Origin of the sequence: Lacticaseibacillus jixianensis (assembly GCF_003946485.1) — a bacterium.
In the GTDB taxonomy this organism is placed as follows: Bacteria; Bacillota; Bacilli; order Lactobacillales; family Lactobacillaceae; genus Lacticaseibacillus; species Lacticaseibacillus jixianensis.
Genome location: NZ_RHOJ01000010.1, coordinates 1 through 57,671, shown reverse-complemented (window position 1 = coordinate 57,671; position 57,671 = coordinate 1). Strand labels below are relative to the sequence as shown.

46 protein-coding genes (1 of these 46 running past the window's edge) are annotated in these 57,671 nt (G+C 58.7%); 15 read left to right on the top strand and 31 right to left on the bottom strand.

Going from position 1 to position 57,671, the window contains the following annotated elements:
- Positions 1-231: the start of a baeRF6 domain-containing protein gene (locus EKM85_RS05620; protein WP_125585298.1), read on the bottom strand. Its footprint begins 912 nt before the window's first position; 231 of the gene's 1,143 nt are visible here — the first part of the coding sequence; the start codon lies at positions 229-231; the stop codon falls past the left edge of the window.
- Between the two features lie 89 nt (positions 232-320).
- Positions 321-2,684 (bottom strand): phosphoketolase family protein, encoded by a 2,364-nt coding sequence (locus EKM85_RS05615; protein ID WP_125585297.1) that lies wholly within the window; start codon positions 2,682-2,684, stop codon positions 321-323.
- Between the two features lie 174 nt (positions 2,685-2,858).
- Between EKM85_RS05615 and EKM85_RS11450 the strand changes: the two genes are divergently transcribed.
- Complete coding sequence (locus EKM85_RS11450) at positions 2,859-3,023, top strand: hypothetical protein (RefSeq protein WP_164510680.1); 165 nt, start codon at positions 2,859-2,861, stop codon at positions 3,021-3,023.
- Between the two features lie 63 nt (positions 3,024-3,086).
- On the opposite strand, the gene EKM85_RS05610 is transcribed toward EKM85_RS11450, so the two are convergent.
- On the bottom strand, positions 3,087-4,280 hold the full coding sequence (locus EKM85_RS05610) for an acetate/propionate family kinase (protein WP_125585296.1): 1,194 nt from the start codon (positions 4,278-4,280) through the stop codon (positions 3,087-3,089).
- Positions 4,281-4,320: 40 nt separating this feature from the next.
- On the bottom strand, positions 4,321-5,661 hold the full coding sequence (locus EKM85_RS05605) for a replication-associated recombination protein A (RefSeq protein ID WP_125585295.1): 1,341 nt from the start codon (positions 5,659-5,661) through the stop codon (positions 4,321-4,323).
- A gap of 535 nt (positions 5,662-6,196) precedes the next feature.
- On the opposite strand from EKM85_RS05605, the gene EKM85_RS05600 reads away from it, so the two are divergent.
- Both EKM85_RS05600 and EKM85_RS05595 read left to right on the top strand, forming a co-directional pair.
- The gene (locus EKM85_RS05600; protein ID WP_125585294.1) at positions 6,197-6,523 is read left to right on the top strand and encodes a hypothetical protein; all 327 of its coding nucleotides are present in this window, start codon (positions 6,197-6,199) and stop codon (positions 6,521-6,523) included.
- Between the two features lie 9 nt (positions 6,524-6,532).
- A complete protein-coding gene (locus tag EKM85_RS05595) occupies positions 6,533-7,102 on the top strand; it encodes a GNAT family N-acetyltransferase (RefSeq protein ID WP_125585293.1) in 570 nt (189 codons plus the stop codon).
- Positions 7,103-7,201: 99 nt separating this feature from the next.
- Here EKM85_RS05595 and EKM85_RS05590 read toward each other — a convergent pair whose 3' ends face one another.
- From EKM85_RS05590 to EKM85_RS05575, 4 genes are all read right to left on the bottom strand, one after another.
- Positions 7,202-8,464, bottom strand: a complete 1,263-nt coding sequence (locus EKM85_RS05590) for a methionine gamma-lyase family protein (protein WP_125585292.1) — start codon at positions 8,462-8,464, stop codon at positions 7,202-7,204.
- A gap of 591 nt (positions 8,465-9,055) precedes the next feature.
- The gene (locus tag EKM85_RS05585) at positions 9,056-10,507 is read right to left on the bottom strand and encodes an NCS2 family permease (RefSeq protein ID WP_125585291.1); all 1,452 of its coding nucleotides are present in this window, start codon (positions 10,505-10,507) and stop codon (positions 9,056-9,058) included.
- Between the two features lie 361 nt (positions 10,508-10,868).
- Entirely contained in the window at positions 10,869-12,320 is a 1,452-nt protein-coding gene (locus EKM85_RS05580; RefSeq protein ID WP_125585290.1) for an NCS2 family permease, read from the bottom strand.
- 202 nt (positions 12,321-12,522) lie between these two features.
- Positions 12,523-13,515 (bottom strand): D-2-hydroxyacid dehydrogenase, encoded by a 993-nt coding sequence (locus EKM85_RS05575; RefSeq protein WP_125585289.1) that lies wholly within the window; start codon positions 13,513-13,515, stop codon positions 12,523-12,525.
- Positions 13,516-13,691: 176 nt separating this feature from the next.
- Between EKM85_RS05575 and EKM85_RS05570 the strand changes: the two genes are divergently transcribed.
- From EKM85_RS05570 to EKM85_RS05555, 4 genes are all read left to right on the top strand, one after another.
- Complete coding sequence (locus EKM85_RS05570) at positions 13,692-14,750, top strand: D-alanine--D-alanine ligase family protein (protein WP_125585288.1); 1,059 nt, start codon at positions 13,692-13,694, stop codon at positions 14,748-14,750.
- 1,275 nt (positions 14,751-16,025) lie between these two features.
- Positions 16,026-16,448, top strand: coding sequence for a hypothetical protein (locus tag EKM85_RS05565; RefSeq protein WP_125585287.1), 423 nt, complete (start codon positions 16,026-16,028; stop codon positions 16,446-16,448).
- A 188-nt stretch (positions 16,449-16,636) separates the two neighbouring features.
- Positions 16,637-17,956, top strand: coding sequence for an MATE family efflux transporter (locus tag EKM85_RS05560; RefSeq protein ID WP_125585286.1), 1,320 nt, complete (start codon positions 16,637-16,639; stop codon positions 17,954-17,956).
- 143 nt (positions 17,957-18,099) lie between these two features.
- Entirely contained in the window at positions 18,100-18,390 is a 291-nt protein-coding gene (locus EKM85_RS05555) for a hypothetical protein (RefSeq protein ID WP_125585285.1), read from the top strand.
- A 62-nt stretch (positions 18,391-18,452) separates the two neighbouring features.
- On the opposite strand, the gene EKM85_RS05550 is transcribed toward EKM85_RS05555, so the two are convergent.
- The 7 genes from EKM85_RS05550 to EKM85_RS05520 form a co-directional block, all read right to left on the bottom strand.
- A complete protein-coding gene (locus EKM85_RS05550; protein WP_125585284.1) occupies positions 18,453-19,742 on the bottom strand; it encodes an adenylosuccinate synthase in 1,290 nt (429 codons plus the stop codon).
- 176 nt (positions 19,743-19,918) lie between these two features.
- Positions 19,919-21,073, bottom strand: coding sequence for a hypothetical protein (locus tag EKM85_RS05545; RefSeq protein ID WP_125585283.1), 1,155 nt, complete (start codon positions 21,071-21,073; stop codon positions 19,919-19,921).
- Between the two features lie 434 nt (positions 21,074-21,507).
- Positions 21,508-22,902, bottom strand: coding sequence for a replicative DNA helicase (gene dnaB / locus EKM85_RS05540; protein WP_125585282.1), 1,395 nt, complete (start codon positions 22,900-22,902; stop codon positions 21,508-21,510).
- A gap of 525 nt (positions 22,903-23,427) precedes the next feature.
- On the bottom strand, positions 23,428-23,883 hold the full coding sequence (gene rplI, locus EKM85_RS05535) for a 50S ribosomal protein L9 (protein ID WP_125585281.1): 456 nt from the start codon (positions 23,881-23,883) through the stop codon (positions 23,428-23,430).
- Between the two features lie 13 nt (positions 23,884-23,896).
- Positions 23,897-25,903 carry a DHH family phosphoesterase gene (locus EKM85_RS05530; RefSeq protein WP_125585280.1) on the bottom strand — a complete coding sequence of 669 codons (2,007 nt, stop codon included), beginning with the start codon at positions 25,901-25,903 and terminating at the stop codon, positions 23,897-23,899.
- Between the two features lie 450 nt (positions 25,904-26,353).
- Positions 26,354-26,860: a DUF1307 domain-containing protein gene (locus tag EKM85_RS05525; RefSeq protein ID WP_125585279.1), complete on the bottom strand. Its 507-nt coding sequence runs from the start codon at positions 26,858-26,860 to the stop codon at positions 26,354-26,356.
- Positions 26,841-27,359 (bottom strand): transcription repressor NadR, encoded by a 519-nt coding sequence (locus EKM85_RS05520; protein WP_125585278.1) that lies wholly within the window; start codon positions 27,357-27,359, stop codon positions 26,841-26,843. The genes EKM85_RS05525 and EKM85_RS05520 overlap by 20 nt, the downstream gene beginning before the upstream one ends.
- Before the next feature lie 138 nt (positions 27,360-27,497).
- On the opposite strand from EKM85_RS05520, the gene EKM85_RS05515 reads away from it, so the two are divergent.
- Positions 27,498-27,851, top strand: coding sequence for a hypothetical protein (locus EKM85_RS05515; RefSeq protein WP_125585277.1), 354 nt, complete (start codon positions 27,498-27,500; stop codon positions 27,849-27,851).
- Positions 27,852-27,901: 50 nt separating this feature from the next.
- On the top strand, positions 27,902-28,687 hold the full coding sequence (locus EKM85_RS05510; protein WP_125585276.1) for a tyrosine-protein phosphatase: 786 nt from the start codon (positions 27,902-27,904) through the stop codon (positions 28,685-28,687).
- Positions 28,688-28,908: 221 nt separating this feature from the next.
- Here the strand turns inward: EKM85_RS05510 and EKM85_RS05505 are convergent, their stop codons facing one another.
- Complete coding sequence (locus EKM85_RS05505; protein ID WP_164510679.1) at positions 28,909-29,550, bottom strand: helix-turn-helix domain-containing protein; 642 nt, start codon at positions 29,548-29,550, stop codon at positions 28,909-28,911.
- Positions 29,551-29,670: 120 nt separating this feature from the next.
- On the opposite strand from EKM85_RS05505, the gene EKM85_RS05500 reads away from it, so the two are divergent.
- From EKM85_RS05500 to EKM85_RS05490, 3 genes are read left to right on the top strand one after another with little or no spacing between them, the layout of a single operon-like run.
- On the top strand, positions 29,671-30,939 hold the full coding sequence (locus EKM85_RS05500) for a PTS sugar transporter subunit IIC (protein WP_125585274.1): 1,269 nt from the start codon (positions 29,671-29,673) through the stop codon (positions 30,937-30,939).
- Between the two features lie 56 nt (positions 30,940-30,995).
- Positions 30,996-32,165, top strand: a complete 1,170-nt coding sequence (locus tag EKM85_RS05495; RefSeq protein WP_125585273.1) for a GNAT family N-acetyltransferase — start codon at positions 30,996-30,998, stop codon at positions 32,163-32,165.
- A gap of 51 nt (positions 32,166-32,216) precedes the next feature.
- Positions 32,217-33,143, top strand: coding sequence for a DUF7916 family protein (locus EKM85_RS05490; RefSeq protein ID WP_125585272.1), 927 nt, complete (start codon positions 32,217-32,219; stop codon positions 33,141-33,143).
- A 137-nt stretch (positions 33,144-33,280) separates the two neighbouring features.
- Here the strand turns inward: EKM85_RS05490 and EKM85_RS05485 are convergent, their stop codons facing one another.
- The 8 genes from EKM85_RS05485 to EKM85_RS05450 form a co-directional block, all read right to left on the bottom strand.
- The gene (locus tag EKM85_RS05485) at positions 33,281-33,751 is read right to left on the bottom strand and encodes a DUF1307 domain-containing protein (RefSeq protein WP_125585271.1); all 471 of its coding nucleotides are present in this window, start codon (positions 33,749-33,751) and stop codon (positions 33,281-33,283) included.
- Between the two features lie 222 nt (positions 33,752-33,973).
- On the bottom strand, positions 33,974-34,846 hold the full coding sequence (locus tag EKM85_RS05480) for an ROK family protein (RefSeq protein ID WP_125585270.1): 873 nt from the start codon (positions 34,844-34,846) through the stop codon (positions 33,974-33,976).
- A 7-nt stretch (positions 34,847-34,853) separates the two neighbouring features.
- Positions 34,854-37,478 carry a glycoside hydrolase family 38 N-terminal domain-containing protein gene (locus EKM85_RS05475; RefSeq protein ID WP_125585269.1) on the bottom strand — a complete coding sequence of 875 codons (2,625 nt, stop codon included), beginning with the start codon at positions 37,476-37,478 and terminating at the stop codon, positions 34,854-34,856.
- 76 nt (positions 37,479-37,554) lie between these two features.
- Positions 37,555-38,655, bottom strand: a complete 1,101-nt coding sequence (locus EKM85_RS05470; RefSeq protein WP_125585268.1) for a PTS fructose transporter subunit IIC — start codon at positions 38,653-38,655, stop codon at positions 37,555-37,557.
- Between the two features lie 43 nt (positions 38,656-38,698).
- Entirely contained in the window at positions 38,699-39,025 is a 327-nt protein-coding gene (locus EKM85_RS05465) for a PTS fructose transporter subunit IIB (protein ID WP_125585267.1), read from the bottom strand.
- Between the two features lie 19 nt (positions 39,026-39,044).
- Complete coding sequence (locus EKM85_RS05460; RefSeq protein ID WP_125585266.1) at positions 39,045-39,500, bottom strand: PTS sugar transporter subunit IIA; 456 nt, start codon at positions 39,498-39,500, stop codon at positions 39,045-39,047.
- Positions 39,493-41,337 (bottom strand): BglG family transcription antiterminator, encoded by a 1,845-nt coding sequence (locus tag EKM85_RS05455; RefSeq protein ID WP_379881947.1) that lies wholly within the window; start codon positions 41,335-41,337, stop codon positions 39,493-39,495. The genes EKM85_RS05460 and EKM85_RS05455 overlap by 8 nt, the downstream gene beginning before the upstream one ends.
- A 400-nt stretch (positions 41,338-41,737) precedes the next feature.
- A complete protein-coding gene (locus EKM85_RS05450) occupies positions 41,738-41,962 on the bottom strand; it encodes a hypothetical protein (RefSeq protein ID WP_125585264.1) in 225 nt (74 codons plus the stop codon).
- 212 nt (positions 41,963-42,174) lie between these two features.
- On the opposite strand from EKM85_RS05450, the gene EKM85_RS05445 reads away from it, so the two are divergent.
- Positions 42,175-43,296, top strand: coding sequence for an NAD(P)-dependent alcohol dehydrogenase (locus EKM85_RS05445; protein ID WP_125585263.1), 1,122 nt, complete (start codon positions 42,175-42,177; stop codon positions 43,294-43,296).
- A 618-nt stretch (positions 43,297-43,914) separates the two neighbouring features.
- On the opposite strand, the gene EKM85_RS05440 is transcribed toward EKM85_RS05445, so the two are convergent.
- From EKM85_RS05440 to EKM85_RS05415, 6 genes are all read right to left on the bottom strand, one after another.
- The gene (locus EKM85_RS05440; protein ID WP_225418939.1) at positions 43,915-45,168 is read right to left on the bottom strand and encodes a glycoside hydrolase family 27 protein; all 1,254 of its coding nucleotides are present in this window, start codon (positions 45,166-45,168) and stop codon (positions 43,915-43,917) included.
- Between the two features lie 46 nt (positions 45,169-45,214).
- Entirely contained in the window at positions 45,215-46,750 is a 1,536-nt protein-coding gene (locus tag EKM85_RS05435) for a DUF5597 domain-containing protein (RefSeq protein ID WP_164510678.1), read from the bottom strand.
- 62 nt (positions 46,751-46,812) lie between these two features.
- Positions 46,813-47,508, bottom strand: coding sequence for an L-ribulose-5-phosphate 4-epimerase (locus EKM85_RS05430; RefSeq protein WP_125585261.1), 696 nt, complete (start codon positions 47,506-47,508; stop codon positions 46,813-46,815).
- 10 nt (positions 47,509-47,518) lie between these two features.
- Complete coding sequence (araA, locus tag EKM85_RS05425; protein ID WP_125585260.1) at positions 47,519-48,943, bottom strand: L-arabinose isomerase; 1,425 nt, start codon at positions 48,941-48,943, stop codon at positions 47,519-47,521.
- A gap of 24 nt (positions 48,944-48,967) precedes the next feature.
- A complete protein-coding gene (locus tag EKM85_RS05420; RefSeq protein WP_125585259.1) occupies positions 48,968-50,557 on the bottom strand; it encodes an FGGY-family carbohydrate kinase in 1,590 nt (529 codons plus the stop codon).
- A 104-nt stretch (positions 50,558-50,661) separates the two neighbouring features.
- Positions 50,662-51,738 carry a GntR family transcriptional regulator gene (locus EKM85_RS05415; RefSeq protein WP_125585258.1) on the bottom strand — a complete coding sequence of 359 codons (1,077 nt, stop codon included), beginning with the start codon at positions 51,736-51,738 and terminating at the stop codon, positions 50,662-50,664.
- Positions 51,739-51,953: 215 nt separating this feature from the next.
- Between EKM85_RS05415 and EKM85_RS05410 the strand changes: the two genes are divergently transcribed.
- Positions 51,954-53,921, top strand: a complete 1,968-nt coding sequence (locus tag EKM85_RS05410) for a glycoside hydrolase family 127 protein (RefSeq protein ID WP_125585257.1) — start codon at positions 51,954-51,956, stop codon at positions 53,919-53,921.
- Positions 53,922-54,526: 605 nt separating this feature from the next.
- Here EKM85_RS05410 and EKM85_RS05405 read toward each other — a convergent pair.
- On the bottom strand, positions 54,527-56,515 hold the full coding sequence (locus EKM85_RS05405; protein WP_125585256.1) for a glycoside hydrolase family 31 protein: 1,989 nt from the start codon (positions 56,513-56,515) through the stop codon (positions 54,527-54,529).
- 152 nt (positions 56,516-56,667) lie between these two features.
- On the opposite strand from EKM85_RS05405, the gene EKM85_RS05400 reads away from it, so the two are divergent.
- On the top strand, positions 56,668-57,549 hold the full coding sequence (locus EKM85_RS05400) for an AraC family transcriptional regulator (protein WP_125585255.1): 882 nt from the start codon (positions 56,668-56,670) through the stop codon (positions 57,547-57,549).
- Positions 57,550-57,671: the final 122 nt, after the last annotated feature.

Here is a 57,671-nt window from a genome sequence, read left to right as displayed (position 1 = left end):
GAGCGGCTGATCACCCGCCGCCTGCTTCAAGCTGGCCTCGTACGGGGCAAAATCCGTGTCAGGGTGCGTTTCGGCCATCACGTCCTTGGCGTGCGCGACCAGGTGCCGCAGGGTGAGGCGCGTCTGCTCCACCGTGCGGTCGGCTTCCAGCGGCAGGTACAAGGAGACAAAGGGTCCTTGGTCCGCGCTGCTGAGGAAATCTTGCAAAGAAAGCTGAGTGTCTGTTGCCATGAATGGTTCCCCCTTTTCCGGCCCGCTTGCGGGCTCCATGTTAACCATAGCAAGGTGCACGCCCGCCTGGCAAACAATTTGCCGCGCGCTCACTTAAGCGGCGCCCAGACCCAGTCGCGCACTTCCGGCAGATCTTCGCCGGTTTCGCGAATGTAATCGTAGTGCCGCTGCAAGGTGTCAGTCATCAGCTGGGCAAACGCCCCGCTGCGGGCCGCAAAGCCCGGCACGTGCTGGATCACGTCCTTGGCGAGGTGAAAGCGGTCAAGCTGGTTGATCACGCGCATGTCAAACGGCGTGGTGATCGCCCCTTCTTCACGGAAGCCGTGCACGAAGAGGTGGTGGTTGTGGCGGTCAAAGAAGATGGCCCGGATCAGATCTTCATAACCGTGGAACTGGAAGAAGACCGGCTTATCCGCGGTGAAGTAGCCGTCAAACTCCTCATCGCTCAGCCCGCGCGGATCGTCTTTCTTGAGCTTCAACAGGTCCAGCACGTTGATGAAGCGGATCTTTAAGTCGGGAAACTGCTCGTGCAGCAAATCGATGGCGGCCAGGCTCTCCAGGTTCGGCTCGGTGCCGGCAGCGGCCAGCACCACATCAGGGGCCACCCCGTCGTCCGTCGAGGCCCAGTCGATGCGCTTCAGGCCGGTTTGGGCCAGCACCGTTGCCTCCTCGATCGTGTAAAACTGCGGCCGCGGCTGCTTGGAGGTGACCAGCAGGTTCAGGGTGTTCTCACTGGCAAACACCGCCGGGGAGATCGCCAATAGCGAGTTGGCGTCGGCTGGTAGGTACTCGCGGATGAAGGCCCCCTTTTTCTCGGCAAGGTGGGTCAAGACGCCGGGGTCCATGTGGGTATAGCCGTTGTGGTCCTGCTGGAAGGACGTCGAGGTCGACACCACCGTCAGCCCCGGGTACGGGCGGTGCCACGGCTGCTCGGCCGCCTCCCGCAACCACTTGAAGTACTGCGTCAGCATCGAGTCCGCCACGCGCAAGAACGCCTCGTAGGACGTGAACACGCCGTGGCGCCCGGTGAGGGTGTAGCCCTCGAGAAACCCTTCGGCCTGGTGTTCGGACAGCTGGGAGTCGATGATCCGCCCGGCGGCCGCCATGTCCTCGTCGTAGCCGCTGGTGGTAATGGCCTCCTCCCACTGACGGCCGGTCGCGTCAAACAGTCCGAACAGGCGGTTGGACATCGTCTCGTCTGGCCCAAACACGCGGAAGTTGTGCAAATTCAGGCGGATCACGTCGCGCAGGTACTCGGACCAAATGATCATGTCCTGGCGCGTGTCCTGCCCCGGCGCCGTGATCTTCAGCGCGTACTGGCGGTAGTCCGGCAGCACCAGCGGCGTCTGATCCCCGGCGTTAGTGATGGGGTTGGCCGCCATGCGCTTGGGGCCGGTCGGCGTCAGCGCCTTTAGTTCCGGCAAAAGCGTGCCATGCGCGTCGAACAGGGTCTCCGGATGGTACGACTGCAGCCAGCTCGTTAGGGCATCGGCGTGTTCCATGTGGTCGCGGGAGACCGGGATGGGGATCTGGTGGGCGCGAAACGAGCCTTCGACCTTGTTGCCGTCCCACTCCTTCGGGCCGGTCCAGCCCTTCGGCGTGCGCAGGATCAGCACCGGCCAGTGCGGCATGCCGCTGTCGCCGCTGGTGCGGGCCTGCTGCTGGATGGCGCGAATTTTCTCGATCATCGTGTCCAGCGTCTTGGCCATCACCGGATTCAGCTGGGCTGCGTCGTCGCCTTCAACAAAGTACGGCTCCCAGCCCATCCCGGCGTAGTACTGGCGCAGGTCATCATCAGACTTGCGGGCCAGGATCGTCGGGTTCGAGATCTTGTACCCGTTCATGTCGACGATCGGCAAAACCGCGCCATCGGTGATCGGGTTGATGAAGGTGTTGGAGAACCAGGAGGCCGCAAGCGGGCCGGTTTCGCTTTCGCCGTCGCCAATGACCGTGGCTGCGATGACATCAGGGTTGTCGAGGATCGCCCCGGTGGCGTGGCTCAACGAATAACCGAGCTCGCCGCCTTCGTGAATGGAGCCGGGGATCTGCGCGTTGGCGTGACTCGCCGCCCCACCGGGGAAGGAGAAGCGCTTGAAGAGGATCTTCATGCCCTTTTCGTGCTGGGTGATGTGCGGGTACGTCTCGGTGTAGGTGCCATCGAGGTAGGCGTTCGAGATCATGACCTGACCACCGTGACCGGGGCCTTCAATGTAGAACATGTTCAGGTCGTACTTGTTGATCAGGCGGTTGAGGTGCGTGTAGATGAAATTCTGCCCGGCGATCGTGCCCCAGTGGCCCAGCGGATTGAACTTCACGTCGCTGGCCACCAGTTTGCGCCTAAGCAGCGGGTTATCCTTCAGATAGAGCTGGCCGACGGAAAGGTAGTTGGCCGCCTGCCAGTAGCGCGTCATGAGATCAAAATAGGTGGGTGAATCATAGTCGATCGTCGTCATCTTGCTCCCTGCTTTCCGTGTCTAAGGCTGCTGCTAATCACCCAGATTGTACGCCCGAAGATGGCCGGCGCCGAACAATTTGACTCGCCGCAGCCGGCTTAAAAAGCCGCTCCCCGCCGCGGCAAAGGTGCTAAACTGAGCATGAAGCAAGGTTTTTCATTAGGAGGCTTACAAATGAAATCACCATGGTTCGATGGGGTCATCATTGCGATCGCGGTCTTGGCACTGATTGCGCTGGTCACGATTGGGGCGATTTTGCCAGCCATCGCCATCATCGTCTTGATGGGGGTCGCCGTGGCCGTCGACCGGCAGGCACCGCACGGGCGGCTGCGGTTTTAAATTTAGTCTGAAAAAGAAAAATCAGGACTGCCCCCACCGTGGCCAGTCCTGATTTTTGTCATATTACGCTTGTGGCAGCCGGTCCTGCACGTCGCGGACGATCATCAGCTCCTCGTTGGTCGGGATGACCAGCGTCTGCACGGTCGCGTCCGGCGCAGACACATTGACTTCCTTGCCGCGCGCCTGATTCTTCTCCGCGTCGATGGTGGCGCCGAGAAACTGCAGGTGCGCCATAATGCGGGCGCGCATCTCCCCCGCATTTTCGCCGACACCCGCGGTGAACACCAGCACGTCAACGCCGTTCATCAAAGCGGCGTAACTGCCGACGTACTTGGCCACGCGGTTGGCGTAGATATCCAGCGCCAGCTTGGCCAACGGGTCGTCGTCCTCGATGGCCTCCAGGTCGCGCTGGTCGGCCGAGAGTTCGGAGATGCCCAGCAGGCCGGAGCGCTGATTGAGCATCGTGATGATGTCGTCAAAATTGGTGAGCTTCAGCTTGCGCATCAAGTACTGCAACAGCGACGGGTCGATGTCGCCGCTGCGCGTCCCCATGGTCACCCCCGCCACCGGGGTGAAGCCCATCGAGGTGTCAACGGACTGCCCGTTTTGCACCGCCGTCACACTGGACCCGGAGCCCAGGTGCATGACGACCATTTTCAGCTGCGCCAGCGGCTGGCCCAGGAATTCCGCGGCGCGCTGGGAGACGTAGCGCACACTGGTCCCGTGCGCCCCGTACTTGCGCGCGCCGTACTGCTCGTAGTACTGGTGCGGAATGCTGTAGAGAAAATTCTCCGCCGGCATCGTCTGGTGAAACGCGGTGTCAAACACCGCCACCTGCGTCGCCCACGGCATCATTTTGCAAAAAACGTCGATGTACTCGGCCTCGACCGGATTGTGCAGCGGCGCGTAGTCCTTCAAGGCGCGAATGTCCTGGAGCACCTGCGGGTCGATCACCACCGACTCGCTGAATTCCTCGCCGCCGGCCACGACCCGGTGCCCAACGCCGACGATCTCGTGCAGGTGCGTCACCAGCCCAAGGTCCTTGAGCTCGGTCATCACGTCGGCCACCGCCTCGTGGTAGTTGCGGATCGCGTGTCCGGAGCGATAAACCTGGTCGCCATACTTGATCTTGACGCTGGACTCAGCCTGGCCGAGGCGATCGATCAGCCCGTCGGCCAGCATTTGTTCCGCCGGCATCTCAAACAACTTCCACTTCAACGTCGAACTGCCTGCGTTGACTGCGAGTATTTTGACCATGTTCTCAGCTCCCATCTATTGTGTACGGTTACATTGTAGCCTATTTCTCCTTTTTCTGCTCAGGGTCGTGCTGGCGGTGCCACGTCTTGATCTGTTCCAGCCGGCGCTGCACCTTGGCCTCGCTGCCCTGCGCGGTGGGCCGGTAGTACTGTTTACCAACTAAATTATCCGGCATTGTCTGCATCGTGGTCAACTTATCCGGGTTATCGTGCGCGTACTGGTAATTTTTGCCGTAACCAAGGTCTTGCATCAGGTCCGTGACGCCGTTGCGAATTTGCAGCGGCACCGGCTCGGCCAGCGTCTCGGTCGCATCCTTTTTGGCGGCCTCGTAGGCGGTGTACAGGGCGTTGCTCTTCGGGGCCAGGCTCAGGTACACCACCGCGTGGGTGAGGTGAACCGAGCACTCCGGCATGCCGATGAACTGGCAGGCCTGAAACACGCTCGTGCAGATCTCCAGCGCCCGCGAGTCCGCCATCCCAATGTCCTCGGAGGCAAACCGCACCAGGCGCCGCGCGATGTACAGCGGGTCCTCGCCGGCCTCCAGCATGCGGGCCAGCCAGTAGACGGCCGCGTCAACGTCGGAGTTGCGCATCGACTTGTGCAGCGCGGAGATCAGGTTGTAGTGCTCCTCACCGTTTTTGTCGTAGAGCAGCGCCTTTTTGGTCAAGAGCTGCGCCACCGCGGCCTTGGTGACCGTGATGGGCGCGCCTGGCTGACCCTCCGCATTGGTGACCGCCATTTCCAGCGTGTTCAGCGCAATGCGCGCATCCCCGTTGGCAAAATCGGCGATCATGTCCAGCAGCTTCCCGGCGACCTTCACGTCCTGCAGGCCGTAGCCGCGTGGGTCCTTGAGTGCCCGCTGCAGCAGCGCCACCAGGTCCTTGGCCGTCAGCTGCTTGAGGACGAACACCCGGGTGCGCGACAGCAGCGCGGCGTTGACCTCAAACGACGGGTTCTCGGTGGTGGCCCCGATCAGCGTGATCGAGCCGCGCTCAACGTACGGCAAAAAGGCGTCCTGCTGCGCCTTGTTGAAGCGGTGAATTTCGTCGACGAAGACAATGGTTTTCTGCCCGAGCGCGCGGTTCTGCTCCGCCTCTTCCATCACCTGCTTGATCTCCTTGATCCCGGCCGTGACGGCGGAAAAGGTCACGAACTGCGACTTGGTCTGGCGAGCAATGATCTGCGCCAGGGTCGTCTTACCCACCCCGGGCGGACCCCAGAAAATCATCGAGGGGATCTCGTCGTTCTCAATCAGCTTGGCGAGGACCTTATCCTTGCCGATCAAATGCGTCTGCCCGACAAACTCGGCGAGCGTGGTCGGCCGCATGCGGCTGGCCAGCGGCTGCGTCTGGGCAGAATTCTGATCAAATAGAGACGGCATCAGGCCACCTTCTTTCAGCCTTATGATAACATTGAGGCGGGTATGCTACACTACAAGGTGCGAAGAGTCGACGTTCTTAGCCCGACGGCTAGCCTAGCCCAAGCCATTGCCGGCGTTCTTTGCCGGCGAGGGCTTGGGCGTAGCTAGACGCTCGGGCGTTGTCGACTCGCAGCCCGATTACAGCAAGGTGCGCAGAGTTCGCGCACTTAGCCCGACAGCTAGCCTAGCTCCAGGCATTGCCGCTGGTCTCTGGCGGCGAGGCCCTGTGCGTAGCTAGCCACTCCCGCGTTGCGAACTCGCAGCCCAGTTAAGGTGCGCAGAGTCGACGCTCTTAGCCCGATGGCTAGCCTAGCCCAAGCCATTGCCGGCGTTCTTTGCCGGCGAGGGCTTGGGCGTAGCTAGACACTCGGGCGTTGTCGACTCGGAGCCCGATTAGGTGCGCGGCCTTCGCGCCCTCAGCGAGACGGATCGCACTTTTTCCCCAACCTCGCCCCCTCAATTTTCCCTGCACGATTCCCAAAGGAGCATGACAACGATGGCTGAAGCCAACAATCAAAGTTTTCCCAGCGGCGAGTTCACCGCTTTTTCCACGGCGAAGATGACCTACTTCCTGCTCGTGCGGCCAGACCTGACCCGCGCCGACATCGAAGCCTTCTTCGGCGATGCCGACGCCCGTTACGTGGCGCTGACCCAGGTCCCCAGCGTTGAGCTGCACCTGCCCAAAACCGACGCGCAGGTCGCCGTTCCCGGCAACCTCATCGCCAAGTTCGCCAACGGCAAGTACAAGGTGATCACGCAGGCCTACTACCACCAGAACTTCAACGACCCGATCACCAACGCAACCGGTCAAGGCATTCATTAAGGAGCGCTCATGGCTAAGTTTGAAAAGTACCACCCACTGCTGTCCGTCCACTACCAACTGGACTGGCTGACGGCATCCAAGTTAAAAGACGTCGCCCGCCTGCGCGCCGATGAGACCCAGGCGGCCATTTCTGGGCGCGAGCGCGATCAATCCGTTGAGGAAACCGCCCACTACGTCAACCACGCCATGCGCCTGGTGATGGGCGACCGGGCCTTGCTGTACGGCATCGGCGACCGCCGCTCGAACGCTTTTCTCGGCAGCATCTGCCTCTGGCGCTTCGATCAGGCCATGACGTCCGCGCAGATGCGCTTCGAGCAGCTGCCGGAAGCGGCGCCGGAGGTCATGCAGGAAGTGGTGCCGCGCGTGGCCGGGTTCGCCTTCTTCGAGCTGGGCCTCCAGCAGCTCTACGCCATCCTGCCGGAGACGGCAACGGCGGCCGTCGACCTGCTGGCGAGCTTCGGGTTCGCCAGCAGCCCCGCCCACCACACTCGCACGATGCCAAACGGCGCCAAGGTGCCGCTGCTGCAGCTGACGTTGACCCGCGACCAGGTGGCAAATGACCCGGCGTTTCACTTTTAGGGACCCGTTAAATGCCGCCGCAGCCGAAACCCCATCACCTGAACGCAAATGCACCGGCCCTCGCTTAATTACGACGAAGGCCGGTGCATTTTTCAGTCATTAGTCTTTGTTATAAAACACGTCCTGCACGGCGCCAATGATGCCCAGCTTGGCGTGGGCGTAAGTCAGGCCGCCCTGGATGTACAGGGTGTACGGCGGGCGCAGCGGGCCGTCGGCGGAAAACTCGATGGTCGCCCCGTCAACGAATGACCCGTCAGCCATGATGACCTGATCTTCGTAGCCGGCCGTGGCTTCAGGAATCGGCGTCACGAAGGAATCGATCGGCGAGTTGTGCTGAATCGCCTTCGTGAAGCGGATCATGTCGTCTGGGTTGCCAAAGTTGACCGTCTGGATCAGGTCCGTGCGCGGCGCGTCCCAGGTCGGGCTCACCGTCAGGCCCATTTTGGCCAGCAACGCGGCTTCGAAAATGGCGCCCTTGATCGCATTCCCGGTGACGGACGGCGCCTGGAAGAAGCCCTGCAGCATTTCGTCCAGCACGCCAAACGTCGACCCTTCGGCACCGCCGAGACCCGGCACCGTGAAGCGGTAAGAGACCCGCTCGACGAGGTCCTTGCGGCCAACGATGTAGCCGCCGGTTTTGAGCATGCCGCCACCACCGTTTTTAAACAGCGAACCGGCCATGATGTCGGCCCCGACTTCCAGCGGCTCCTTCGTTTCCGAAAACTCACCGTACGCGTTGTCGACAAAAATCCACACGTCCGGCATCACGCTGCGCACCGCCTTGATCATTTCCGCGATTTTAGCGATCGTAAAGGAATCACGGGTTGCGTAACCGCACGAGCGCTGAATCGCCACGACCTTGGGGTGATCCTGGTTCAGCCGGGCCTTCACGGCGTCAAGGTCGACGTCCCCGCTGGCGGGCAGCGGCACGTAATCGGCCTTGATGCCGTATTCCTTGGGGCTGCCGATCGCGTTGCCGGCCATGCCGAGGACCTCTTGCAGCGTGTCGTAGGGCTCGCCGGTGATGTACAGGATTTCATCGCCCGGCCGCACCAGGCCCAGCAGGCCGACCCCGATCGCGTGCGTGCCAGACACAAACTGCGGGCGCACCAGTGCGTCCTCGCCGCCCAGCACTTGGGCGTAAATGGCTTCCAGCTTGTCGCGGCCTTCGTCGTTTTGACCGTAACCGGTCGAGCCGGCCAGGTCACTGGACGCCACGTGGTTATCCTGAAATGCTTTGAGGACCTTGGCTTGGTTCTCCATGATCTGCTCGTCAAGGACCGCCAGCCGCGGCGCGATCTCGCGGTCGACCGCCTCGACTTTCCCGATCAGTTCTGGATCATAATCATCTTTCCAACTCATTATTTTCTCCTATAGTGTGCAAAATTACCGGCCAGCACGCGCGACAGGCGGCGCGCCGCCGTTTTCAAATCGTCGCATCTTATCACCCTACCCAGTATACGAGAGGTTGGCGAAGCTTGCACGCGGAGTCTGAAAAGGAAGGCGGCCTAGGGCACCAGACAATCAGGACCGGCTACCCATCCCGCTAGTTGCGCGAACCTTACGCACCATCCAATCAGGCTCCAGGTTCGCAACGCGGGAGCAGCTAGCTACGTCCGGTCCTTCACTCGCTTTGCGAGCAAAGGACCAGACTAGGCTACCTGTCCCGCTAAGTGCGCGAACCTTACGCACTATCCAAAAACCGCCCACACTCAGTGGGCGGCAAGGTTTTGGGTTGAATCTTTTTTGGGTTGAGGCTTGGGTTGAATCGGTTTGGGTTGGGGTGATGCGGCGTGCGTACTTAGGGGGATACGCACGCGCCTGTTTCAGGAGGAGTTGATGAAGAAAGACTGAAGTGACATGTTCCTCACTTCTATGCTTCTCATACTAAAGACGAGAAGTGAAGAAATTGTGAAGACCTCGTGGCGCTTTTGCGTGTTTTGGGTCTCCCCCTCAGAGCAACGCCATGAACACAAAATCCAAGATGAATCCGGCCGAAACGACCCAAAGGACCGGATGGACGTCCTTGGCCCGCCCGGTGACCCACTTGATCAGGCAGTAGAAAATAAAGCCAGCCGCGATCCCGTACGAGATATTGTAAACCAGCGCCATCACGATCGACGCCATGAAGGCGGGAATGGCCTCCGCCAGATCGCTCCAGTTGATCTCCTTGAAGCTGCCCATCATCATGACCCCGACCAAGATGAGCGCAGGCGCGACGGCCTCGCTTGGCACCACGGCAATGATCGGTGACAGCAGCGAGCTCACGGCAAAGCACGCCGCCACCACCACGGCAGTTAGCCCGGTGCGCCCGCCGGCACTGATCCCCGCCGCGCTTTCAACAAACACGGTCACGTTGGACGCGCCGAACAAGGAGCCGACCCCGGTGGCGATGGCATCGGAGAACAGCGCCCGGTCCATCTTGGACGAAAAGCCCGTGCCCCGGTTCATTTTCTGCATGTCTTCGTCGGAGAAGATCCCGGTGCGCCGCCCGGTGCCGATGAACGTGCCCAGCGTGTCGAAAATATCCGAGAAGCTGAAGGCAAAAATCGTCATGACCGACAGCAAAATGTGATGGGCATCCGTGAACAGGCTGCCAAAGCCTTGCGCGGAAAACGCCGCCCCGAACGTGGTGCCCAGCTGACTGACGGCCTCGCCCAGCGAGTTGCCGGCGGCCAGGTGCAAGTTGGTGACGCCAAACGGAATGCCAAGGAGCGTCGTCACCACGATCCCGATCAGCACCGCACCGGGCACCTTTTTCACGACCAAAACGGCCATCAGCAGCAGCCCGATCAGCGCGACGATCGCCCCGGGCTGGGTGAAGTTGACTAGGGCCGGCGTGATACCGTTGCCGCCAGTGACCACGCTGGTGACCCCGTGGGCGAAACGTCCGGTCGCCGCCTTGCCGTTCACGGCCAACAGCCCTGAAGCGCTGCTGGTAAACTGCAGAAAGCCCGCATTTTTCAGGCCGATGTACGCGACGAACACCCCGATCCCGCCGCCGATCGCGTGCTGCATCACCGTGGGGATCGCGGTGATGATGAGCTTGCGGACCTTAGTCACGGTGATCAAGATGTTGATGACCCCGCAGAGAAAGACCAGCGCGAGCGCCTCCTGCCACGTAAAGCCCAGACCGGCGACCACGGTGTAGGTGAAGAACGCCTGCAGCCCCAGCCCCGGGGCCAAGGCGTACGGAACGTTCGCAAACAAGCCCATGATGAGCGTCCCGGTCACGCTGGCGATGATCGTCGCCAGAAACACCGCCTGGCTCGGCATGCCGGTCAACGTCAGGGTGGCCGGTGTCACGAAGAGGATGTAGGACATTGCAAAGAAGGTCGTCAGGCCGGCAACGACCTCCGTGCGGCGGGTGGTGTGGTTTTCTTTCAGCTGAAAAAATTGATCCATGATTCGCTCCCCAAAATATTTATTGTCTTTCACAATATGCGTTTTTTTCGTAAATTACAATCAATAATGGGGAATTTATCATGCAGGCAGGTTTAACGTTCGGGTTTTGCTCCAATCATTGGTCCTGCCAGCCGCACAGACTTGGGCTCCGACTTGGCAACGGCCGAGTGCTGAGCTACGGCCTAAGCTTCGCCTGCTTTGCAGGCAAAACCGCAGAATATGATCACCCTGTAGCCATTTATGGCGTACAGGGTGACATGCGTAGCGGCTAATCATCGGCCTAAGTACGCCAAGTCTGCGCACCGGACAAAAAAACGGCGCCCTGGCTGGTTGGCCAAGACGCCATTTGCGAAGTAAAGGGTTAAAGGACCGCAAGCACCACGAAGTTGAGGATGAAGCCCACGGTGACGATGGCCAGGATCGGATGGATCTCCTTAGCCTTGCCCTGGATCAGCTTGATCAGGCAGTAGAAGATGAAGCCGGCCGCGATGCCGTAGGAGATATTGTAGATCAGCCCCATGACGATCGACGCCATGAATGCCGGCACCGCCTCGGCCAAGTCGGACCAGTTGATCTCCTTGAAGCTGGAAACCATCATGACCCCAACCAGGATGAGGGCAGGCGCAACGGCTTGCGTCGGGACGACCGAGATCAGCGGGGCGAACACCGCCGAAAGCAGGAAGCAAAGTGCCGTGACCACCGAGGTCAGGCCGGTACGCCCACCGGCACCGATGCCGGCCGCGCTTTCCACGTAGGTCGTGGTGTTGGACGTCCCGACCAAAGCCCCGATCGAAGTGGCGATGGAATCGGCGAACAGCGCCTTGTCCATCTTCGAAGCAAAGCCGGAGCCGTGTTCCATTTCATAGATGTCTTTATCGGAGAAGATCCCGGAACGCCGGCCCGTGCCGATGAAGGTGCCCAGCGTGTCAAAGGTGTCCGAAAAGCTGAAGGCGAAGATCGTCATCAGCGTCAGCAGGATCTGCTTGCCGTTGGTGAACAGGCTCCCCATCCCCTTGCCGGAAAAGGCGGCGCCAAAGGTCGTGCCGAGCGCTGCGAAGGAGCTGCCCAGGCTGTTGGCCGAGGAGAACGACAGGTTCGTGACCCCCAGCGGAATGCCGATCAGCGTCGTGACCACAATGCCGATCAGGACCGCGCCTGGCACCTTTTTCACGACCAGGATGGTCATGAGGACCAGGCCGATCAGCGCCAGGCCGGCGCCTGAGCTGGTGAAGTTGACCAAGGCCGGCACAATGCCGCCGCCAGAGACCACGCCGGTGACCCCTTTGATGGTCTTCGTGGCGCTGTAGGCCGCGTTGTTGATCGAGAGGATGTTGGAAGAATCAGACGTGAACTGTAAGAAGCCGGCGTTCTTCAGCCCGATGTAGGCGATGAAGACCCCGATCCCACCGCCGATCGCGTGCTGCATCACTTCCGGGATCGCCATGATGATCATCTTGCGAACCTTCGTGACCGTGATGGTAATGTTGATCAGCCCGCAGATGAAGACAAGCGCGAGCGCCTGCTGCCAGCTGTAACCGAGCGCGAACACCACGGTGTAAGTGAAGAAGGCGTTGAGGCCCATCCCTGGGGCCAACGCGTACGGCACGTTGGCGAACAGACCCATGAACAGGGTCCCCACCGCGCTGGCGATGATCGTCGCCAGGAACACGGCCTGGTACGGCATGCCGGTTTGCGACAAGAGCTGCGGGTTAACGAAAAGGATGTACGACATTGCGAAGAATGTCGTTAAACCCGCCATAATTTCGGTTGATGCTTTAGTATTGTTCTGCTTTAGCTTAAAGAAGTTCTCCATTTTTCTCTCCTCGTTCGCTTTTATGGGTAAAGCATAACCCGCAATCGAGGAAATTTCAAGCGTAAAGCCAGACGTTTTTAGCAATAATCCCGTTAATTGTTCTTGTTTATATTGAAAAAGAAAAGTTTTGTCTCCAGTGGGACTAAATTATTCATTTTTTGCGCGTCGCAGCGAAAAAGCCGCGATCGCTCGCGGCTTTGCTTCACCTGATGTGGATCTCGTCTGGCGCTTCCCCCTTGGTCAGAAAGGCCAAGAGGTTGGCGAGCGAAAAGTCCACCATATTCTGCACTGCCGTCTCGGTATGGTACGCAATGTGCGGCGTCAAGAGCACGTTCGGCAGCTTGGCCAGCGCGTCCCAGGCCGGGTCCTCAAACTTACCCGTCTTGGCGTACCGAAGCAGTGCCGGCGACTCATACTCGTAGGTGTCGATGCCGGCCCCGCCCAGGTGCCCGGTTTGCAAATGCTGGAGCAGCGCCGCCGTATCCACCAGGTTGCCGCGGGCGGTGTTGATCAAAATTGCCCCTTGCTTCATTGAAGCCAGCGCCTGCGCATCGATCAGGTGCGTATTGGCCGGTACGCCCGGCACGTGCAGGTCCACCACGTCGGCTTCTTGAAGCAGGGCGGGCAAGCTGACGTACTCGGCCCGCGGCTCCGGGTGTCCGGGGTGGGGATCGTACGCGATCACGCGCGCCCCGAAGCCGGCAAACAGCCGGATCGCTGCTTGGCCAATGCGGCCCGCGCCAATGATCCCGACCGTGCTTTGGCCCAGCTCGCGGCCCAAGAAGCTCGCCGCTTTATCCCAGTCACCGGCCGCGAGTGGGGCCTGCGTTTCGCCCAACCGCCGCAGCAGATACAATGCCGTCGTCACGGCAAACTCCGCGATGGCGCTGGGCGAATAGGCCGGCACGTTGGCGATGCGAACGCCGAAGCGCTTGGCCGCCGCGAGGTCGATGTTGTCGACCCCGACGTTGCGAATGGTCAAAAACCGGATGCCGAAGCGGCCCAGCTGTTCAAACACTGCGGCCGCGTAAGGCGTCGTCTGCAGGCAGTTCACCCCGTCGAAGCCCGCGGCCCACGCCACCGTCGTTTCGTTTAACGGTTCGGAGTGGATCTCGAGGCGGTCGGCGTGGCTTTGCTGCCAGGCGGTAAAGTAGGCCAATTCGTCCGGTTTGGCACCATAAACAATGATCTTCACTGTAGGGTTGCTCCTTTGACTTGTTTTCCTCAGTATACAGGGCACGCCTTAGGTTTGGCTATCGCCGGCAGCGGCATCAAAGGTTAAAATTGGTTGAAAGCGGTTACTTTTCTGTTATTCTGTGATTCGCCTGTGCTACACTTAGGGTTCTAAAACTATCGGGAGGTTTCATACCTATGAAAATTGTCGTATTGGCCGGTGGCCGGAGCACCGAGCGCAACGTCTCGTTCTCCAGCGGCTACCGACTGACCAACGCGCTGCGTGACAAGGGTCACCAGGCGACGTTCATCGACCTGTTCCTCGGCTACGACCTGAAAGGCAAGCCGGCTTCATCGGTGTTTGAAGACGCCAACACATCCCAGGATCTGAACATCTCGGATGCGGTCTTGACCGATGAGGATATCAATGCGCTGCGTCCCGGCGAAGACACTGCGCTGTTTGGTCCCAACGTCCTTGACATCTGCAAGCAAGCAGACATCGTCTTTCTCGGCCTCCACGGCGGCGACGGTGAAAACGGCAAGGTCCAGGCCGTCCTTGACCTGAACAACATCAAGTACACCGGTAGCGGTTCGACCGCCTCCGGCATCACCATGAACAAGGTCTACTCCAAGGAGATCATGCTGTACCACAACATTAAGACCGCGGCGTTCGTCGAGATCACCCGCGACCAGGGCACCAAGGGGCACAAGCTACCGTTTGCCTACCCAGTCGTGCTCAAGCCAACGTCCGGCGGCTCCTCGGTCGGGACCCACATCGTGCACAACGATGAAGAGCTGGAAAGCGGGCTCGAAGACGTCTTCCGCTTTGATAACTCGGCCATCGTCGAAGACTTCATTGAAGGCCGCGAGTTCTCACTCGGCGTCGTCAACGGGCACGCCTACCCGGCCATTGAGATCAAGGTGCACGACGGCTGGTACGACTTCGAGCACAAATTCCAGCCGGGCCACACTGACTTCATCACCCCGCCTGACGACCTCGACCCGGCGGTGCACGCCGAAATGAAGCGCGTCGCCGTCCAGACCATGAACGTCTTGGGCATGCAGAACTACGGCCGCGTGGACTTTTTCGCCAACGACTTTGGCGTCTGGGTCATCGAGGCCAATAACCTGCCGGGCATGACCCCGCTCTCCCTCCTCCCGCAAGAGGCGGAGGCAGAGGGCGTCGCATACCCAGACCTGGTCGAAAGCATCGTCAAGGGCAAGCTCAAGATCTACGAGGACGGAATGAATAATTAAAGGCTGCGGAGCCGGGCGCTCTTAGCGGGATGGGTAGCCTAGCCCAGCGCATTGAAGCCGCACTTCGGCTTCGAGGCGCTGGGCGTAGCTAGCCACTCCCGCGTTGCCCGGCGAAGCGCAACTACAGGCTGCGGAGGTCGGCGCTCTTGGGGTGACAGCTAGCCTAGCTGAGGGCATTGGCGCTGGTCTTTAGCGCCGAGGCCCTCAGCGTAGCTAGATGCTCACCCGTTGCCGACCGGAGCGCAACTAAAGGCTGCGGAGCCGGGCACACTTGGCTCTCCAACATTTATTGTCAGAATTCACTGGCCATGATAGAATAGGCACACCGAGAATCTTGATCCATGAGAGCACGAATGCCACCCCCTTTGCAGCAAGGGAGTGGCATTTTTTCGCTATGACATTTGCGGCCGATGCGCGTGGGTTAGATGGCAGCTAGCAGCGGCATAATGAATAGGTCGAGAATCTTCTCCATGGGAACACCCCCTCTCGGAGGCTAGTTGCCTATGATCAATTACGCAGTCTGACTTAACTGCCGGATAAATGAATGAGAACCATTTGACACGCCCGCTAAAACTTGAGATACTACTTCCGGTGCCAAACCACGATCCGGGAACCCGGTCGGCGCGAGAGCGTTCAGAAGGCTGGCGCACCGGATCACAGAAGTCGCGATGAGAATCGCGGCTTTTTTTTACAAGGTGTGTAGGCTCGACAGTCTTAGGGGGACAGTTAGCCTAGCTGTCCGCTTTGCCTGCGCAGCAGGTGAAGCGGGCGGCGTAGCTAAATGCGCCCCCGTTGTCGAGCCGGAACCCGATTACAAGGTGTGTAGGCTCGACGGTCTTAGGGGGACAGTTAGCCTAGCTGTCCGCTTTGCCTGCGCAGCAGGTGAAGCGGGCGGCGTAGCTAAATGCGCCCCCGTTGTCGAGCCGGAACCCGATTACAAGGTGTGTAGGCTCGACGGTCTTAGGGGGACAGTTAGCCTAGCTGTCCGCTTTGCCTGCGCAGCAGGTGAAGCGGGCGGCGTAGCTAAATGCGCCCCCGTTGTCGAGCCGGAACCCGATTACAGCCTAATGACTTAGCGGCTGCGGCATGATCGCGTGAGTCGCAGCCACCCCCCACGGCAACAATAGTGCCCATTATTTGCATGAGGACCGCGCGACTTTATGAGAATTCCCGGGATATTTCCTCATACTCTCTTATAAGACTTTCATATTCGACGTATCACGCAGCCAATTAGTCTATAATTCTCCTCGGACTTTTGGATAAAGGAGAATTGTGATGAAGAAGAGTTTACGTTTAGTTTTGGCTGTGTTGACCGGGGTGCTGCTGATCGTCGGGCTGAGCGGCTGCAAGAGCAATGACTTGAGCCTTAGCCTCACCAAGAGCACCGTTACCAGCGATGACTCTGGTAATGCCACGGTCAAGGGGACCGTCAAGGGCGACGGCGTTTTGTACGTGGATGGCCAAAAGGCAGTGACGCAACCGGCCAAGAGCGGTAAGTTCAACGTTGACTTCATGGTCGGCGAGGCGTTCAAGAAGCACGTCGTCAACGTGAAGTACGAAAACAAGCAGGCCAAAAAGAGCGTGACCAAGAAGCTGACGGTCAACGCGAACGCCCGTGCCATCAAGCTCCACAAGCAGGAACAAAAGAAGACCGACGAGATCAACAGCACCTGGGACAAGCTTAAAGATAACAACTAGAGCAACTCACCAGACTGGTGCCCAAGCGGCCACGCCTTCCCCATTTGCCGGGAAGGCTTTTTCTATGCCTTGGCGGTTAGTTAAAAATGATGCTAGGATAAAAGATGCGTTGATCAGGCAAGTCCTTGGACGAGCGACCGGTATTGACGAATTTCGTCGCGGCCAAACCGCGCGTTCAGGAGGAAATCATGGATCACTTATTTGCCGAAGCGCCTGTGCCCAAAGCTTACATGCACCTTGCGTTACCAGTTGTATTAGGAATGGTCGCCAGCATGGTCTACAATCTGGCGGACACGTTTTTTGTTGCGCAAACGGGGAACGCGGACCTGGTGGCTGGTGTCACCCTGGGGGCCCCGCTGTTCTCGTTCATGCTTGCCGTCGGGGACATCTTCGGTCTGGGCGGCTCGGCGCTGCTGTCGCGCCTGCTGGGCAAGGGCCAGCGGGCCCAGGTGCGGGCCCTCTCGAGCTTCTGCCTCTACGCTGCGATCGCCTTGTCGTTGGTGATCACGGCACTGCTGCTGGGGTTCAAGCAGCCGATCCTCACGCTTCTCGGCGCCACGGCTGCCACCCGCGAATACGCCGGGGCGTTTTACACCATGCTGGCAGGCGGCGCCGTGTTCATCATCGTGTCGCTGGTGCCCGGCAACATCATTCGCACCGAAGGCCTGGCCAAACAGTCGATGATCGCGACCTTGGCCGGCACCGCGCTGACCATTGTGCTCGACCCAATTTTTCTGTTCGGGCTCCACTGGGGAGCAAGCGGCGTTGGCCTGGCCAATGTGCTCGGCTACGCGCTGAACACCGGGCTGCTCCTGTGGTTCACCCAGACCAAGGCGCAGTACCTCAGCATCGCACCGCACGTGGCAAAAGCCAGCAGGCAGGCGCTGGGCGCGATCCTCGCGATCGGGATCCCCGCCAGCCTCACCAACTTCATGCAGAGCCTGGGCACCATGCTGCTGAACCAGCGACTCGCGGTGCACGGGGCCAACGCCGTGGCAGCCATGGGCATCGCGCAAAAAGTCTACATGATCGTCATGCTGATCATGGTCGGCTTTGCCTTCGGCGCCCAGCCGCTGATCGGCTACAACTTCGGCGCCAAGGCGCACCAGCGGCTGGGCGCGATCCTGCGGTTTGATTTTAAAGTCGAGATCGGTTACGCCGTTGTGGCCGCCGCAGTCCTGATGGTACTGGCGCCGCAAATCGTGGCGCTGTTCATGAACCAACCGGCGATCGTGCGCATGGGTGGCCTCATGATGCGGGCCCTGCTCATCACCACCCCATTCATCGGGGCGATCCTCGTGTTCACCACTGTCTTCCAGTCGGTGGGCCAGCCGCTCGGCGCCCTGATCATGGCCATCGCGCGCCAGGGCGTGATCTTCGCCGTAGTCCTGTGGCTGCTGCCGCAGTGGCTGGGCTTTGACGGCATCGTCTGGGCCCAGGCCGTCAGCGACCTGCTCACCTGCGCCGTGGGGTACGGCCTGTACCGCCGCAGCCAGAAGGCCTGGTAACCAGCCGCCCCCAACCGGGAACTGGTTCACGGCAATCTTTGTCATTAAAATGATGCTTGTCCCTCAAAAAAGCGCTTTACATGCCCCCCCAATCACGCATAAACTGAGACAAACTTATCGTCATGTCTCAGGGGGACCTTACCATGATTCTCAACGTTCTCATCGTCATTTACGCGGCACTCACCCTGCTGGCCGCGATCAGCGACTGGCAGCACCTGCCCTGGCTTAACGGCCTCACCATGGCCGCCGCGCTCGTCCTGCTGCTGGGCCTGTGGCAAGCGTGGCTGGTGCCGGTCGGCGTGGCCTTGCTGGTGGCCGCGGCGATCGCGCAGGGTCGTCAACGCTTTGGCCACATTCACTGGTCGCACCTGGCAGTGCGGCTCGTTTTCAGCGCGGCGATCCTGATCCTGTGGGGAGTCGCCCACTTTGCCTAACAAAAAATGACCCCGGCTCACGAAGTGATGTGAACCGGGGTCATTTTACTGTCTGAACGCGCTTAGAACTTCTGCCAAATATCAGCAAGCACGTTGGTCTGCTCGCGGTCTGGGCCGACGGAGAAGGTCAACAGGTCCGCGTGCGTCAGCTCAACGATGCGCTGCACGTAATTCCGCGCGTTTACCGGCAGGTCTGCCAGCGTCTTGGCGCCGGTGATGTCCTCATCCCAGCCTGGCAGCTCCTCGTAGACCGGCTTGCAGGCCGCCAGCTCCTTCAAAGAGGCCGGGTAACGCGTGATGGTCTCGCCGTTCAGGTCGTAAGCGGTGCAGATTTTCACCGTCTTCAGGCCCGTCAGCACGTCGATCGAATTCAGCGCCAGGTCCGTGACGCCGGCAACGCGGCGGGCGTGGTTGACCACGACGGCGTCGAACCAGCCAATGCGGCGCGGCCGGCCGGTGACGGTGCCGTACTCGTGGCCCGCCTCGCGAATGAAGCTGCCGTCGTCATCAAACAGTTCGCTCGGGAACGGGCCGTCGCCGACGCGTGAGGTGTAGGCCTTGGCCACGCCAACCACGCGATCGATCTTAGACGCACCGACGCCGGAGCCGGTGGTGACGCCGCCGGCCGGATTCGAGGACGTGACGAACGGGTACGTGCCCTGGTCGACGTCAAGCATGGTGCCCTGCGCCCCTTCAAACAAGACGTTTTCGCCGTTGTCGATGGCGTCGTTCAGCACGACCGAGGTGTCGGTGACGTATTGCTTAATTTGCTGGCCGTAGCCGTAGTATTCCTCGAAAATGTCGTCAAACTTCATCGGCTCAGCGCCGTAGATCTTGGTGAACAGCAGGTTCTTCTCGTTCAGGTTAGCGCGCAGCTTTTCCGCGAAGGTCTCGCGATCGAGCAGGTCCGCAATGCGGATGCCCACGCGAGCGGCCTTGTCCATGTAAGCCGGGCCGATACCGCGATTAGTGGTGCCGATCTTGTCGGCGCCCTTGGCCGCTTCCTGCAGCTTATCCAGCGCGATGTGGTACGGCAGGATGACCTGCGCCCGGTCGGAGACGCGCAGATTCTCGCCTGCCACGCCTTGCGCGCGCAGCCGGGCCAGCTCTTCGACCAAACTCTTCGGGTTGACCACCACGCCGTTGCCGATCACCGACAACTGGTGTGGGTAAAGGATACCGCTGGGGATCAGCCGCAGCTTGTACACCTGACCGCCTTGGTGGATCGTGTGCCCGGCGTTGTCTCCGCCTTGATAGCGGGCGATGATCTTTGCCCCCTGGCTGAGAAAGTCGGTGATCTTCCCTTTACCCTCGTCGCCCCACTGCGTGCCAACAACTACAACTGTTCCCATGACTGCTCGCTCCTTATCTTCACTTGGTCAAAACCACTAAGTGCCACTCAGTATAATAACAACAACGGCGGCGGCTTTCAAGCGAAAAGCCGAATGCTATTTTTATATTTTAAAAATTCAAACAAAAAATCCGAACAATTTATGTCCGGATCAGTCATTATTTAAAAATAGCCGAATTACCGTTCGTAATGCAGGCGGGCTTCCTGCAGGTAGGCGTAGATGTGCCCGAACGCGATCTCCTGCACGTCGTCAAAGGTGACGGCGACCGGCTCGTCCTCGCTGGGCACCTTCATCTCAAAGCCCGCCGGCCCCGGCGCGGTCGGCACGCCCATGAGGTGCTCATCGTCCGTCTTGGTGCGCACCCGCACCACCCGCTCAAACGCGGCCGCCTCTTGGATCAAGCTGCGAAACAGGTCCGCCGAGCTGTCGAATTCGCGGTCCGCATTCAGCACCGGCTGTTTTTCCAAATGGTTGGCGGTCATCCAATCGCTGTACGCCTGCACGGTCTGCAGGTAGTCTGACGCCAGCGTCACGCTTTGCAGGCTGGTCAGCCGCACCGCCACATACCCCCCGAACTGGCCGGCCATGTCCTTGAGCCGCATGACGGCCACGGTGTCATTGACGGCCTTGACCGTCCCGACGTAGAACTGGTCGTCGCCGCCCTTGGGGATCGCCGCCAGCAGCGTGTTGTTGGCCTGCGCGGCCGTCAGGATGGGGCCGAGCTGGCCGTCATTTTGCACGATTTGCGTGGCCACGTGACGCAGGTCGTCGCGCTTTTGTACCAACGCACTTTCCAGGTGGAGCTCAAGGCCTTGGAACTCGATGACCAGCACGTCGGAGAAGTCGGCCTGCATGTAGCGCACGTCGGTGTAGTTGAACTTATTAAAAATCGACAGCGTCATGCGATCGGCTGCCACCGCCGTGACCTGGCCTTCCAGGTAGGCATCGTCGTCGGCCAAAATGACCAGAATGACCTCGCCGGACCGCTGGGCCTGCACCGCCAGCTGGTGGATCAGGCTGCTGCGCGAATCAAAATGAAGCTTCGGGGTCGGCTCGGCCATGGTGACAAAGTTCTCCTCGGCTGCCACGCGCATGCGAAACGACATATCCACCAGGTCATCGCCGGCAAACTCCACTTGGTCGATCGCAGAAAAGGCGATCAGTACGGCCCCGTCGGCGATGCCGGCGTCGTTGTAGGTCGCCAGGAGCACGCGCTGCTTGCCCAGCGACTTGACGTAACCGGTGTAGAAATCATCCGTGTCACGCTGATAAACGTTGATCAGCAGCTGCTCGTTAAGGGCAGTCATGAGACTCATTAAAATTGCATCCAAGACGAGACCTCCTTTCAAAAGGCTGCGAAGCGGGGCGCACTTAGCCCGACGGCTAGCCTAGCCCAAGGCATTGCCGGCGCTTTTTGCCGGCGAGGCCTTGGGCGTAGCTAGACGCTCGGGCGCTGCCCCGCGGAGCGCGACTAGGCTGCGAAGCGGGGCAAGGCTGCGGAGGGTCTGCGCACTTAGGGGGACAGCTAGCCTAGCCTGTCGCATTGGCACCGCACTTTGGCGCCGAGGCGGCAGGCGTAGCTAGATGCTCCCCCGTTGCAGACCCGGAGCGCGACTAGACTGCAGAGCGGGGCGGCTTCGTAGTCGCGCTCCGCACTGGCAACGCGGGAGTGGGTAGCTACGCCCAGCGCCTCGAAGCCAAAGAACGGCTTCAATGCACTGAGCTAGGCTACCCATCCCGCTAAGTGCGCCAGTGCTACGCAGCCTTATTCTTGCATCGGCGCCAGTGAGCTGAACTTGTTGTAAGACTTGACGAACAGCAGCTTCACCGTGCCGCGGGCGCCTGAGCGGTTCTTTTCGATGATGACTTCCACCGGGCCGACGTCCGGCTCGTCGCCGCCGCCCTGACCGCCGCCGTTGTCATCACTATCGTCGCTGTCTTCCCCGTCGCGGTAGTAGTCCTCCCGGTACAGGAACGCCACGATGTCCGCGTCCTGCTCGATCGAGCCGGATTCACGAATATCCGACAGCACCGGCCGCTTGTCCTGGCGCTGTTCGACGCCACGGGACAGCTGCGACAGCGCGATGACCGGGCAGTGCAACTCCTTGGCCAGTTTTTTCAGCTGCCGCGAGATCGCGGAGACTTCCTGCTGGCGGTTTTCGCCGGAACCTTCGATCAGCTGCAGGTAGTCGATGACGACCAGCCCCAGCGGGTTGTCGGTATGCTCTTTTTCCTTCTGGAGCTTCAGGCACTCGGAGCGGATCTGGGCCACGCGCATCCCCGGGGTGTCGTCGATGTAGATCGAGGCGTTGCTCAGGCTGCCCATCGCCACCACCAGGCTCTGCCACTCGTCCGGTGTCAGCTGGCCGGTGCGCAGGTGCTGCGAATTGATGTTACCCTCCGCACACAGCATGCGGTTGACCAGCGACTCTGCCCCCATTTCCAGGGAAAACATCGCGACGGTCTTCGGTGTCTTGGTGCCGACGTTCTGCGCCACGTTCAGCACGAACGCCGTCTTCCCGACCGCCGGGCGCGCTGCCAAAATGATCAGCTCGTCGTCGTGCAGCCCGGTCGTGATCTCATCCAGTGCCTTGAAGCCGGTCGGCAGGCCGGTGATGGTCTGATCGCCTTGCGACAGCTTGTCGACCTCGGCCATGCTGTCCAGCAGCACGTCCTTGATCTGGCGAAAACCGCCTTGCTGATTGCCGTCGTTGACCTTCATGATCGCGGTCTCGGCGTCTTCCATCAGGGCCGGTACGTCGCTGGGCTCCTCGTAGCTCTGCTGAATGATGGTCTCGGCGGCATCGATCAACCGGCGCAGCTGGGCCTTTTCCGCGACGATCTTCGCGTAATAGACCACGTTAGCCGCGGTCGGCACGGCATCGGCCAGTTCGGCCAAATACGGCAGCCCGCCCACGTCGTCCAGCTGGTTGTGGTCATCCAGGTAATTCTTGACCGTGACCGCATCGATGCCCTGCTCGTTGAGCGACAGATCCGACATCGCGGCGAACACCAGCTGATTGGCGCGCTTATAGAAGTCCTCGGGCACCAAGTACTCCTCGGCCGAAGCCAACGTGCTGGGTGAGAGGAAAATGCCGCCGAGGACGGCCGCTTCGGCTTCGATATTTTGCGGCGGCATGCGCCGGATCTGATTATCCATGCTCGCTGGCTCCTTTTCTTCTGACTTCAGTATCTTATACAGTTTAGTTTACGCTGAGGGGTTTAGCAACAAGACTGCGCGGCCAAAAAGCCGGGTAGGCCTCTGCACTTGCCGCTGTCTGATGGTTGTGGCCTCTGAGGATTAGACCGCGATTAAATGACACCTGCTATGATTCGCAGAACCGTGCAATCATGCTATTCTACATCAGCCCGCCGTGCGGTGGCTCACCTTTTAGACTCAAATCGGAGGTGATGCCTATGCTATTTTGGTTGTCCTCCAGAACGGAGAACGCGTGAATACATTCGAAGTCTTGACGCTGCTGTTTCAATTCGGTATGCTGATTGCTTTCGTTGTTTCCGACAAGAACCGTAAAAAATAGCCGCCCGGCGATAGCCGAACGACTGCGAGTAAAACCAAAGTCTTAAGGTGACCACCGGTACCAACGGCGGGCGCTCCAGGGGCGTCGTGTTCGAGCACGGCGCCTTTTGTGTTTTTATTATAGCATGGTCAGCAACACCGCCGCCACTACTTCAGCGGCGTGATGTGAACGCGGATCCGCGCGTCCACGCCTGGGTACAGGTGCACGGTGACGTTGCGGTAGCCGAGCGCCTTGATCGGCTCCGGCAGGTCCATCTTGCGCTTGTCGACCGTGATCTGGTACTGCTTCTCCAGGGCCTGCGCGATCTGCTTGCTCGGGATCGAGCCGAACAGGCGGGCGTCCTCGCCGGCCTTGCTTTGGATCTGCACGACCGTCTTATCGTCCTCCAGCTTGGCCTTGATGGCCTCGGCCTCAGCGCGGTGCTCGGCTTCCTTCTTCTCTTCGAGCTTCTGCTGACCGCGCAGGGCGCTCATTGCCTGCGGAGTGGCCAGCTTCGCCTTCCCGTTTTTGATCAAGAAGTTCTGCGCGTAGCCATCTGGGACTTCCTTGACCTCGCCCCGGTTGCCCTTGCCTCGTACGTCCTGCGTAAAAATTACCTTCATAAGATGGCCTCCTCTAGTTTTCTTCTGCCTCTGTCTTGATGGCGTCTTCCAGCAGCGCCTTCGCCTGGGCGATCGTCTTGCCGTCCAGCTGGGTGGCCGCATTGTTCAGGTGGCCGCCCCCGCCGAGCTTCTCCATGATGAGCTGGACGTTGACGTTGCCCAAGCTGCGAGCCGAGATGCCGACCTTGTTGCCCTCGCGCCGCGTGATCACGAAGCTGGCCTGAATGCCATTCAAAGACAGCAGGGTGTCGGCCGCCTGCGCCGCGATGACGGGATCGTACGCCTTGGTTTCTTCACCCGTACATAATGCCATAGTTGGCGCGATCATTTCAATCGTGTCAATGAGGTGGTTCTTCTGGATGTACGAGTCGACGTTCTCCTTCAAAAAGGCCTGCGTCATCTGCGGATCGGCGCCCATGCTGCGCAGGTAGGACGCCGCGTCGAACGTGCGGGTCCCGGTGCGCATGGAAAAGTTGTGCGTGTCGACCGTGATCCCCGCCAGCATCGCCGTCGCCTCAAGCTTGCCCAGGCTTGCCACGCCCTTGGGCTGGTACTCGAACATCTCGGTGATCAGCTCACACGTCGAGCTGGCGTACGGCTCAATGTAAACCAGCATCGGGTCTTCAGGAAACTCCTCGCCGCGGCGGTGGTGGTCAATGATCACCGTGCGCGTCGCCAGGCGGTCGAACAGCGCCGGGGCCGCCGTGATCGACCGCTTCGAGTGGTCGACCAGGATCAACAGCGAGCTGTCGGTCGCCTCGGTCAGCGCCGCTTCCGGCGTGACGATGGCGTTGCCGATGTCCGGGTCCTTGCCGACGGCGCCCATCAGGCGTTCGACGTCGGAGTGCAGGTGCTCGGGATTGATCACGACGTAGCAGTCCTTGCCGTTCATCTGCGCGATGCGGCGAATGCCCAAGCTGGCGCCAATGGCATCCATGTCGGGCCGGTCGTGGCCGACGACGAATATTTTATCCGTCTGCTTGAACAGCTCCTGCAGTGCCTGGGAGATCATGCGCGCCCGCACGCGGGTCCGCTTTTCCATCGGGTTGGTCTTCCCCCCGTAAAAGCGGGCCTGCCCATCCTTCTCACGAACGACGACCTGATCGCCGCCGCGGCCCAGCGCCAGATCCAGGTTGGACTGCGAGGTCACGGCCAGCTGCGCCAAGTCGGCATCCCCATACGCGATCCCCACGGACAGGGTCAGCGGATAGTTCTGCTTGGAAGTCTCGGTGCGGATCGTGTCCAAAATTTTAAACTTATCCGCCTCGACGGCTTCCAGTGAGCGCATGTAGGCGATCATCAGGAAGCGGTCGCTAGCGACGCGCTTGACGAACATGCCAAATTTATTGGCCCAATCACTCATCTGGTTGGTCACGTAGGAATTCAGGTTGGTGGTCGCCTGGTCGTCCATCGTCTGGGTGACCTCGTCGTAGTTGTCCAGGAAGACCTGGCCAATGGCGATGCGCTCGCCCTCCGCCTTGGCCTCGATCTGCGCGTACTTGGTAATATCCATCAGGTAAGCGACCCCGATGGCCTTTTGCACGGTCAGATCAAAGTCGTGGCCGCCCCAGTGGACCTCGGACAGCGCCGAATCATCCTGGTGCGCGGCGATGACTTTGGCCAGCTCCGGGTCGATGGCTTCCAGCGGCCGCCCCAGGATGTCCTCGTCCTGGAAGTACTGAAGCAGGTAAGGGTTGGCCCATTCGATGTTCATCTTCTGGTCGAAAATCAGGATTCCCACCGGCATCTTGATCAAGGCTTCCTGCTCGCCGCGTTTGATGCGGTAGGACAGGTCGGAAATGTACTTGGTCGTCGACTCGGTGATCCGCTCAAGCGCAAAGAAGGTGGCAACGACTAGGCCGAGCAGGAACACAAATAGAAGAAGCCCCAGCCAGGGCTTGATAAATAGGGCAATGATGACGTCAACGACGGCCAGTCCGGTCATCACCAGCGCCAGATACCGCAGCCGCGTATCCTCTAAGAACGACGGCAGCGTAATCTTCTCAAATAGTTTTTTCATAATCCTCGCTAACTCGCTTTCGCAATACTGCTAATCGCTCTGATATGCCCTTATAGTTTAACATATTATTAAGCCCAGGCTGCGAGGGTAAGCGCACTTAGGCGGATGGCTAGCCTAGGTCGCAGCTTTGCCTGCGCAGCAGGTGAAGCTGTGGCCGTAGCTAGACACGCCGCCGTTGCTTACCCGATCGCAACTACAGGCTGCGGAGGGTTCGCGCACTTAGCCCGACAGCTAGCCGCTACGCATGTCAGCCTGTACTCCATGAATGGCTACAGGCTGATCATAAGTCGCAGCTTTGCCTGCGCAGCAGGTGAAGCTGTGGCCGTAGCTAGATGCTCGGGCGTTGCGAACCCGGAGCGCAACTACCGGCTGCGGAGGGTTCGCGCACTGAGTCGGGGCGTTCAGCCCACCCCCGCCGACACAAAAAAGGCGGCCCACCGCGCCGCCCCGCTACTTAACTTCTCGGTACCCATCACCCTTAAGTGTATGCTTCACGTTATCCAGGCTGATGTGGTCAGTCTTGGTGATCAGCTCCTGGCCGTCCACCTTCGCCAGTTTGGCAAAATCCACGCGCCTCGCATCGACGGTGATCACCTCGTGAACCATTTTGCCGGCGCGGGTCACTGTCGCCTTGACCCCGCGCAGCCGCGCGTGCGCCTTGGCGTCGGCCTGCATCACGCGCCAGCCGCGGGCCAGCGTGCGGGCATCGCGTTTGCCCATCACCTTGGCCATGTCGATGTCCAGGGTCGTGACTTGCTTGGCGACCTGATCGTTATTGCCCTTAGTGTAAAAGGCCAGCGTGGTTTTCTCCCCGCCAGCCGTTTTGACGAACACGGTCTTGCGCGTCGCCTGGCTGCAGGCCGCCAGCCCAAAAATGAGCAGTAGGGTGCACAGCCACCCGGCCAGCACCCGACCGCTTTTGCTTTTCACCTTAGGCCTAACGACTCGTCTCTTCATAAAGGTAACCGGCTTTGCGCAGGGCGTCCTTGATGGCCGTCAGCTGGTCTGGCGTCTCGTAAGCGATGGTGTGCAAATGCACCCCATCGGTGAGCTCAGACAGCATCTTGCCCTGGTTCTTCTTCATCCGGCCGAGAAACAGGTTGATCTCGGCGTGGGTGCGGATCTGCAGCTCACCGCGCAGCTGGCCGTACAGCGGGTGGTCAACGATGACGTCAAGCAGGGCGCCGCCGTTGTCTACGATCCGGCTCATCTCATCGCCGGCCTGCGCTGGCTCATGCCGGCACACGATCACGGCCTGGTGGCGCGTCTCTTTCACGTACATGTAGCCCCGCGGCGTGGCGACAAGGTCCTCGCCGCGCGCCCGCATCAGCGCAATATCGCCCACCACGGTCTGCCGCGACACGCCAAACTGCTCGGCAAAACTCGTTGCAGTGATCGGCTTCTCCGCCGTACTCAGCTGCATCCCGATTTGGGCCTGACGTTCTGCACTATTCATGTCCTCAACTCCTCAGGTATATATCACAAAGAGAATCTTACCCCACTTTGAAAGCGGGTGACAGTCTTAACGGACACTTAACCGTTAAAAAGCCGGCCTCATGCTAATCTAGTAGTACAAACAGGGATGGGGGCGAGGATGATGTTAAAAAAACTGCTGCTGGGTGGGACCACGGTGATTGTCTTGGTCGCGATCGGCTTTGGCCTTTGGCTCTGGCCGGATTTTTCCGCGCGCCGCACCACCCTGAAGACGCTGAACGACCCGAACGTCGTGTTGACCCGCTACACTGATCCGCACACGGCCCGCGCCCTTGAGGCGGACTCCTACCGCGTCGTGCTTGACTCCGACAATCAGGGCGACGGCAAGACTGCCGCCTACGCCATGAAGCTCAACGGCGTCACCTACTGGGTCGAGCTCACCCGCCGCGGCAGTATTTTCCCCCGCGAGACCCTGAAGAAAATCTCGCCGTTCGATCCCCACGGCGGCAATTGACCAATTCTCCCCCGCCGCCTGGCCGCGCGCATGCTACACTAAAAGCGACCATGAGGAGGCGGAGTTTTATCACAGAAAGCAATGGACATCTGATCGCGCTGACGGGCACCATTAATTTGCGCGACATGGGCGGCTACCACACCAAGGACGGGCGCACCATCCGCCGCCACCGGCTGTATCGCTCCGGACTCATCACCTTCATGCCGCGCGCGGTGCAGGCGCACATGCTGGAAGTCGGGCTCAACCAGGACCTCGACTTGCGCCAGGCCGACAACTCGACCACCGCGCCGGACGTGAAACTGCCCGGGGTCGCCTACCACAACCTCTCGCTGTACCCGTTCGCGGACCATCCTCACTTCCAGGAGGAGTTTCGCGGCGCCACGACGGCCGAGAAGTTCAAGCTGGCCCGGCTCTCTTACCTGTACATGGCGACCGACCCGCGCACCGCGAAAATGCTGCGCCGCGTTATCCAACTGCTGGTGGCGGACGAAACCGGCGCGACCCTGTTTCACTGCTTTGCCGGCAAGGACCGCACCGGCGTAGTCGCGATGCTGATCGAAGGGCTGCTGGGCGTGCCGGAAAAAGTGGCCCATCAGGACTACATCGTCACCAACGACATCCTGATGGACCGCTTCAAAGGTAATCAGGCCGCCGCCGACCTGCCCATGGCCGACCGCATGGTGACGGGCATGAACTCGCAGCCCGCCGACGACAGCTACTTTGCCGCCGTGCAGACGGTGGTCAAGAAGTACGGCGGCTGGGGCCAGTACGCCATGCGGCACTTGGCGCTTTCGGTCAGTGAGATCGCGGACCTGCGGCGACTGTACCTGGAATAACTGAGGGCGTCATAATTGGGTATGATCCAAAAACGTCTGAGGATGCCTAGGCTGCAGTGATAAAAGTAAATAGAGCATTTGGCTAAACCCACTCAGTCAAGATAGCGGTCTGACTTCACTTATCCCTTTAACGATCAAAAGCATGAACGCCTGTAGCCGGAAGTAAACTTTCTGACTGCGGGCGTTTTTTGTGCTTACCAATATTCGCTAAAGGGTATCAATTAGTAGGCTTCTTCATATTGTTTTGGCGATATTTTTGTCGTTTTTTTGAACATACTGCAGAAATATGAAACGTTAGCGTAGCCCAGCATGTCGGAAATTTCCGAGACTGTATACCGATCGCTGCGCAGCAAACGCTTAGCTGCCGTTATCTTCGCATCAGTAATGTAGACGGTCAGCGTCGTTCCCACTTCCCGCCTGAAGAGCTGGCCTAGGTGACGTTCTGAGATGCCGGCATACTCTGCTACCATCTTCACCGTCAGCCGCGTGAATAGATGCTGATCAATAAAAGCGAGCGCCTGGTTCACATGAAGCGAGTACCGGTTGGCCCGCGAGTTTAATACACGGTCGCGAAACCCCCATTGCACCTGGTGGACCACGGCTTCGAAGCTAACATCGTCTGCCGCCTCAATCTCTGCGATGTACTGCAGGCACAGCTGATCGGCATCCTGCTCGGCCACTCCCAGTGTAATTGCTTCACGAGCATACAAGCCCATAAACATAATGATGCTGTCTTTTTTTTCGCGCAGTGTATCTGTCTTTACGCCGATTGGGCGGCCAACCGGCAAGGCGCTGATCTCGCCTTTTAGAAATGACTGCATGCCTGAGCGCTCGTCTGGCCACGCCATGAAACCCTGTGCCATATTTGTCCCTCCCATAATTTACAACCAAATAGTACAACAAATATCGTTAATCCGTTATCGCTTTATTTGTAAGCGCTTTATGCTTTGGCTGTATTTAAATAACTCAAAGGAGTGGCAACAATGAATAACTTCATGGACTGGCTTCAAACCAAGGTCATGCCACCGATGGCGAAGGTTGGCAATAATAAATACCTCGTCTCGATTCGTAATGGTCTTGTGCTCACACTACCCGCCATTATTAGCGGTTCTGTCTTCCTGATTCTGGGCAACATTCCCATTACCGCTTGGCTTAACTTCATTAAGCCCTACGAGAATATGATCAACGTTGCGGTCAATGGCTCGTTTGGCATCATCTCGCTTCTCGCCGTGATCGGCATTGCCTATGAACTTTCTAAGGCGCTTGACGTCGATGCCCTGTCCGGAGCTGGCCTAGCAACAATGGCCTTCGTCATTCTGTCATTTGATGACAAGCACGTTCTAAGCGTCGACAACTTCTCGTCGACGGGTCTGTTCACTGCCATTATTACTGCCTTCGTTACTGTCTTGATTTTCTCCTTCTTTATCAAACGCCACATCGTCATCAAACTGCCCGATGGCGTGCCCGCTGCGGTTTCGAATTCTTTTATCGCCCTGCTTCCTGGCTTTGTCATTCTCCTGCTGTTCTGGATCGTTCGCGAGCCTCTTGGCATTGACATCAACCAAGTCATCCAGAGCATTTTCCACCCGCTCTTGTTCGCGATGAATTCTCTGCCAGGTATCTTGGTTTACGAAGTGTTGGTCTCCGTTCTCTGGGTCTGCGGGATTCACGGCGATATGACGCTTGAAGGGATCGCTGATCCCATCTTCCTGCAGTTTGTTGCCGCGAACGGTACTGCGCTTGCCAACCACCAGCCACTGCCATACATCACAGCGGCTGGTTTCTCCAGCCTGTTCGTTAATGTTGGTGGTACTGGTGCAACGATCACGCTAGTTGCACTAATGATCTTCAGCCGGTCCAAGACTTACAAGGAACTCGGGCGCCTCGCATTCCCATCTGCTTTGTTCGAAATCAACGAACCCGTGATTTTCGGTTTTCCAATCGTGATGAACCCGCTCACGATGATTCCATTCATCGTTATTCCGATCATTCTGACCATCTCCACCTATATCCTGATGTCGATAGGTTGGGTCAGCGCACCATCAGCCGTTGTGCCTTGGACGATGCCGCCAATCATCGGCCCGCTAATGGCCACTGGTTGGGACTGGCGTGCTGCTGTTTGGTCAGCAATCGAGCTCGTCATTGCCGGTGCGGGCTACTACCCATTCTTCAAGGTTGCTGAAAAGCAAATGCTGGCAAAAGAAAAGGGCGACGCTGATGATGCTGCAGCAGAAGCAGCCAACCAGGGCTAGCTTCCTGACGCAACTGAACCTATGATGAAGTTACTAAATAGAAAGCGGGTCTTTTCTTGTCAAATTATCGGTTAACGGCTCAAGACCGAGACGCCTTCTACCAGCTGTACCTGTTCTGCTTCAACGGTACCGATTCACCGGAACGCCGCGCCTTCTTTGACTACCGGTACGATCACGGCTGGATCTACGGCCGCAAACGCGGTAAAAAGCTGGTCAGTGGCCTCTACAATCTACCCTTTACCATTAACTTTCACGGCGTCGATTATAGAATGAACGGCATCGGCGACGTCATGTCTGCCCCTGAGGCATCTGGGCTTGGTGGCGCCGGCTCACTTCTTCAAGCCTCACTTGAGGAAATGCTTGAAAAAGGTGTCACGCTTGCCTACTTATCACCTTTCTCTTACGCATACTACCGGCGCTATGGCTATGAACAGGTCTTTAATCACATGGTCTACCAGATCTCTAACGAGCAAATGCCTGCCTGCCATCCTAAATTCCGCACCGGTGAAGTCGAGCGGCTGACGTGGGCTGAAGCGCTGCCAACCATTCGCCCGCTCTACGAGGCGCAAGCCGACAATATGGCCGGCGGGATGAAGCGGCCAGCCTGGTGGTGGCACTATCTTCAACTGAAGCGTAACTGGGACGTTGCCGTCTATCGCTCAGCGAACGGTGTCCCCGAAGGCTACATCGCCTACGAGCGTGACGGCGGCACCATCCTCGTCAAAGAGGTAATTACCCAGACGGCGATGGCCTACCAGCACCTGCTGGAGTTTATCGCTTCTACCCGAAACACTTTTCACACCATTGCCTTTGATGATCCCGACTCGCGGTACCGAGGAGACTTGCTACCCGAGCCAGCTCAGCTGAAGGCAGAGTCCCATCCTTACATGATGGCGCGAATCGTCGACCTGGCGGACTTTTTGACCCGTTACCCTTATTCCATTGATGAGCTAACACCAGTTACTTTTGCCGTCACCGATGCAAACCTAGCAGCCAACCAAGGCACTTGGCGTCTCACCATCCACGCTGGCCAAGGGTCCGTAACTAAGCTTAGCGACACGGCGGACAAGGCCATAACGATTCAAGCTCTGACCAAAGCAGCATTCGGCGCCACACCTCTTTCACGCCTGATTATGACAGGCGAAGTCGAATTGCCTAACTCCACAGCAGCAGCTTTAGATCAAGGGTTTGTGCAAACCCCACCCATATTCCAGGATTATTTTTAAACTAGTCACTGCCGCTCGCAACTTGTGATTTTACTGAAAGGATTACCGACTATGAAAAGATTGATCAGCGCCAAAAGCTCCGAAATGCTAGCAATGAATGCTGCCGAGCTCAAAACCAGTATCCGCGCTAGCGAGGGCCGTGTTATTCTGAGCGAAAACGTCGTCACTCAGGCCGTAATGGATGACATCTCGACCTCAGAAGTAGCCGCCGCATTTGGCGCCGACTTGATTCTGCTCAATCTTTTCGACGTCTTCAATCCACTAATTGTCGGACTTTACGACAACGAGAACGATCTTGGCTCCGCCAAGGTGCACCGTGATGGTTCCATCATTCGTCACTTACAGCGCCTGGTCGGCCGCCCAATTGGGGTTAACCTTGAACCAGTTGACCCGTTAGCAAAAATGAACGAGACTCGCGCCGTTGTGCCGGAGGGCCGAACCGCCAGCATGAAATCTCTCCGTGAAGCAGAAAAACTTGGTTTCAACTTTATCTGCTTGACTGGCAATCCAGGCAGCGGCGTCACCAACGATCAAATCGCTGAGAACGTCAAACTCGCAAAGCAGCTCTTCTCCGGTCTGGTAATTGCCGGTAAGATGCATGGCTCAGGCGTTGATGAACCTGTAGCCTCGCCAGATGCTGTCGCCAAATTCCTCGAGGCTGGTGCGGATGTGATCCTAGTCCCAGCTGTTGGCACCGTCCCAGGGTGGAACGACGCCGACATGGAAGGCATCGTCAAACAGGCGCATATCGCGCACGCACTCGTCATGAGCACCATCGGAACTAGTCAAGAAGGGGCCGGCGCCCATTACATCGAAAACATCGCGGTGCGGAATAAGGTATGCGGTGTCGATATCCAGCACATGGGCGATGCCGCCTGGACGAACGAGTCGCCACTTGAGAACATCTTCGCGCTCAGTCGCGCCGTCCGTGGAATCAGCCACACCATTGAGCGGATGGCCCGTTCCATTAACCGTTAGTCCTAAACGCCAATAAAAGAACCTGCAGTCAGCGCATCACGCCGACTACAGGTTCTCTTTGTTTTCTAGGCTGACGATATTATTCAATCCACCTAACGCGATAACAGTCGGCTAATGGCCTGACTTTCCCCGTTCCGTTACTGCTTCTTAAACCCAGCCGCCTTCAGGGTGCTGACGGAGTCCTTCAAGCTGACGGTGTTGCGGGTGCTGGCGTCCAGCCCCTGCGCCTTCTTCAGCTTCTTCATGTCGACCTTCGTGTAGTCGATCAACACCTCCTGGGTAACGGTGTTGCCGTTGCGCGACACCTTGGTCGTCACACCCTTCAGATTCTTGTAGCTGTTGACGGACTTCTTCATTTCTTTGTAGGCCGCATCCATGATGGTCTTCTTCTTCGTCCCCAGCAGCTTGACCATGTCGTTTTCGTTGATCAGCTTCTGCTGCAGCACCTTATCCGAGTTGTGCTTGGTGTAGTAGATCATCGTGGCCTTGGCGCCAGCGACCTGCGTGTTGACCAGCGTGGTCTTCTGCTCAAACAACGTGCATCCGGCCAGGACAGTGAGGCTGAGAACGGCGACCGCTGCCACCAGTGCTTTGAGGATTCTTTTCATGAATGTGCTCCTTTAATGAACCAGATTGCGCCGCGAAATATCGCGACGAAGTATGCTTTATCATAATATTTTAATGGGAGTGACGCAACCGCGATTCGAAACGTCAGCTAGCGCGGTCAGTGAACCATACCGTTTCACGCCAAGCGAAAAGCCATGCCAACCCCTTGGTGGGAGCTAACATGACTTCATCTTTCAGATCAACTGGGTGCTTCCTTAATGTGCTTACTTCAACGCATCCCGCGCCATGGCAAAGTCGCCTAATGTCGCGGAGCCGTTATTCGGCACCAGTGGTGTGACAATGTAATGCTCAAGTGGTGGCACGGTGACATAACCATTCATCAGCTTGGCAAACGCAGGCCGCACCTTTTCGAGGAAGCCTTCACTGGCCACACTACCACCGAAGACGATCTTGTTGGGCCGCAGCGTCATGGTCGTCTGCAAGGCGGCCTGCGCGACGTAATATGCCATGATGTCCCAAATTGGATTACTTAACGACACTGTTTCACCTTTACGGCCCAGGCGCGCCTCAAAGGTCGGCCCGGAGACCAACCCTTCCAGGCAATCGCCGTGGCGCGGGCAGATACCGGCAAAATCAAGATCATCCGGATGCCTGCGCACATACACGTGCCCCATTTCAGGATTGCCAAGCCGGCCCAGGAACTTGCCGTCATTGACGATCCCGGCACCAACGCCGGTACCAATCGTATAGTAGACCAGCGTGCCGAGTGCCTCACCTTGGCGCTGAGCCGCGGTGTACTCGCCAAACGCTGACCCATTTACATCGGTTGTCCAGGCCATTGGAATGTTCAAGCTGCGCTTCATCAGGCCGAGAAAATCGGTGTGCTGCCAGCCCGGCTTCGGGGTAGTGGTGATATACCCGTAATCAGACGAGGCAGGGTTCAGGCCCAGCGGCCCAAACGAGGCAATACCCAGTGCATTGACTGGATGAGCCTGAAAATAATCCACACAGCGCTGCAAGGTTTCCTGCGGGGTCGTCGTTGGAATCACCGTCTGGTCCTTGGTGGTCAGCGACTCATCGCCAACCGCGCAGACAAACTTAGTCCCACCGGCTTCAATACTGCCAAAAGTGGTCATTTTCGCTTCATCCCTTCCGAATCAAGGTGACCATATCGTAGGCGCCAATCTGGAGCTTTGTCTGGTCTTCGCAGACCTCCTCCAGCGCATTGGCGGCAAGCCAGCCGGCCTTCAGCAGCTGCGTCACGTCTATGGCTTTAGCGCTTTGGTTAGCCAGGCGCAAGACCACGGCATGATCGACGGTGTAAGCCGGATACAGGGCGGAAATCGTTACTGAGGGATCAAACTGCAAGAACGTCTCCGTGGCCTTGATCGCCGGCAGACCTTCGTCAAACTCCAGCGGCCAAAGCTTATTGTCCAGCCGGTTGATAAACAGGTTCAAGGTTTGCAGCTGATAGCCAACGCTCGGCTCGAGCCAGCGCTCAGCCGTTTTGGCCAGCGCCAGTTCATCGACCTTGCCCGTCGCTGTCAAGCCGAACTCGAAGGTATTCTCACCCAGCTCTTCGGCCAGCGGCGTCGGCGTCATGACATGGCCGATACTGGTGGTGTCCCCAGAGGCGCGGCCTGGCCGCCACAACAAGTTCGGCTTGCCCAGCTGACCCGTGGTCGCCATCAGGGTGACGGCAACACTGCCATCCAGCAGCTCGTACTCCTTCATCCCCTTGGCCATCAAGAATAGGCCATGCCTTTGATTGTGCATCCCGACGATCTTGTCAAAGTCGTACAAATTGACCGGCTTTTCCACGAATTCTTTCTCCCAATCGGCAGCAATCGGCAGATTCTTCGTTTCGTGGAAGCCGCCTTGAATCTTCGCCAATGCAGCATCGGTCTTAAAGCCGGTCCGCAGCTGAAGCCGCAGCCGGTGATCGTAGGCTTGATTATCGACGACCAACTTGCCGTCAAGGACCGGACTGCCAGCCTTGAGGCTCAAACTTAGGGTGTAAGGCACGGCCATCAGTTCCGGCTTGGCCGCCGTGCGGTCCGCCAGCGTCTTCGGCAGCTGCCAGGTCCCCTTGAGGATCAGCTGGTCGGTTTCCCCGACTTGCTGGTGCGTGAGTTCACCCGTCAACGGTAAGGACTTCTCACTGTCACCGCGCAGTGGCGAATAATCATAGGTATCACCATCATTACCAGAATCAAGGATACTCAGCACGTTGGCATAGGTCTTGTCTGCTGCTTTTGCGCTAAATTGACCATTCTTGAAGGTCACCTGCCAGGTGTTATTCTTGATCGTCTCGCCACTTACAGACTTGAATTCCGGCAGGGCGCGAGCCGCCTTTTCATCGAAGGCGATGACCTGATAGCCCAAGCCATCAAACTGGCACCAGAGCCGAACGGTCAACTTGTAGTAGGCTGGCTCATCCTTGAACTCAAAGCCCTTGGTAGTCTGCTGCATAATGTGCTCGCGTTTTGCGACTTTCTCGCTGGCGATAATGGTCGCCTTGTACTTTGGCGCAAAGTGCAGCCGCTTGCTCGACGCCAGGATCAGTACATCTTTGTAGCCGGCAAATGGTCGCGGTGTCAGGTTAAAGACCAGCAACTGGTGCGGTGTCAGGTCAAGCCGCTGCGCGATCCGCTTCTTGGCATAATTTTCCAGCCCTTCTGCGATCTCGAAGCCTTCCTTGAATCGGTGCGCGACGTCTTCGGCCACATTGTCGGAAATGCTGCCCCCAAGAGTATCATGCGGCTGGCATTCCAGCAGTTTCTTCCACAGCCTCAGGGCCACGCCGGTCGACAGATCGATGCCGCAGCGCTGCGCGATCACGATCAGCGGCTCGACCCGCTTAAGGATCAGCTGTTCCAGCTGGAAGTTGTCACGCTTAAACTGCGAACGGACTGACCCGATCGTCCGGTGGACCCGCGAATACGTCGGTAAGCGCAACTCGCCCTGATAACTTGGCAGATCAGTGCGCTGCCGCAGCGTATTCATGAAGGCGGGATAGCTGCTGATGAAGACATGGTTGTGGCTGTACTGATTGACTTTGGCCAGCGTATCCTCAAGGTTGTGGACGATGTTCATCTGGTCGATCCCAGAAGGAACCAGCACCGGATCGTTATTGCCGTGCTCGGCTTCAAAGTCGATGCCTTGGTCCAGCCGGTTTTCGACGAAGCTCTTGAGGTCTTTCTTGGAGTCCACTGCGATTTGGCCAGTGTAATACCCAAACGGGAAGTTCGCCGCGTACACCCGGTTATTGCCCAGACCTTGCCACTTGAAGTAGACCGAATTCATCTGGCGTTTGAAGTTCGTGCCACGCCAGAAAATAAAGTCGTGGATCCCGACCTGGTTGAGCAGCATCGGCAGCTGTGCATTGAAGCCAAAGGTATCAGGCAGGTACCCAATCATCATCGGCTGGCCATACTGCCGCCGCGTATCCAAGATCCCGATGACCAGGTTACGAATGATTGACTCAGCATCCGGGATCATCGCATCCGTTTGGGTGTACCACGGGCCGATGAACAACTGACCACGGGCCACCAGCTTGCGGATGCGCGCCGGCGCTTCAGGATGCATCGCACAGTACTCGTCGACAATGGAAGCTTGACCATCGAGCGTGAAGTTGACCGCCGGGTGGGCCTCCAGTTCCTTCAGGACGTCGGAGAAGAGCTGATCGCTCAACACCTGAGCGTCCTCTGTCGTGAAGTACCACTCTCGGTCCCAATGCGTGTGATTTACAAAATGAGCTTCTGTCATATCTGTCTCCCTTTTCAACAATAAAGGCCGCAGTTAGGTGAACTCACCATCGTGCGGCCCTCCATGCAACTAACCGTTAGTTCTGGAAATCAAGCTTAATGTCGTCCTCTTCTGCGCTCGTGGTGTCATCCTCGCTCTTCGTATCGCGGAAATCGACCGCCAGTGGTGCCAAGATCCCGATGACCAAGGCACAAACCGCTAGACCAACCAGGTAGGCCCAGCCATTTTGCAAGGAAATGAACCCGTAGATCCCACCAACTGGTGGAATGTGAGCAGTTGCGCCCAGTGCAACCGCACTGGCCGAACCGGCAGCCCCGGCAATCATGTTGATTGGGGTCAGCTTCAACGGATTGACCAAGGTGAACGGAATCGCGCCTTCGGTGATCCCGACAAAGCCCATGAACCAGTCAGACCGACCGGTATCCAGGAACTCTGGGGAGAACCGGTTCTTGAACAGGGTCGTTGCAACGGCGTAGCCCAGCGGAATCCCAGCAATCGCAACGTTCGCGATCATCGCTGGCATGTAAATCTTTTCAGCCAGCAGGACATTACCAGCCATCCAAGCGGCCTTGTTGACCGGACCACCCAAGTCGGTCCCGATCATGGCACCCATGATCAGCGCCAAGGTGACGGTGGATACATTGCTGGTGCTCATGCCCTTGATCCAGGCCACCAGCGAAACATTGATCCAAGTGAGCGGACCCTTCAGCAGTACGCCCAGTACGATCGCCACGACCATGGTCGAAATCAATGGCACAATGACCAGCGGCATGATGGATTCGTACTTTTCACCAACGTGGATGTGGTTCTTGCACCAGCGTGCGGTGTAGCCGGCCAGGAAGCCAGCGACCAAGGCGCCCAGGAACCCCATGTTGGTGTTAGCGGCAAGTTGGCCGCCGATAAAACCAGCCGCCAAGCCTGCTTTATCACCGATCGCATAGGCAATGTAGCCGCCCAGGACCAGGCAGATCAGGCCGATCCCAATCCAACCAACATTTTCAATTTCGTTCATGTAGAACCAAAAACCGGACTTATATGGCGTGTAGTCGGTGATCCCGAAAATCAAACCAATGATTTTCGGAACGGCAACAACCAATGACCCGCCAATGACAACAGGTAGCATATACGAGATACCTGACATCAGGTACCCTTTCCACTCTGCCAATAGCTTTCTCATGGCATTAACCCCCTATTTTAATTCAATAATGACGTTCATAAACTTACTTAGCTGCCTCGCGCGCGGCAACGGCTTTGCTGACCTTGTCGATCACGGCCTTGGGCTTCTTGATGCAAGTATTGATATCGACCCGCACCGTTGGGATACCCTTAAAGCGGTCCATCTTTTCAATCTTCTGGTCAGAGCCAATGATTAAGAACTTAGCGCTTTGAGCTTCTTCTGGGGTAATCTCGTTCTTCAGCCCCATTGATCCTTGCTGTTCAACCTTTGCCTTCAAACCGAGTTCGTCTGCAGCCTTTTCCAATGCCTTCGCGGCCATTGGCGTGTGCGCCAAGCCAGCTGGGCATGATGTAATCGCAACGAAATCCATAAGAATCACTCCTTCATGACTAATTTTGTTTCTGACCCGTTAATACCGCGTAAACCTCGTCAGGGGTCTTGCTGGCAGCAAGCGCTTGCCGCTCCTTCTCCTCAATCAACGCGGCCGAGAAATCAGACAACGTTTGTAAGTGCTGCTCTGAGCTGCCCTCAGGAACAAGCATGGCAATAATCTGAGTCACTGCCTGATCGTCCATTGTCTCCCAACCTGGGATGCCGTGGGCAGACCGAACAAACAGCACTGCCGGTTGCTTGATTGCTTTGGTAATGGCGTGAGGGATCGCAATGCTATCCTGAAGACCGGTTGAGGCTTCGGCTTCCCGGTGATCAAGCGCGGCTTTCACCGCCGTCTCATCATCGGCAAACCCCAAGGCCACCGCCTTCTTCGCGATGAACGCGAAGGCTTCTTCACGATTCTTGAAGTCCTCGTTTAGAAAGATATAGTGTCGATCAAAAATATCAGTCATTTTGCATTGTCCCCTCTTTGCCTGGTGTTTTGTCTTGGATGCTATGGGTCACATCTTCAAGCGTTGTTGCATCGCCAAGTTGGCGCATGCGGCCAGGGTCTTGAATTAATTCATAAAAATAGCTGTATATATCGTCCATCTTGGCTTCGACACTCTTGTTCAGGGCGACGAAGAACACCACATGGACGCGCTCGCCGTCCCACGGGATCCCCGACTTGGATGTCAGAAGCCCGATTGCTGGTTTCACGACGTGTTTCATGTCACCGTGCGGGATCGCACAATTGCCGATCACCGTTGATGCTAAGGCCTCGCGGGCCAAGGCTGACTCAGCCATGTCGTGGTCGACATAGCCGGCCTGCTCGAGGACCGCAGTCAGGTCATTGATGGCCGCCTTCTTCGTGCCACACTTGACATTCACAATCGTGGTCGCCGGTGACAACATATTCAGGAAGGCGTGTTTCGCATATTTGCTTTTACGGATATTTTTCTCGAGCTTACCAAGCAACGTCATTTCCTGATCATTCAGGAATGGGCTCACTTGGATCACCCGTGAATCATTCATTTTCAGCGGGATCGTGGAAATGATAATGTCCGCATCGACCTGCGTGTGCATCAGTTCATTCACCGACAAGGTCGCGGTGACTTCCATCTCAGGAAACTTGTCTTTCACGCGCTGCCTGAGCAGCTCTGCAGTGCCATAACCGGTACTGCAAACGATCGCGATCCGGACATCTTGATCGGCGCCGTGGCGCCGTTCAAAAAAGGATTGAAAGTGTAAGGCTAGGTAAGCGATCTCATCTTCGGACAAGGTCAACTGCGTCTTCTTCTTCAATGCCACGGTCAAGTCCAGCGCTGCTTGAAAGGCCATGGGAAAGTTCTTCTTCACGTCTTCGCGATACGGATTGGTAATGGAGATGCCATGGCTCACCCGCACCAGCGCCGGCCGTAAGTGCAAGGCCAAGTTCCGCAGCAGGGTGTCATCATAACCGCCCAAGTGCAACCGTAGCCATGCCGTCAGATCCTGATCGACCAGGCCGCCCTGATTCAAGTTGATGTAGCCGTCTTCGATTGCGACCACATGCATGTTCAGGTAAACAGCTTCATCTTTCGGGATCGGCAGATCAAAGGCCTCACTCAGCATCTTGACCAGCCGCTTCGTGTTCGGCGACAAGGCCGTCCCAGCACCAGCGGCGACTGCGGCATGCGTCACATACTCGCCGTTTTTGATGCGCTGCAGGGCAATCGTGGTATGAATCAGCAAAGATTCGTACTCGTACTCGTTAACTTGTGTGCTCAAGGTGTTGATGAAGCGGCTAAGCACCGCCTGAGTTTTGTCCAAAATACTCTTATCCACGTACTGACTGAGCGAGGCTGGCACCTCAAATGTGCGCGTGATCGAACCGGTTTGATCCTGATGAACTTCCTGCCCCCAGTAGTGCTGAAGCAGTTTGCCCATCAGCGTCCGCACATCGGCCTCCGAGGCAGCGAACTGAACGCCCGCCGCCGTCGTTTGCAGCTTCAAACCGTATTCCGACTTGAGCTGGCGCAAATCTCGCTCCAAGGTACTCTTGCTGACGAAGAAGTGATCGGCTAAATCTGCCAGCAACATCGGCTGCTTAGCAGTGATCAACGTGCTAAGGAGCTGCAGCCGCCGCGTCTCATCATCGACTTTGCCGACGTTGCTCGGAAAAGCCGCCAGTAGTTTATCCGTATTCCCGGCAAGGTGAATCCCTTGCCCACGTTTGCGGATCAACTTGATGCCCAGGGGGGCCACTTCCGCGGCCGCTCGGTCTAAGTACTTCGCAACGGTTTTCCGTGAGATGCCTAGGTAATCCATCAAGTCCTGATAATGAACCTCGGGCTTAGATAGGAGATATTGAATGATTTTCTTTGTAAGAGTTCGCGGTGAATTATTTGGCGCCAAATTTATCACTCCTAACTTTTACAACCCCATCTTATTGGAACCGATTACATCCGTTAAGCTCAATAAAGTACATTAGGAGATAGTGTACTTACTGAAAGATGTCCTGGGTGGCTGTACTCATTGCATGGACTGCCTTGGTGCTGCAGCTTCTGCGCCGCTGCTACTCGAGGACATTTACGAATCACCCGCCAAAGCAAATGGTGCTCGATCACCCACAGTAATCAAATAGGCGCTTTAAACGGTGCGGGCTCGCACGTTTTAGGCGCCTGTTGTGGGTAATATGAAGGCTGAATGACTGAATGTAACGTTGCCACTATCGTTTGCTGATGTAAAACAGCAGGACGATCATTGCTAATGCGTAAATTGACGAATTCAAGATGTTCTTCTGGAACCACCAATAGCCCGCTGTGATCCCCAGAAAGATAATCAGAAACGCAAAGACGAGGTTGGCCGCGCTCGGGACCAGCACGGCAATCAGAACTAGTGCCAGCGCGGTCAGGCCACTGTATTTGTGGAAAAATGTTTCAACGGTTTTCATATTTCACCTAAAGCAGTTTAGATTAGCTAAGTCCCGGATTTATTACGAGGTACCATGGATTGGTCGATACTGCTTTCCAATTTAGTATAAGCTAATTTCAATTTAACGCCGAATACCGCTGGCAGATCGCGCTTCTGAAAGCGCTTCACATTTCTAAAAACTTGTGAAATAATGATCAGTGTTCCAAATGACAACTCAAGGGAGTGGGTAATTTGAAGATCAAAGCAGCTGTTGTAGAGAAGCAAAACGCGGATTTCGAGATCAAAGATGACGTCGAACTGGCCGAAATGGGCCCGGATGACATCCAAGTCCACATGGTTGCCAGCGGCATCTGTCACTCGGATGAAGCCCTGCGCATTGGCGACGCCGTGATCGACTACCCGATCGTCCTGGGCCACGAAGGCTCGGGGATCGTCGAGAAGGTCGGCCCGGAGGTCACCCAATTCAAGCCCGGCGATCACGTTGTTTTGAGTTTTTACGCGTGCGGGAACTGCAAGTCCTGCCTGAAGGGCATCCCGACGCAGTGTGAGAACTACGCGCACAACAACCTGTCCGGCGTGCGGCCGGACGGCTCCAGCCACTTCACCGAAAATGGCCACCACGTCGCTGACATGTTCGACCAGTCCTCATTCACGACCACCACTGTCGTCCGCGAGCGCAACGCCGTGAAGGTCGACAAGGACCTCGACCTGCGCACCCTCGGCCCGCTGGGCTGCGGCTACGTCACCGGCTCCGGTACTGTGCTGAACACGCTGAAGCCAAAGCCTGGCGACACGATTGCCGTCTTCGGCACCGGCGCCGTGGGCCTGGCTGCCATGATGGCCGGCCGCATTTCCGGCTGCGTCAAGGTCATCGGGATCGACATCGTGGATTCCCGCCTGCAGCTCGCCAAGGAGCTCGGCGCCACCGACGTCATCAACTCCAAGGACGTTGACGTGGTCAAGGCCGTGCAGGACCTGACCGATGGCCACGGCGTGGACTGGGCCGTTGACACGACCGGCGTCACCGCCGTCATGGAGAACTCCATCAAGGTCCTGGCGCAGGGCGGCACCACGGCGACCATCGCCGTGACCCCGCACCACATTGACGTCGACACCTGGAACGACCTGTGCGTGGACGACAAGAAGATCGTCGGCGTCAACATGGGCGACTCGATCCCGCAAATCGACATTCCGCGCCTGATCGCCTTCTACAAGATGGGCATGTTCGACTTCCCGAAGACCGAGAAGTTCTACAAGTTCGACCAGATCAACGAGGCCAACGCCGATTCCCGCTCCGGCAAGACCATCAAGCCGGTACTGGTCATTGACGAGGACTACAAGCCAGGCGAATAACGTCATGCTGACAAAAGAAGCCCCAGCGCTGCAAAATTCCTGCAGTGCCGGGACTTTTTTTATGTGGCAGCCGGCCTGCATTGGGCCTTTTGCCTAAGTGGCCTACCATCAGTGCGCCCGGGCCTTGGCAGCTTCACTGGCCGTCGGGCTAAAACCGTCGCCCCTTTGCACCTTGGCTTAATCGGGCGCCGGGGCGACAACGCGGGAGTGGCTAGCTAGGCTCTGCACCTTGAAGCCAAAAGCGGCTTCAAGGCGCCGTGCTACGCTACCCATCTCGCTAAAACCGTCGCCCCTTTGCACCTTGGCTCAATCGGGCACCGGGGCGACAACGCCCGAGCGGCTAGCTACGCCCCAAGCCTCGCCGCTAAAGTACAGCGGCAATGCTTGGATCTAGGCTAGCCGTCGGGCTAAAGTCGTCGCCCCTTTGCACCATAAAAGAGCCACCGGCCCGCCAACCAGTGACCCAAATCAAAACCGCTTTGAGGACCGAAGCGATTCTGAGCATCGCTCACGTACGAGGAAGAAACATCGCTGAGTGACAAACTATGCTCAACGATTAATGTCATTCTACGATGGGCCCTTTCCCCTGACAACTAAAACGACTCGGCAAGGCGCCGCTCAGCGGGTCGCCGGCGCAAACGCCCACAAGCCAACTCCGTGCGCAGGGATGAGTGCCTTGGCACCAGCGGCCGGCTGCCACACCGAACGGGCCGCTGCTGGCAGCTGCATGCTGGCAGCGAGCGCTGTGGCCTTGTCAGTGAGGTTGAACACCGCCAGGTACTGCTGGTCGGCGCTAATCCCCCGCCACACAACGGTAGTGTCATCTGCCGCCTCCTGCCAGGCGTCTTGAAGCGTCTGCCGCATGGTTAGCAACGCCGGATTCGTGAACAGCGCCTCTTCTTCGCCGCCGTAGGTCAGATCGCCGCCCAGAAACAGCGGAGCCCGCAGCAGCGACCACAGCGTCAGCATCGTCTGGCTTTCGGCCTTGGTGAAGCGAGACCGCGGCTGGGTCGGGTCCTTTTCCCGGGCGCGCTGGCGAATTGCCCCCAGTGGCAGCATGTCTGGGTCTGGCCAGTTGCCTTCCCGCACGAACGGCGCCCATTTGGCCACGACCGGGAACATCGCCTTGAGCTGGTCCCAGGTATCCCAGAAGTCGTCCGTCAGGCGCCACATGTTGGCATTTTGCTGCAGGAAGGCCCCCTTTTCAATATCAGCCGGGCCTGGTGAGAGGCTTAAGACCATGGGCCGGCCGGTCTGATCAATGGCGCGCCGAATGGCCTGGATCTCCGGCTGCAACATGCCGTACAGGCGCGAGTCGCAGATGTCGTCGACCTTGAGAAAATCCACGCCCCAGCTTGCATACAGCGCCATCAGCTGGTCGTAGTAGACCTGCGCGCCGGGCTGCGTCATGTCCAGCCCGTACATGTCGCTGTTCCACGGGCAGATGTTATTCGCAGCCACATCGCGGGCGGCATAACGGCCACCGGCAAAGGTGCGATTCTGGTGCACCGCCTGGCGCGGGATCCCGCGCATCAGGTGGATGCCGAACTTCAGACCCAGCTGGTGGACGTACGCAGCCAGCGGCGCAAAACCCGCGCCGTCAGCCGCCGACGGAAACCGGCTCGCGGCCGGGATCAGCCGACACTCGTCATCCATCGCTAGGTCGGTGAACTGATGATACGCCCAGGAATTCGCCTGTGGTTCGTACCACTGGATGTCCACCACAATGTATTCATAGCCGAAGGGTTTAAGGCGCCCAGCAACGTAATCCGCGTTGGCCCTGACCTCGGCTTCGGTCACCGAGGCGCCGAAGCAGTCCCAGCTATTCCAACCCATGGGCGCGTGCGGGGTCCACTGCCGAAAATTATCCATCGTTTTTTCTCTCCTCTCGCCTGCAAAGCTGACTCATGCGCCAGCGCTAGTACGTGAAGGTCTTAAATTTCAGAAGGCCTGGCAGCTGGCCGAGCTGGATGACGGTCTGCTCGTCGCCATTCAAAATACGGCCGCTTTGCCAGTGGCCTGCCACCATCTCGCCTTCTTCAAGCTTCAACAGGCCCACTGGCCGCGCGGTGGCGCTGCTGGGCTCGAGTACGATCCGAATATTGATCCCGAACACCAGAAATTCATTGGCCGCCAGCTCAAGGATGAACCCGGCGGAAGGGGCCTGCTCACCGGTCAAAGCGGCGAAGTGCACCACCACGTTGCAATTTCCCAGCCGGACCCTGACCCCTTCATCGGCCGGCTTAGTGGCAATAAAGGCGTGTAGCCGCGAAGAATCCTGATTGCCGGCCAAAAGCGGAATCAGCCCCTTCAGCAGCCGATAGGCCGTCGCCAGCGCCGGCCCGGCCTGCCCGCCTTGGTCAAACGCACGCGGGTCGATGGCCAGGGCCTTCAGCATCTGCGGATCCGCCTTGGCTGGCGTCGTAAAGAAATCCTCGGCCCCAAACGGTGAAAACAGCAGCAGGTCATAATGGCCAATCGCGTAAATCAGGTTGGAGACCGCCGGCAGTGCCCGCGCCGTTTCTGGGACCAGCAAGGCGTTTTGCTGGGAAAAGTAGGCGTCAGTAACTTCCGTAAAGTTCGGGACGTAGATGTCAGGTGCGATCAGATCAATTGACGGTGCCACCTTTTGCCAGGTCTTGACCATCTTCACGGTTGGCCCACCGGTCGGATACGTGCCCGGAAATGATGCGCCAGGAACGTCCAGCGGCTTTTGCTGCCAGGCGTTCACGTACAGCGGCAGTGGGTATTCCCGCTTACCGGCCGCAGCCACGGTTTCGACCGCCGACGCGAACAGGTACGCCATGTATTGCTCCTTGGCTGCTTCGCCAAAATAAGCGCGCCAGGACTGCTGCGTGTCTTCGGCCAGGCTGGCCGCCACGGGCTGCCCCAGGGCTTGGTCTTCATCGATCGCGTGGTCAAAATCCGCGTTCAGCAGGCCAGTCTCGTTTTCGACCTGCACCATGATCACCGTGTTTTCCGTCTCGTCGCGCTGCTTGATGTGCGCCATTAGGTGGCTAAACGCGGTGGCGTCCAAGCCAATCGCACGGTGGTCCGCTGGCGAAATGGCAAGCAGGTGCCGGCCGGTCTGGTCCTGTGAGTAAATGGTGGCCGGATCAGTCTTGAGCCACTCCGGCACATACGTGGACCCGGCGTTTTTCCACAGACCGAACCACAGCAAGACCAGTTTCACCTGATGTTCCCGCGCCGCAGTGATGAGATAGTCGACGGTGGCAAAGTCGAATTTGGTTTTTTCCGGTTCGATCATTTCCCAGTAGACCGGGGCAACCAGCGTATTGATATTCAGGGCCATCACTTGTGGCCAGACCTTCTCCTCCATGTAGCCGGGGTCGCTGGCGCTCGAGTTATGAATTTCCCCGGCTAAACCAATAAAAGGTTTGTCATTGACAATTAAAGCGGTGCCATTTTCACGTTTTTCCAAATGTGGTAACACGATGCTGCTCCTCCTTGATGCCCTTGATTGTTCATCGTCTGCCGCACGGCCGCGCCGAGTGGTTACCGTTGCCCGTAGTACGCATTTTTCCCGTGCTTGCGGTAGTAATGTTTGTCCAGCAGGTACTGCGGCACGTGGTTGTCCTTAGCGCTCAGCGTCATGGTCTGATAGTCGATCTGGCTGACCACCTCAAGCACCTTAGCATTATAAACCGCTTTCGCCGGGGTGGCGCCCCAAGTAAACGGCCCGTGCTGGCTGACCAGTACCGCTGGCACCGCATCGTGATCAAGGTGGCGGTCGGCAAAGGTTTTGACGATCACCTCACCGGTTTCTTCCTCGTAGGCCCGCTCGATCTGCTCCTTAGACAGCGGTTCAGACACTGGGACATCCCCGTAAAACGTGTCAGCGGCGGTGGTGTTCAGCGCCGGCACAGCCATGTTGGCACTGGCAAACGTGACCGCGTATGGCGAGTGGGTGTGCACAATGCCGCCGATGTCGGCAAACGCGTTGTACAAGACCACGTGCGTTGGCGTGTCGCTGGAGGGGCGCAGCTTGCCTTCGACGACTTCGCCCTTCAGGTTAACGACGACCATGTCGCTGGGGCGTAAGGTCTCGTACGGTACCCCGGAGGGCTTGATCACAAATAGCCCCGCCTCGCGGTCGATCCCGGAGACATTGCCCCAGGTGAACGTCACCAGGTCGAGCTTGGGCAGCTGCATATTGGCTTCGTAGACTTCTTCTTTGAGCTTTTCTAGCATGTCCGCCCTCCTACTCGATCACGACGGCCTGCACCCCAAACAGCGTCGCCAGGTCCTTGATCTGCGTGGTGCTGATGCTAAAGGACAGGACCGTGTGGTGACCGCCGCCGTTTTTGATCCAGGCGGTGGCGCCTTCCTTCAGCCCCACCGTGGGCGTCCAAAGCTGGCTGGCCACCGGCAAATGCGGCAGCGGCTGTTCGGCCTTGGCTGCGTTGACCGGGTAACCGATGAACTTGAAACCGTCGCGGAAGTCTGCCAACGTCACGTCAACGGCGTCGCCGGCAGAGCCGTTAAAGACCAGCCGGGCCGGGTCGGCCTTGCCCCCGATGTCCAGCGGGTGCACTTCGATCCGCGGCTTGTCGGAGGCGATCGAAGGATCAACTTCCAGCATGTGTGAGCCCAAAATGGCCTCGTGCCCTGGGCGCAGATCCAGCGTGTAATCCTCCATGAACGACGTCTGCTGGTTGTGCGCCATCACCTTCAGAATACGGCTGAGCGCAGCGGTCTTCCAATCCCCCTCAGCGCCAAAGCCGTAGCCCTCCGCCATCAGCAGTTGCGCCGCCAGCCCCGGCAGCTGCTCGAGGCCGTGCAGGTCCTCGAAGTTGGTCGTGAAGCAGTTGTAGCCGCGGTCATCCAGAAACTTTTTAATGCCGAGGTATTCGCGGAGCTGGTAGCGCACCGCGTGGTCGTACTTGGCCGCATCATTATCTCCGCGCACCACGGTGTACTTGGCGGTCAAGTCCGCGTAAGCCTGGTTGATGTCGGCTTCACTCACCGCATCGATCACTTCAACCACATCGTGCAGCGCGTAGTAGTCGACGGTCCAGCCAAACTTGATCTGGGCCTCCACTCGGTCGCCGTCTGTGACCGCCACGTTGCGCATGTTGTCGCCGAACCGCGCCACTTTGGTCTGAAAACTCTCGGCGTAGGCCACGGCCACGTCTTCCCAGTCCGCGATCTGCTGCTTGACCGCCGGGTCGTCCCAGTGGCCGTACACGACCTTGTTGCGGATGCCTAGGCGCGCGTTGATGTAGCCGTACTCCCGATCGCCGTGCGCGCTTTGATTGAGGTTCATGTAGTCAAAATCGATGGTCGCGTACGGAATGTCTTCGCGAAACTGCGTCGCCAGGTGCAGCAGGGGCTTTTGCAGCAGCTTGGTGCCGCGGATCCAGTTCTTCGCCGGGGAGAACGTGTGCATCCAAGTGATGACGCCGGCGACCTGATCGCGGTAGTTGACCTCCTTCATAAAGGCGGTAATGCCGTCAGCCGTCGTCAAAACGCCTTTGAACACGACCGGGTAAGGCAAGGTCCCACTTTCGTTCAGCTTCGCGGCGATGACCTTGCTGTCGGCCTCGACCTGCCTGAGGGCGTCCTCGCCGTACAGGGCCTGGCTGCCCACGGCAAACCAGAATTCATATTGTTGTGCTAATTTCATTGCTAAGTCCTCCATTCAGATTTTCTAATCAACGAGACTGCCGGCCTGCCGCGCCAACGGCAAGGCTTTTTGATAGCGGGCAAGAAAATGCTGATAAGCGGCGCGTCCGCTTGGCTCTGGTATCAGCGTGGTCGCCGTCGTCTCCTGAAACACCTCAGACTGCAGATATTCCGCGAGGTCGCCGCCGCCAGCCGCGGTAAACTGCGCAAGCACTGCCATCCCAAACGGCCCGCCGACACTGGCGTTGGTCATGACCGTGATCGGCAAGCCCAGCGCGTTGGCCAGCACTTGCTGGGCGATCTTCGGGGTCTTAAACAGCCCGCCTTGCGCAACCATCGTGGACGCCTTCAGCGTGACCAGCTCGTGCAGCTTTTCCATGCCGACCGCCAGCGGCGCAAAGGCCGCGTCCAGCTGCGTCGCCATGAAATTGGCCAGCGTCATCTGCGTGCTAGACGTGCGCACCTGAAGCGGCCGGCCCTGATCGACCTGGGTGATGTTCTCACCAGACACGTTGGCAAAAGCGAGCAAGCCCCCCAGGTCGGCATCCGCCTTGGGGACTGCAGCGAAAAGCCGCTGGTATAAGTCACCAGGGGTCTCACCGGTGACCGCCGCGATCGCCTCCCCCATCAACCCGATCCACGCGTTGAGGTCCGAGGAGCAATTATTGGCGTGCACCATCGCGACCGGCTGCCCAGTTGGCGTCGCGACAATATCGATTGCCGGATCCCAAGAGTCAGGCAGCTCAGGCAAAACGGTCATCGTGAACGCAGACGTGCCTACAGAGATGTTGCCCGAGTTGACCGCCACACTATTGGTGGCGACCATCCCGGTGCCGGCATCCCCTTCCGGCGGCGCCATCACCGCGCCCGGCGCCAGTGTGCCGCTGGGATCCAGCCGCGCGGCGCCAGCCTTGCTCAAGTGGCCCGCCGGCGTGCCCGCCAGCAGCGGCTGCGGCAGGATCTGGCGCAGCTGCAAGTGATGCGCCTGGACCGCCGGCAAGGTGTCAAAGGCCACGAGCTTCATCGCATCATACTCGTTCGTCCCCGGGTCGATGGGAAACATGCCCGAGGCATCGCCGACGCCGATCACCTTTTGCCCGGACAGCTGCCAATGCACGTAGCCGGCCAGCGTGGTCATAAAGGCGACCCGGTCGACATGCGCCTCGTCGTTCAAGATCGCCTGATAAAGGTGGGCGACGCTCCAGCGCTGCGGGATATTGAAGTTGAACAGCTGCGACAGCTGCCTTGCCGCCTCACCGGTCGTGTTATCGCGCCACGTACGAAACGGCGTCAGCAGCTGGTCGGCGGCATCGAAGGCCAAGTAGCCGTGCATCATGGCACTGATACCAATCGCGTCAAGGTGCGTCAGCTGACAGCCGGATTGCTGCTCGACCGCGGCCTTGAGTGCCGCGTAGGCCGCCTGAATACCAGCCCACACCTGGTCGAGCGAGTAGGTCCAGTGGCCGGCCTTGAATTCGTTGGCCCAGCCGGATGTCCCAGCTGCGACCGGCTGCAATTGCCGCGTCAGCAATTCCGCCTTGATCTGCGTTGACCCCAGCTCGATGCCCAGCGTCAACTGACCCGCTTCGACCGCGGCCTTGATTTCCGTATCCATTTGATCCCTCCTGCCCATAAAAAAAGAAGCTGCGGATTATTCGCAACTTCAAGGTAAGCGGTTTATTCGCCGGCGGCAAATTGATTCAATTGATTCGAATCAATTCAGCTCAGTGGCTGGGTGGAGTGGCGCAGCACCACTGCTGCCGGGTATTGAATGGATGCTGGCCGGTCATGGGCAATGGCCTTCAGCACCGCCTGCCCGGCCGCTTCACCCATCCGCCGCTTCGGATGAACCACCGTAGTGAGCGCCGGGCGCGAGTAACGGCTCATTTCGTAGTCGTCAAACCCAACCAGCGAAATATCACCCGGCACCTTCAGCCCCACTTCGCCAAGCCAAGTGATCACCCGGATCGCCAGCTGGTCATTGTAGCAGGCAATCGCCGTCGGTCGCCGTTCCCCGGTGGCCACCGCCAACACGCGGGCTTTGAGGTCGGCAAGCCGGTCGCCGGACTGGTAAAGCATGACGTTGCCAGTCGCCACCGCGGGCTGCCTCGCCTGGTAGGCCTGAACGAAACCCTGCATGCGGTCCACCCCTTGCTGATCATCAATTTGAAACAACCCCAGGATCTGCCGGTGACCCTGCCGCAGCAGCGCCTCGATCAATTGGCGCTCCCCGCCCGCGTCATCGACGGTCAGGGTGGGAAAGTCGGTCAGCCCCGTGTACCCGGCATTGATGAAAACGACCGGAATGCCGGCCAGCGCAATGCGCCGATAAAGCGCCAGATTCGGATTCGCCATCGCGCTGCGGGTCGGCTCGATGATCAGCCCCGCCACGCCGGTATCCATCATCCGGATCAGGCTGCGCCGCTCATTTTCGAATTCATTGTGGGTGTTGCTCAGCATCAAGCCGTAGCCGGCGGCACTCACGACACTGTCGATACCGGAGATGATCGGCGGAAAAATGTAATCCGCCAGGTGCGTGGTGATCACCCCGACGATTTTCTGGGCCGCCTGCTTGCGCTGCTTGTGGTGCGGGTCGGCGACGTAAAACCCACTACCCTGCACGGCGCGCACCAGGCCCTCGGCCACCAGGGCCTTAAGCGCCTGGCGCAGACCGTAGCGGGTGATCGCAAATTGCTGAAGCAGCATCCGCTCCGTTGGCAGCTTCTCCCCCACGGCGTAGCGTCCCGCCAAAATGGCCTCTTTTAATGCGAGTGTTACCGACTCCTGACTTTGCATGACCGTCCTCCTTATTGATTCTAGTAAACGCCCGTGCAGAAATTAATTCAAATAAATTATCTCGGCGAAACCCCAGTCTCCCGGGCAACCAGCTTGCGCCAAGCCGCCGCCGTGAGAAATTACCCCTTACCTCGCGGTTGAAAACCGTTACAATAGGGCTCGTTAGACCGCGGCGCCAGCCAGACTGACGCGCATCCGCATAAGGAGTGTTGATCATGCAAACAGCAAAGTCCCTTCCCACCATTAAAAAAGTCACCATCACTTCCGGCTTTTGGCAGCATTACCGCGACCTAGTGGCCAAGGAGGTCCTGCCCTACCAGTGGCAGGTCATGAATGACGAGGCTGACGGCGCCTTTGATGGCGAAACACCAAGCGCCGGTCCCAGCAAGAACAGCCACGTGATCGCCAACCTCAAGATCGCCGCTGGCCAGCAAACCGGTCACCACTACGGCTTCCCGTTCCAGGACTCAGACGCGTACAAGTGGCTTGAAGCCGCCGCCTACTCGCTGCAGGCGGCACCGAACGCCGCCCTCGAGCAGATCACGGATGGCCTAGTCGATTTGATTGCCGAGGCGCAAGCCGCTGACGGCTACCTGTCGACGTATTTCCAGATCGATGCACCGGCGCACAAGTTCAAGCGCCTGCGCGATTCGCACGAGCTCTACACCATGGGCCACTACATCGAGGCCGGCGTGGCGTACGCAGAGGCTACTGGCAGCCAAAAGGCCCTGACCATTGCGACGCGGATGGCCGACTGCATCGATGCCCACTTTGGGCCAGAGGCCGGCAAAATTCACGGCTACGACGGCCATCCGGAAATCGAGCTGGCCCTGGCGCGCCTGTATGAGGCCACTGGCGATCAGCGCTATTTGAAGCTTGCGCACTACTTCCTGAACCAGCGCGGTTTGGATCCGCTGTTTTTGGAAAAGCAGTTCTTGGCCGATGCTCCTGACCAAGACGCGGCAAAGGCACTGCGCGACTTTGACCCGGACTATTTTGTCGCCGGCGCCCCCCTCAAGGACCAGCAGGTGGCACGCGGGCACGCGGTGCGGGTGGTGTACCTGTGCACCGGGATGGCGCACGTTGCCCGGCTCACCGGCGACCAGGAGCTGCTGGCGGCCTGCGACCGGTTCTGGAACGACATCGTCCACCGGCAGATGTACATCACCGGCAACGTCGGCCAAACCAATAGCGGCGAGGCCTTCACCTACGACTACGACTTGCCGAATGCCACCGATTACGGCGAAACCTGTGCGGCCGTCGGCATGGCCTTTTTCGCGCGGCAGATGCTTGCGCTGCACGCCAAGGGCGAGTACGGCGACATTCTGGAAAAGGAGTTATTCAACGGCGCGCTCAGCGGCATGGCACTGGACGGTAAGCACTTCTTCTACGTGAACCCGCTGGAGGCCGACCCGCTTGCCAGCCAGCAGGATCCCGGCAAGGCGCACATTCTGACCCGGCGCGCGGATTGGTTTGGGTGCGCCTGCTGCCCCGCCAACCTTGCCCGGTTGATCGCCTCCGTGGACCGCTACCTCTACACGCGCAAAGGCGATGCCATTTTGGCCCACCAGTTCATCGCCAACACCGCCGAGTTCAGCGATGGCATCACCATCACCCAGACCAATCAGTTCCCTTGGTCAGGCGCGATCCACTACCACATCGCAAACCCGCACCAAGTAAAGTTCCGCTTCGGCATCCGCATCCCTGCCTGGTCTGCCAGCTACCAGCTGCAACTCAACGGGACCGCCACCCACCTGCCTCAGCAGGACGGCTTCATCTACGTTAATGCCGGGCAGCCGGCCATCGATCTGACCCTCACCTTGGACATGACACCGCAGCTCATGCAGGCCAATAACCGCGTCGCCGCCGATTACGGCAAACTCGCCGTTCAGCGGGAGCCGATCGTCTACGCGGCTGAGCAAGTCGACAATCAGGCGCCACTTGCCCTGTATCGCGTTGCCCCTCACGCCAAGATCGCCTACCACTTTGACGACGCCCTGCTCGGCGGCGTCGGCGTCTTGACCGTCACCGCCGCGCGCGAGCAGGTCGCAGCAGCTGATTCGCCGCTATACACCGCCGTGCACGCAGAAGCGCTGCACCCCGCAGCCTTAACCCTGATCCCATATTACGCGTGGGCCAACCGCGCAGAGGGCCAGATGCGCGTGTGGTTCCATCGCCGCTGACTGGCCAGAAGCTTGTTCCCCTGACGGTCCCTTGCGTTAACCAGGCGGGCTTTCCTGAAACTTCCAGGAAAGCCCGTCTGCCTGGCCTCAGTACTGCTCAAGTGCACGCAAAGGGCACCATCCCTTGCGAAATGGTGTCCCGCCCCCGGGTCTCCCCGGGGTTTTTGTCGTCCCGGTTTCCCGGGACCTACTACCGCCTTGTCGTCGCCGCCAAGGGTCGCTGTATTCAGTTAGGAATGGTAGCAGCATCCTTTCGCACGCCCTGGAAGGGCCCCATGCTTTCAACATGGTCTTCATCGCCAAACTGATCAGATGGCTCAATGCGCCTGGTCAATCCCACAGTGCGGATCGGATCGCCAGGAGGTTTCCGGGTCTTTCTGGCGAGGCTGTTCCTGCCTCACCCTCCCATCATCCGCGAACAGAATAACGCCATTCGCAATTACTGCCAACCACTTGGGCTGCAGTTTACGCAGTTTCCATGCTCGGCTTATCACAGCAGCGCGTTTGGCCAACGGGAGGCTGATGGGCCTTGACCCACTACCGACTCATTGGCAACACAGCAAAACGACCAATGTTTCACGGGAAACATTGGTCGCTAGCGCTGGTTACTTCACGCGCTTGAACACCGGGATCCGGGCCAACGGGGCGTCGGCGGTCACGGTCTGACCGCCCTCAAGGACGTCGCCAGTGTCCACGTTTTGCCACTGGCCGGCCGGCAGGTACACGTCACGCTGCCGCTGGCCCAGCTTGAGCACCGGGGCCACGAGGTAATCTGATCCGAACATGTACTGGTCGGACAGGGTCCAGGCCTTTTCGTCATCCGGGAACTCGTAGAACATCGTCCGCAGCAGCGGGGAGCCATTCTCCGAAGCCTCGCGGTACAGCTGCTCCAGGTACGGCTTGAGGGCCCAGCGGGTCTTCAGCTGTTCGTGCAGCACGTGGTAGACGTCCTCGCCGTAGCTCCACAGCTCGTTGCTTTGCCCGGTGTACAGGCTGCCGCCGCCGTGATTGGACAGTGGCTTGATGTCGTGGGGGCCGCGGTCGCCGTGCATGCGCAGGACGGGAGAGTAAACGGCGAATTCGAACCACCGCTGCAGCAGCTCCTTAAAGTCAGGATCCTGCCAGTCGTCGGTCATGAAGCCGCCCACGTCGGTCGTCCACCACGGAATGCCGGCCAGGCCCATGTTCAGCCCCGCCGCCAGCTGGTCGCGCAGGGAGGCGAAGGTGCTTTGCACATCCCCGCTCCACACCAGCGTGCCCAGCTTCTGGCTGCCGGCCCAGGCCGAGCGCACCAGGGCAAGCTGCTTTTTGGTCGGATCTTCCTTAGCGATGCCGTCGTGGAAGGCCTTGGCGTAAAGCTGCGGGTAAATGTTCGTGACGGCCACCGCCGGCCCGAGGTAGTAGCGGTAGTTGTCGTAATCATACACGGCGTAGTCCGGCTCTGCGTTATCCAGCCAGAACATGTCGATCCCGTAATCGTAATAGTTCTTCTTGCACTTCTCCCAGACGAACTGGCGCGCCGCCGGGTTGGTGGCGTCCAGCTCCAGGCAGTCGCCTTGGAAGTCGTAGGTCTGAATGCTGCCGCGCTCGGTGCGGATCAGGTAGCCCTTGTCGAGCATCTCCTGGAAGTTGATCGACTTGCGGTCGACAGACGGCCAGACGGACACAACGACCTTGGTCCCCATCGCGTGCAGCTCGTCGCACATCGCCTTAGGATCCGGCCAGAAGTCCTTGTCGAACTGCCAGTCGCCTTGGCGAGTCCAGTGGAAGAAGTCGATGACGATCACGTCCAGCGGAATGCCCAGCTGCTTGTAGTGGCGCGCCACGTCCAGCACCTCGTCTTGGGTGCGGTAGCGCAGCTTGCACTGCCACAGGCCCAGCAGGCTGGAATCCATCTCCGGCGCACGGCCGGTGACCGCCGTGTAGTTCGCGACGATCTGCTTTGGCGTGTCGCCCACGGTGAACCAGTAGTCCATTTCCTTGGTCGCTTCACTGTGCCACTCGGTTTTATTTTTGGCAAAAGTGGCCGTGCCCACGCCCGGGTTGTTCCAGAGCATGCCGTAGCCCAAAGAGGAGACGGCAAACGGAATGGAGACCTGCGAGTTGCGCTGCGCCAGCTCCAGCGTGCAGCCCTTGAGATCCAGATACGGCTGCTGGTACTGACCCATGCCGTAGAACTTCTCGCCGTCGTTGGCGTTAAAGCGCACGGTCAGGCCGTAATCGCCGCCGATGATCGGCTTCCAATCGCGGTTAATGACCTTCATGCAGGTGCTTTCGTCCGTGACGCTGCCGTCGTAGTTGCGGTAGTACTCGCGCAGCACTTCCTGATCATCCTTGAAAAAGCGCAGGACGCCGCTGGGGTTGATGCTGACCTTCAGCCGGCCGTTTTGAATCGTCGCGCTGCCCTTGGCCTCATCGATCGCGATCAATGCGCTTTGCGGGTCAAGCGGCTCGCTCAGCGCCCACTGGTTGCCGGTGAAAGCCGGGTACTCCGTGGCACGGACGCGCAGCGCATCCTTGCCCCACGCTTCAAGCCGCAGCGTCTCATTGCCTTTTTGGGCGATCAACGCGTTTTTTTCTGTGTGAAAATACATGGTGTTCCTCCTTAGTGGCACGCCGGCCACTATCACAATTTTTCCCGCTGGCTTTTATTCGTCATTGGGTATACTTTAAATATAGCGGTTTCATTGCGAAAAGCTTTAATCGTTTTGCGGAACACTAACACGATTTTGCTCAGGAGGCTGAAATGACGATCGATCCTGCCCTACGTGAACAAGAACCCCACGGCACCGCGCTGTTCCCCCTGCGCGTCCACGAGATCACCAGCGACGTTGGGGTCGTCAGCCGCGTGCCGCCGCACTGGCACCCCGAAATCGAGATCCTGGTCGTCACCGCCGGCGCGGCCCAGTTTCACCTCGACGGCCAAAGCACCGCCGTGGCGGCCGGGGATGTGGTCTTTATCGCCCCTGACCGCCTGCACGCCTTCACGGCCAAGCTGGGAACGCCCTTCGCCTTTTACGCCGTCGTCTTCGACCCGATTTTCATCACCAGCGCCGTGACCGATCGGCTGCAGGTGCAGTACCTCGACCCCATCTTCCAGGGCGAGCAGCAGTTCCCCCGGGTGATCTCAAGCCGCACCCCCTGGCAGCCCGCGTTCAAGGCGAAGCTGGCGGCGATCCGCCAGGCGACCGAGGCGGCCGCGCCAGGCTTTGAGCTGGTCGTGAAGGCCGAGCTGCTGCTGGCGTGGGCGACTTTGGTGCAGCACACGCGCCAGCCGCTGGCGCCGGTCGCGGACCGGGCCGGCCAGCTCAACTTGGTCAAAAACGTACTGACCTACATCCGCACCCACCTCGATCAGCCGCTCGGCGCCGCGCGGCTCGCCAAGCAGTTCGCGGTCAGTGAAAGCCACCTGTGCCGCCTGTTCAAGGCGGTGACCAAAACCACGCTGTCGGCGAGCATCACGGCGGCGCGCGTGTCAAAGGGCGCGCAGCTGCTGACCAGCACGGCCCTGCCCATCAGCGAGATCGCCATCGCGTGCGGCTTTTCCACCATCTCGTACTTCAACAAACGCTTCAAGGAGCGCCTCCACCAGACGCCCACCGCGTTTCGCCAGGCGGCGCGCCTGTAAACCTGAAAAGAGGCCGAGACATAATTCTCGCCCACAAGAAAAAGCCCTGAGAATCCGAATAATACGGAATCTCAGGGCTTCTTTTTGTGGGCACAGCGCCCATTCTCTGCTAACCTTAACTT

What these genes read in the sequence shown, in the direction of transcription:
- EKM85_RS05615 (WP_125585297.1), bottom strand. Translation starts at nt 2,684, where the DNA reads ATGACGACGATCGACTATGATTCACCCACCTATTTTGATCTCATGACG.
- EKM85_RS11450 (WP_164510680.1), top strand. Translation starts at nt 2,859, where the DNA reads ATGAAATCACCATGGTTCGATGGGGTCATCATTGCGATCGCGGTCTTG.
- EKM85_RS05610 (WP_125585296.1), bottom strand. Translation starts at nt 4,280, where the DNA reads ATGGTCAAAATACTCGCAGTCAACGCAGGCAGTTCGACGTTGAAGTGG.
- EKM85_RS05605 (WP_125585295.1), bottom strand. Translation starts at nt 5,661, where the DNA reads ATGCCGTCTCTATTTGATCAGAATTCTGCCCAGACGCAGCCGCTGGCC.
- EKM85_RS05600 (WP_125585294.1), top strand. Translation starts at nt 6,197, where the DNA reads ATGGCTGAAGCCAACAATCAAAGTTTTCCCAGCGGCGAGTTCACCGCT.
- EKM85_RS05595 (WP_125585293.1), top strand. Translation starts at nt 6,533, where the DNA reads ATGGCTAAGTTTGAAAAGTACCACCCACTGCTGTCCGTCCACTACCAA.
- EKM85_RS05590 (WP_125585292.1), bottom strand. Translation starts at nt 8,464, where the DNA reads ATGAGTTGGAAAGATGATTATGATCCAGAACTGATCGGGAAAGTCGAG.
- EKM85_RS05585 (WP_125585291.1), bottom strand. Translation starts at nt 10,507, where the DNA reads ATGGATCAATTTTTTCAGCTGAAAGAAAACCACACCACCCGCCGCACG.
- EKM85_RS05580 (WP_125585290.1), bottom strand. Translation starts at nt 12,320, where the DNA reads ATGGAGAACTTCTTTAAGCTAAAGCAGAACAATACTAAAGCATCAACC.
- EKM85_RS05570 (WP_125585288.1), top strand. Translation starts at nt 13,692, where the DNA reads ATGAAAATTGTCGTATTGGCCGGTGGCCGGAGCACCGAGCGCAACGTC.
- EKM85_RS05565 (WP_125585287.1), top strand. Translation starts at nt 16,026, where the DNA reads ATGAAGAAGAGTTTACGTTTAGTTTTGGCTGTGTTGACCGGGGTGCTG.
- EKM85_RS05560 (WP_125585286.1), top strand. Translation starts at nt 16,637, where the DNA reads ATGGATCACTTATTTGCCGAAGCGCCTGTGCCCAAAGCTTACATGCAC.
- EKM85_RS05555 (WP_125585285.1), top strand. Translation starts at nt 18,100, where the DNA reads ATGATTCTCAACGTTCTCATCGTCATTTACGCGGCACTCACCCTGCTG.
- EKM85_RS05550 (WP_125585284.1), bottom strand. Translation starts at nt 19,742, where the DNA reads ATGGGAACAGTTGTAGTTGTTGGCACGCAGTGGGGCGACGAGGGTAAA.
- dnaB (WP_125585282.1), bottom strand. Translation starts at nt 22,902, where the DNA reads ATGGATAATCAGATCCGGCGCATGCCGCCGCAAAATATCGAAGCCGAA.
- rplI (WP_125585281.1), bottom strand. Translation starts at nt 23,883, where the DNA reads ATGAAGGTAATTTTTACGCAGGACGTACGAGGCAAGGGCAACCGGGGC.
- EKM85_RS05530 (WP_125585280.1), bottom strand. Translation starts at nt 25,903, where the DNA reads ATGAAAAAACTATTTGAGAAGATTACGCTGCCGTCGTTCTTAGAGGAT.
- EKM85_RS05525 (WP_125585279.1), bottom strand. Translation starts at nt 26,860, where the DNA reads ATGAAGAGACGAGTCGTTAGGCCTAAGGTGAAAAGCAAAAGCGGTCGG.
- EKM85_RS05520 (WP_125585278.1), bottom strand. Translation starts at nt 27,359, where the DNA reads ATGAATAGTGCAGAACGTCAGGCCCAAATCGGGATGCAGCTGAGTACG.
- EKM85_RS05515 (WP_125585277.1), top strand. Translation starts at nt 27,498, where the DNA reads ATGATGTTAAAAAAACTGCTGCTGGGTGGGACCACGGTGATTGTCTTG.
- EKM85_RS05510 (WP_125585276.1), top strand. Translation starts at nt 27,902, where the DNA reads ATGAGGAGGCGGAGTTTTATCACAGAAAGCAATGGACATCTGATCGCG.
- EKM85_RS05505 (WP_164510679.1), bottom strand. Translation starts at nt 29,550, where the DNA reads ATGGCACAGGGTTTCATGGCGTGGCCAGACGAGCGCTCAGGCATGCAG.
- EKM85_RS05500 (WP_125585274.1), top strand. Translation starts at nt 29,671, where the DNA reads ATGAATAACTTCATGGACTGGCTTCAAACCAAGGTCATGCCACCGATG.
- EKM85_RS05490 (WP_125585272.1), top strand. Translation starts at nt 32,217, where the DNA reads ATGAAAAGATTGATCAGCGCCAAAAGCTCCGAAATGCTAGCAATGAAT.
- EKM85_RS05485 (WP_125585271.1), bottom strand. Translation starts at nt 33,751, where the DNA reads ATGAAAAGAATCCTCAAAGCACTGGTGGCAGCGGTCGCCGTTCTCAGC.
- EKM85_RS05480 (WP_125585270.1), bottom strand. Translation starts at nt 34,846, where the DNA reads ATGACCACTTTTGGCAGTATTGAAGCCGGTGGGACTAAGTTTGTCTGC.
- EKM85_RS05475 (WP_125585269.1), bottom strand. Translation starts at nt 37,478, where the DNA reads ATGACAGAAGCTCATTTTGTAAATCACACGCATTGGGACCGAGAGTGG.
- EKM85_RS05470 (WP_125585268.1), bottom strand. Translation starts at nt 38,655, where the DNA reads ATGAGAAAGCTATTGGCAGAGTGGAAAGGGTACCTGATGTCAGGTATC.
- EKM85_RS05465 (WP_125585267.1), bottom strand. Translation starts at nt 39,025, where the DNA reads ATGGATTTCGTTGCGATTACATCATGCCCAGCTGGCTTGGCGCACACG.
- EKM85_RS05460 (WP_125585266.1), bottom strand. Translation starts at nt 39,500, where the DNA reads ATGACTGATATTTTTGATCGACACTATATCTTTCTAAACGAGGACTTC.
- EKM85_RS05455 (WP_379881947.1), bottom strand. Translation starts at nt 41,337, where the DNA reads ATGGATTACCTAGGCATCTCACGGAAAACCGTTGCGAAGTACTTAGAC.
- EKM85_RS05450 (WP_125585264.1), bottom strand. Translation starts at nt 41,962, where the DNA reads ATGAAAACCGTTGAAACATTTTTCCACAAATACAGTGGCCTGACCGCG.
- EKM85_RS05440 (WP_225418939.1), bottom strand. Translation starts at nt 45,168, where the DNA reads ATGGATAATTTTCGGCAGTGGACCCCGCACGCGCCCATGGGTTGGAAT.
- EKM85_RS05430 (WP_125585261.1), bottom strand. Translation starts at nt 47,508, where the DNA reads ATGCTAGAAAAGCTCAAAGAAGAAGTCTACGAAGCCAATATGCAGCTG.
- araA (WP_125585260.1), bottom strand. Translation starts at nt 48,943, where the DNA reads ATGAAATTAGCACAACAATATGAATTCTGGTTTGCCGTGGGCAGCCAG.
- EKM85_RS05420 (WP_125585259.1), bottom strand. Translation starts at nt 50,557, where the DNA reads ATGGATACGGAAATCAAGGCCGCGGTCGAAGCGGGTCAGTTGACGCTG.
- EKM85_RS05415 (WP_125585258.1), bottom strand. Translation starts at nt 51,738, where the DNA reads ATGCAAAGTCAGGAGTCGGTAACACTCGCATTAAAAGAGGCCATTTTG.
- EKM85_RS05410 (WP_125585257.1), top strand. Translation starts at nt 51,954, where the DNA reads ATGCAAACAGCAAAGTCCCTTCCCACCATTAAAAAAGTCACCATCACT.
- EKM85_RS05405 (WP_125585256.1), bottom strand. Translation starts at nt 56,515, where the DNA reads ATGTATTTTCACACAGAAAAAAACGCGTTGATCGCCCAAAAAGGCAAT.
- EKM85_RS05400 (WP_125585255.1), top strand. Translation starts at nt 56,668, where the DNA reads ATGACGATCGATCCTGCCCTACGTGAACAAGAACCCCACGGCACCGCG.